General features: G+C 71.9%; 58 protein-coding genes and 1 pseudogene (2 of these 59 only partly in view). 24 read left to right on the forward strand and 35 right to left on the reverse strand.

All coding sequences use genetic code 11. From position 1 onward, the window contains the following. The 3 genes from RYH79_RS04415 to RYH79_RS04425 all read left to right on the forward strand — a co-directional run. Positions 1–652, forward strand: the 3' portion of a protein-coding gene (locus tag RYH79_RS04415; RefSeq protein WP_370896632.1) for a DUF547 domain-containing protein. The gene continues 59 nt to the left of window position 1, outside the view; the window shows 652 of its 711 coding nt (coding positions 60–711); its start codon lies beyond the left edge, outside the window; it ends in the stop codon at positions 650–652. A gap of 147 nt (positions 653–799) precedes the next feature. Further along, a complete protein-coding gene (locus RYH79_RS04420; RefSeq protein ID WP_370896634.1) occupies positions 800–988 on the forward strand; it encodes a methytransferase partner Trm112 in 189 nt (62 codons plus the stop codon). Between the two features lie 103 nt (positions 989–1,091). Then, the gene (locus tag RYH79_RS04425; RefSeq protein WP_370896636.1) at positions 1,092–1,754 is read left to right on the forward strand and encodes a DUF7524 family protein; all 663 of its coding nucleotides are present in this window, start codon (positions 1,092–1,094) and stop codon (positions 1,752–1,754) included. A gap of 8 nt (positions 1,755–1,762) precedes the next feature. Here the strand turns inward: RYH79_RS04425 and RYH79_RS04430 are convergent, their stop codons facing one another. After that, positions 1,763–2,437 (reverse strand): hypothetical protein, encoded by a 675-nt coding sequence (locus tag RYH79_RS04430; RefSeq protein WP_370896638.1) that lies wholly within the window; start codon positions 2,435–2,437, stop codon positions 1,763–1,765. A gap of 173 nt (positions 2,438–2,610) precedes the next feature. Between RYH79_RS04430 and RYH79_RS04435 the strand changes: the two genes are divergently transcribed. Continuing rightward, complete coding sequence (locus RYH79_RS04435) at positions 2,611–2,754, forward strand: hypothetical protein (RefSeq protein WP_370896640.1); 144 nt, start codon at positions 2,611–2,613, stop codon at positions 2,752–2,754. Between the two features lie 5 nt (positions 2,755–2,759). Here the strand turns inward: RYH79_RS04435 and RYH79_RS04440 are convergent, their stop codons facing one another. The 7 genes from RYH79_RS04440 to RYH79_RS04470 all read right to left on the reverse strand — a co-directional run bounded on the left by RYH79_RS04440 (position 2,760) and on the right by RYH79_RS04470 (position 8,646). After that, positions 2,760–3,869 carry a TIGR04053 family radical SAM/SPASM domain-containing protein gene (locus RYH79_RS04440; protein ID WP_370900760.1) on the reverse strand — a complete coding sequence of 370 codons (1,110 nt, stop codon included), beginning with the start codon at positions 3,867–3,869 and terminating at the stop codon, positions 2,760–2,762. A gap of 37 nt (positions 3,870–3,906) precedes the next feature. Next, on the reverse strand, positions 3,907–5,052 hold the full coding sequence (gene dgoD / locus RYH79_RS04445) for a galactonate dehydratase (protein WP_370896642.1): 1,146 nt from the start codon (positions 5,050–5,052) through the stop codon (positions 3,907–3,909). Between the two features lie 25 nt (positions 5,053–5,077). Then, positions 5,078–6,148: a glycosyltransferase family 4 protein gene (locus RYH79_RS04450; protein ID WP_370896644.1), complete on the reverse strand. Its 1,071-nt coding sequence runs from the start codon at positions 6,146–6,148 to the stop codon at positions 5,078–5,080. 3 nt (positions 6,149–6,151) lie between these two features. Beyond that, on the reverse strand, positions 6,152–7,309 hold the full coding sequence (locus tag RYH79_RS04455) for a glycosyltransferase (protein ID WP_370896646.1): 1,158 nt from the start codon (positions 7,307–7,309) through the stop codon (positions 6,152–6,154). A 43-nt stretch (positions 7,310–7,352) separates the two neighbouring features. Further along, positions 7,353–7,997: an FAD-dependent oxidoreductase gene (locus RYH79_RS04460; protein ID WP_370896648.1), complete on the reverse strand. Its 645-nt coding sequence runs from the start codon at positions 7,995–7,997 to the stop codon at positions 7,353–7,355. Between the two features lie 39 nt (positions 7,998–8,036). Further along, positions 8,037–8,309: an amphi-Trp domain-containing protein gene (locus RYH79_RS04465; protein ID WP_370896650.1), complete on the reverse strand. Its 273-nt coding sequence runs from the start codon at positions 8,307–8,309 to the stop codon at positions 8,037–8,039. A 64-nt stretch (positions 8,310–8,373) separates the two neighbouring features. Continuing rightward, complete coding sequence (locus RYH79_RS04470; protein WP_370896652.1) at positions 8,374–8,646, reverse strand: hypothetical protein; 273 nt, start codon at positions 8,644–8,646, stop codon at positions 8,374–8,376. Positions 8,647–8,744: 98 nt separating this feature from the next. Between RYH79_RS04470 and thiE the strand changes: the two genes are divergently transcribed. Continuing rightward, positions 8,745–9,416 (forward strand): thiamine phosphate synthase, encoded by a 672-nt coding sequence (gene thiE / locus RYH79_RS04475; protein ID WP_370896654.1) that lies wholly within the window; start codon positions 8,745–8,747, stop codon positions 9,414–9,416. After that, positions 9,413–10,237: a hydroxyethylthiazole kinase gene (thiM, locus tag RYH79_RS04480; RefSeq protein ID WP_370896656.1), complete on the forward strand. Its 825-nt coding sequence runs from the start codon at positions 9,413–9,415 to the stop codon at positions 10,235–10,237. Before thiE ends, thiM begins: the two co-directional genes overlap by 4 nt. Position 10,238: 1 nt before the next feature. Here thiM and RYH79_RS04485 read toward each other — a convergent pair whose 3' ends face one another. From RYH79_RS04485 to RYH79_RS04495, 3 genes are all read right to left on the reverse strand, one after another. Beyond that, positions 10,239–11,462 carry an FAD/NAD(P)-binding protein gene (locus RYH79_RS04485; RefSeq protein ID WP_370896658.1) on the reverse strand — a complete coding sequence of 408 codons (1,224 nt, stop codon included), beginning with the start codon at positions 11,460–11,462 and terminating at the stop codon, positions 10,239–10,241. Positions 11,463–11,515: 53 nt separating this feature from the next. Beyond that, positions 11,516–11,959, reverse strand: coding sequence for a hypothetical protein (locus RYH79_RS04490; protein ID WP_370896660.1), 444 nt, complete (start codon positions 11,957–11,959; stop codon positions 11,516–11,518). 431 nt (positions 11,960–12,390) lie between these two features. Then, on the reverse strand, positions 12,391–13,482 hold the full coding sequence (locus tag RYH79_RS04495) for a M48 family metallopeptidase (protein WP_370896662.1): 1,092 nt from the start codon (positions 13,480–13,482) through the stop codon (positions 12,391–12,393). A 60-nt stretch (positions 13,483–13,542) separates the two neighbouring features. Here RYH79_RS04495 and RYH79_RS04500 point away from each other — a divergent pair, with 60 nt between their 5' ends. The 4 genes from RYH79_RS04500 to RYH79_RS04515 are packed head-to-tail and all read left to right on the forward strand — an operon-like array spanning position 13,543 to position 18,387. Further along, the gene (locus tag RYH79_RS04500) at positions 13,543–14,604 is read left to right on the forward strand and encodes a DUF4129 domain-containing protein (protein ID WP_370896664.1); all 1,062 of its coding nucleotides are present in this window, start codon (positions 13,543–13,545) and stop codon (positions 14,602–14,604) included. Beyond that, entirely contained in the window at positions 14,601–15,536 is a 936-nt protein-coding gene (locus RYH79_RS04505; RefSeq protein ID WP_370896666.1) for a DUF7269 family protein, read from the forward strand. Before RYH79_RS04500 ends, RYH79_RS04505 begins: the two co-directional genes overlap by 4 nt. Next, positions 15,533–16,864 (forward strand): DUF58 domain-containing protein, encoded by a 1,332-nt coding sequence (locus tag RYH79_RS04510; protein WP_370896668.1) that lies wholly within the window; start codon positions 15,533–15,535, stop codon positions 16,862–16,864. The genes RYH79_RS04505 and RYH79_RS04510 overlap by 4 nt, the downstream gene beginning before the upstream one ends. Continuing rightward, the gene (locus tag RYH79_RS04515) at positions 16,861–18,387 is read left to right on the forward strand and encodes a hypothetical protein (RefSeq protein ID WP_370896670.1); all 1,527 of its coding nucleotides are present in this window, start codon (positions 16,861–16,863) and stop codon (positions 18,385–18,387) included. The genes RYH79_RS04510 and RYH79_RS04515 overlap by 4 nt, the downstream gene beginning before the upstream one ends. Positions 18,388–18,709: 322 nt before the next feature. Here the strand turns inward: RYH79_RS04515 and RYH79_RS04520 are convergent, their stop codons facing one another. The 3 genes from RYH79_RS04520 to RYH79_RS04530 form a co-directional block, all read right to left on the reverse strand. Continuing rightward, complete coding sequence (locus RYH79_RS04520) at positions 18,710–20,962, reverse strand: NADP-dependent malic enzyme (RefSeq protein ID WP_370896672.1); 2,253 nt, start codon at positions 20,960–20,962, stop codon at positions 18,710–18,712. Positions 20,963–21,046: 84 nt separating this feature from the next. Continuing rightward, positions 21,047–22,204, reverse strand: a complete 1,158-nt coding sequence (locus RYH79_RS04525) for a DUF7544 domain-containing protein (RefSeq protein ID WP_370896674.1) — start codon at positions 22,202–22,204, stop codon at positions 21,047–21,049. A 146-nt stretch (positions 22,205–22,350) separates the two neighbouring features. Next, positions 22,351–23,484, reverse strand: a complete 1,134-nt coding sequence (locus tag RYH79_RS04530) for a M24 family metallopeptidase (RefSeq protein WP_370896676.1) — start codon at positions 23,482–23,484, stop codon at positions 22,351–22,353. Between the two features lie 144 nt (positions 23,485–23,628). Here RYH79_RS04530 and RYH79_RS04535 point away from each other — a divergent pair, with 144 nt between their 5' ends. The 3 genes from RYH79_RS04535 (at position 23,629) to RYH79_RS04545 (ending at position 25,688) form a co-directional block, all read left to right on the forward strand. Then, positions 23,629–24,492 (forward strand): COX15/CtaA family protein, encoded by an 864-nt coding sequence (locus RYH79_RS04535; protein ID WP_370896678.1) that lies wholly within the window; start codon positions 23,629–23,631, stop codon positions 24,490–24,492. Positions 24,493–24,720: 228 nt separating this feature from the next. Beyond that, on the forward strand, positions 24,721–25,362 hold the full coding sequence (locus RYH79_RS04540) for a hypothetical protein (protein WP_370896681.1): 642 nt from the start codon (positions 24,721–24,723) through the stop codon (positions 25,360–25,362). A gap of 125 nt (positions 25,363–25,487) precedes the next feature. Further along, positions 25,488–25,688, forward strand: coding sequence for a hypothetical protein (locus RYH79_RS04545; protein WP_370896682.1), 201 nt, complete (start codon positions 25,488–25,490; stop codon positions 25,686–25,688). 63 nt (positions 25,689–25,751) lie between these two features. Here the strand turns inward: RYH79_RS04545 and RYH79_RS04550 are convergent, their stop codons facing one another. Next, positions 25,752–26,024 carry a hypothetical protein gene (locus RYH79_RS04550; protein ID WP_370896683.1) on the reverse strand — a complete coding sequence of 91 codons (273 nt, stop codon included), beginning with the start codon at positions 26,022–26,024 and terminating at the stop codon, positions 25,752–25,754. Beyond that, positions 26,021–26,572, reverse strand: coding sequence for an HIT family protein (locus RYH79_RS04555; RefSeq protein ID WP_370896684.1), 552 nt, complete (start codon positions 26,570–26,572; stop codon positions 26,021–26,023). Before RYH79_RS04555 ends, RYH79_RS04550 begins: the two co-directional genes overlap by 4 nt. Positions 26,573–26,716: 144 nt before the next feature. On the opposite strand from RYH79_RS04555, the gene RYH79_RS04560 reads away from it, so the two are divergent. After that, positions 26,717–26,917, forward strand: a complete 201-nt coding sequence (locus tag RYH79_RS04560; protein WP_370896685.1) for a DUF7835 family putative zinc beta-ribbon protein — start codon at positions 26,717–26,719, stop codon at positions 26,915–26,917. A 57-nt stretch (positions 26,918–26,974) separates the two neighbouring features. On the opposite strand, the gene map is transcribed toward RYH79_RS04560, so the two are convergent. The 3 genes from map to RYH79_RS04575 all read right to left on the reverse strand — a co-directional run bounded on the left by map (position 26,975) and on the right by RYH79_RS04575 (position 31,295). Next, positions 26,975–27,868, reverse strand: a complete 894-nt coding sequence (map, locus tag RYH79_RS04565; RefSeq protein WP_370896686.1) for a type II methionyl aminopeptidase — start codon at positions 27,866–27,868, stop codon at positions 26,975–26,977. 92 nt (positions 27,869–27,960) lie between these two features. Further along, positions 27,961–30,804 carry a hypothetical protein gene (locus RYH79_RS04570; RefSeq protein WP_370896687.1) on the reverse strand — a complete coding sequence of 948 codons (2,844 nt, stop codon included), beginning with the start codon at positions 30,802–30,804 and terminating at the stop codon, positions 27,961–27,963. A gap of 185 nt (positions 30,805–30,989) precedes the next feature. Then, entirely contained in the window at positions 30,990–31,295 is a 306-nt protein-coding gene (locus RYH79_RS04575; protein WP_370896688.1) for a hypothetical protein, read from the reverse strand. A 267-nt stretch (positions 31,296–31,562) separates the two neighbouring features. Here RYH79_RS04575 and RYH79_RS04580 point away from each other — a divergent pair, with 267 nt between their 5' ends. Further along, the gene (locus RYH79_RS04580) at positions 31,563–32,897 is read left to right on the forward strand and encodes an adenylosuccinate synthase (RefSeq protein ID WP_370896689.1); all 1,335 of its coding nucleotides are present in this window, start codon (positions 31,563–31,565) and stop codon (positions 32,895–32,897) included. A 90-nt stretch (positions 32,898–32,987) separates the two neighbouring features. On the opposite strand, the gene RYH79_RS04585 is transcribed toward RYH79_RS04580, so the two are convergent. The 11 genes from RYH79_RS04585 to RYH79_RS04635 form a co-directional block, all read right to left on the reverse strand. After that, positions 32,988–33,437, reverse strand: coding sequence for a hypothetical protein (locus RYH79_RS04585; RefSeq protein WP_370896690.1), 450 nt, complete (start codon positions 33,435–33,437; stop codon positions 32,988–32,990). 127 nt (positions 33,438–33,564) lie between these two features. Further along, entirely contained in the window at positions 33,565–34,488 is a 924-nt protein-coding gene (gene argF / locus RYH79_RS04590) for an ornithine carbamoyltransferase (protein WP_370896691.1), read from the reverse strand. Between the two features lie 78 nt (positions 34,489–34,566). Beyond that, a complete protein-coding gene (locus RYH79_RS04595; RefSeq protein ID WP_370896693.1) occupies positions 34,567–35,784 on the reverse strand; it encodes a [LysW]-lysine hydrolase in 1,218 nt (405 codons plus the stop codon). Beyond that, positions 35,781–36,887 (reverse strand): aspartate aminotransferase family protein, encoded by a 1,107-nt coding sequence (locus RYH79_RS04600; protein ID WP_370900762.1) that lies wholly within the window; start codon positions 36,885–36,887, stop codon positions 35,781–35,783. The genes RYH79_RS04595 and RYH79_RS04600 overlap by 4 nt, the downstream gene beginning before the upstream one ends. A gap of 92 nt (positions 36,888–36,979) precedes the next feature. After that, positions 36,980–37,879, reverse strand: coding sequence for an acetylglutamate/acetylaminoadipate kinase (locus tag RYH79_RS04605; protein WP_370900764.1), 900 nt, complete (start codon positions 37,877–37,879; stop codon positions 36,980–36,982). 29 nt (positions 37,880–37,908) lie between these two features. Continuing rightward, positions 37,909–38,946 (reverse strand): N-acetyl-gamma-glutamyl-phosphate reductase, encoded by a 1,038-nt coding sequence (gene argC / locus RYH79_RS04610; protein ID WP_370896695.1) that lies wholly within the window; start codon positions 38,944–38,946, stop codon positions 37,909–37,911. Continuing rightward, on the reverse strand, positions 38,943–39,893 hold the full coding sequence (locus RYH79_RS04615) for a RimK family alpha-L-glutamate ligase (RefSeq protein ID WP_370900767.1): 951 nt from the start codon (positions 39,891–39,893) through the stop codon (positions 38,943–38,945). The genes argC and RYH79_RS04615 overlap by 4 nt, the downstream gene beginning before the upstream one ends. A 2-nt stretch (positions 39,894–39,895) precedes the next feature. Continuing rightward, positions 39,896–40,066, reverse strand: a complete 171-nt coding sequence (lysW, locus tag RYH79_RS04620) for a lysine biosynthesis protein LysW (protein ID WP_370896697.1) — start codon at positions 40,064–40,066, stop codon at positions 39,896–39,898. 368 nt (positions 40,067–40,434) lie between these two features. Beyond that, positions 40,435–41,964 (reverse strand): argininosuccinate lyase, encoded by a 1,530-nt coding sequence (argH, locus tag RYH79_RS04625; protein ID WP_370896699.1) that lies wholly within the window; start codon positions 41,962–41,964, stop codon positions 40,435–40,437. 3 nt (positions 41,965–41,967) lie between these two features. Continuing rightward, positions 41,968–43,152, reverse strand: a complete 1,185-nt coding sequence (locus RYH79_RS04630; RefSeq protein WP_370896701.1) for an argininosuccinate synthase — start codon at positions 43,150–43,152, stop codon at positions 41,968–41,970. 256 nt (positions 43,153–43,408) lie between these two features. Beyond that, the gene (locus tag RYH79_RS04635; RefSeq protein ID WP_370896703.1) at positions 43,409–44,017 is read right to left on the reverse strand and encodes an NUDIX hydrolase; all 609 of its coding nucleotides are present in this window, start codon (positions 44,015–44,017) and stop codon (positions 43,409–43,411) included. Between the two features lie 761 nt (positions 44,018–44,778). Between RYH79_RS04635 and RYH79_RS04640 the strand changes: the two genes are divergently transcribed. Both RYH79_RS04640 and RYH79_RS04645 read left to right on the forward strand, forming a co-directional pair. Next, entirely contained in the window at positions 44,779–45,714 is a 936-nt protein-coding gene (locus tag RYH79_RS04640) for a 1,4-dihydroxy-2-naphthoate polyprenyltransferase (RefSeq protein WP_370896705.1), read from the forward strand. Beyond that, positions 45,711–46,841 (forward strand): mandelate racemase/muconate lactonizing enzyme family protein, encoded by a 1,131-nt coding sequence (locus tag RYH79_RS04645; protein WP_370896707.1) that lies wholly within the window; start codon positions 45,711–45,713, stop codon positions 46,839–46,841. The genes RYH79_RS04640 and RYH79_RS04645 overlap by 4 nt, the downstream gene beginning before the upstream one ends. Before the next feature lie 3 nt (positions 46,842–46,844). Here RYH79_RS04645 and RYH79_RS04650 read toward each other — a convergent pair whose 3' ends face one another. From RYH79_RS04650 to RYH79_RS04660, 3 genes are all read right to left on the reverse strand, one after another. Beyond that, positions 46,845–47,075: a hypothetical protein gene (locus RYH79_RS04650; RefSeq protein WP_370896709.1), complete on the reverse strand. Its 231-nt coding sequence runs from the start codon at positions 47,073–47,075 to the stop codon at positions 46,845–46,847. A gap of 82 nt (positions 47,076–47,157) precedes the next feature. Continuing rightward, on the reverse strand, positions 47,158–47,346 hold the full coding sequence (locus tag RYH79_RS04655; protein ID WP_370896711.1) for a DUF5786 family protein: 189 nt from the start codon (positions 47,344–47,346) through the stop codon (positions 47,158–47,160). Between the two features lie 85 nt (positions 47,347–47,431). Further along, entirely contained in the window at positions 47,432–48,370 is a 939-nt protein-coding gene (locus RYH79_RS04660; RefSeq protein ID WP_370896713.1) for a carbohydrate kinase family protein, read from the reverse strand. 151 nt (positions 48,371–48,521) lie between these two features. Between RYH79_RS04660 and gap the strand changes: the two genes are divergently transcribed. The 4 genes and pseudogenes from gap to RYH79_RS04680 form a co-directional block, all read left to right on the forward strand. Further along, positions 48,522–49,562, forward strand: a complete 1,041-nt coding sequence (gene gap, locus RYH79_RS04665; protein ID WP_370896715.1) for a type I glyceraldehyde-3-phosphate dehydrogenase — start codon at positions 48,522–48,524, stop codon at positions 49,560–49,562. 116 nt (positions 49,563–49,678) lie between these two features. Further along, the gene (locus tag RYH79_RS04670; RefSeq protein ID WP_370900769.1) at positions 49,679–49,960 is read left to right on the forward strand and encodes a nucleoside triphosphate pyrophosphohydrolase; all 282 of its coding nucleotides are present in this window, start codon (positions 49,679–49,681) and stop codon (positions 49,958–49,960) included. A gap of 73 nt (positions 49,961–50,033) precedes the next feature. After that, positions 50,034–51,107, forward strand: coding sequence for an aminopeptidase (locus RYH79_RS04675; RefSeq protein WP_370896717.1), 1,074 nt, complete (start codon positions 50,034–50,036; stop codon positions 51,105–51,107). A gap of 113 nt (positions 51,108–51,220) precedes the next feature. Continuing rightward, positions 51,221–52,648, forward strand: a pseudogene (locus tag RYH79_RS04680) (class II fumarate hydratase); the annotation flags it as partial. 124 nt (positions 52,649–52,772) lie between these two features. On the opposite strand, the gene RYH79_RS04685 reads toward RYH79_RS04680, so the two are convergent. Further along, positions 52,773–53,375 (reverse strand): winged helix-turn-helix transcriptional regulator, encoded by a 603-nt coding sequence (locus tag RYH79_RS04685; protein ID WP_370896719.1) that lies wholly within the window; start codon positions 53,373–53,375, stop codon positions 52,773–52,775. A gap of 170 nt (positions 53,376–53,545) precedes the next feature. Between RYH79_RS04685 and RYH79_RS04690 the strand changes: the two genes are divergently transcribed. From RYH79_RS04690 to RYH79_RS04700, 3 genes are all read left to right on the forward strand, one after another. Continuing rightward, on the forward strand, positions 53,546–53,713 hold the full coding sequence (locus RYH79_RS04690) for an HVO_2901 family zinc finger protein (RefSeq protein WP_370896721.1): 168 nt from the start codon (positions 53,546–53,548) through the stop codon (positions 53,711–53,713). Between the two features lie 134 nt (positions 53,714–53,847). Further along, entirely contained in the window at positions 53,848–54,618 is a 771-nt protein-coding gene (locus RYH79_RS04695; protein ID WP_370896723.1) for an ABC transporter ATP-binding protein, read from the forward strand. After that, a complete protein-coding gene (locus tag RYH79_RS04700) occupies positions 54,615–56,228 on the forward strand; it encodes a hypothetical protein (RefSeq protein WP_370896725.1) in 1,614 nt (537 codons plus the stop codon). Before RYH79_RS04695 ends, RYH79_RS04700 begins: the two co-directional genes overlap by 4 nt. 71 nt (positions 56,229–56,299) lie before the next feature. Here the strand turns inward: RYH79_RS04700 and RYH79_RS04705 are convergent, their stop codons facing one another. Next, positions 56,300–56,652, reverse strand: the 3' end of a protein-coding gene (locus RYH79_RS04705; protein WP_370896727.1) for a DHH family phosphoesterase. Its footprint extends 1,969 nt past the window's final position; only the last 353 of its 2,322 coding nucleotides appear in the window; its start codon lies beyond the right edge, outside the window — the gene reads right to left on this strand; the stop codon is at positions 56,300–56,302.

Consider the following 56,652-nt stretch of genomic DNA (forward strand, 5'->3'; position numbering starts at 1 on the left):
GGCGGTGCGACGCGACGAGCCGACCGACGAAGCGGAACGGCGGCTCGCGGCGCTGTCGGAGTCGGCGCTGTCGGCACTCTCCGTCGACGCCCGGACGGCGTTCTGGCTGAACGTGTACAACGCCGCGACCCAGACGCTGTTCGCCGACCGAGGGGAACTGTACGAACGGAGCAGGTGGCGCTTCTTCCGGGCGGACGCCGTCCGCGTCGCCGGCGCGACGCTGTCGCTGGACGACGTCGAACACGGACTGCTCCGGGCCAAGAGCAAGTACGGCCTCGGCTACGTCCCGCGACTGTTGGCGTCCGGCTTCGAGCGCCGGCACGCGCTCCCGGAGCCGGACCCGCGAGTCCACTTCGCGCTCAACTGTGGGGCCGCCTCCTGTCCCCCCATCGCGGCGTACTCGCGCGACGTGGACGCCGAGTTGGATCTGGCCGCGGCCGGCTACCTGGAGGCGACGGTAGATCACGACCCGGAGGCGAACGTCGTCAGGGTGCCGGCGCTGTGCCGGTGGTTCCGGGGTGACTTCGGCGGACCGGCCGGCGTCCGCGAACTGCTCGCTCGCTACGACCTGATCGACGAGGCGGCGACGCCGACGGTCCGGTACCTGGAGTGGGACTGGAGCCGGACGCCGCCGGCGTTCCGAGACGTGTGAGTCGGGGGCCTGCACCACGCCGTCGACCACTGTCGTCGAAGATCACGGTGAACGGACGCTCCGTGGTCGAAGACAGTGCACGTAGCGGTCCCGTCCCCCGGTGTCGGAACCGTAGGCTTTTGTCCCGCCCGGGCTACTGTGACGAGCATGAAGGAGTCGCTGCTGGACATCGTCTGTTGCCCGGTCGACAAGGCGGACCTGGAGCTGGAGGGTGCCGAACACGAGGACGGGGAGATCGTCGCCGGCGAACTCGTCTGTGTCGAGTGTGGTGAGACGTACCCCGTGGAAGACGGGATCCCGAACCTCTTGCCGCCGGACATGCGCGAGGAAGCGTAGTCAATCCGTCCGCAGTCGGGCGATTTCGGGTTCCGAGAGAGCCAGCTCGGACCGCCCGCGCTTCGGGACGAAGTTTTTTGTTCCACGCCGAGAATCTCCGGACGTGTCACGTCGCGGTACACTGTCGGTCGCGCTCAACCGGGACCGCCTCAACGGGGTGAGTCTGCCCGAGCGGTTCGAGACCGTCGGTGACTTCCGCGTGGGGCTGGAGAACGCCGACGCCCCGGTCCACGTCCACCTCAGGCTCGAGGGGCCGTTGGCGAGGGTCGCCGAGACGGTCAGCTCCAACCACTACCTGGAGCCGGGCGACCGCAAGTTCGTCGACGTGGAGGTGGCGGCCGTCGACGAGTCCGTCGCCGGTCGGCTCACCGTCGTCACGGGCCACGGCTCCATCGAGGAGAGTGTCCCGGTGACGGTGACGTCCGCCACCTCCGGCGCGGTGGAGGTCGACCCGGACCTCGCGGCGCCGGACGGTCGCGCGCCACGAGCGGAGTCGGACGGCCAGCAGCCACGGGCAGAGTCGGACGACCAGCCGCCACGAACAGAGCCGGACGACGAGGAGCCGCCCCCCGTCGCGGAGGTCGCCGCCGCCGTCGCCGACAGCCGCCCGGACTCCGGCACGCTGCTCGTCGGCGGCTTCGCCGTCGGTGCTCTCCTGTTGGCCGTCGGGCTGCAAGTGACCGTCGGCTCCCCGGTCGTCACGCTCGGGTTGTTCGCCGTCCTCGTGGCTGTCGCCGCCGCCGGGTACATCCTCCTGTCCGAGTAGCCGTCGAGCTACGCCTCGTCGTCGGCTTCCGTCTCCTCGTCGACCCGCGACCGGAGCCGTTCGACCGTCCCGCGGAGGTCGTCCACGGCGGTCTGGATCTCGTCGAGTCGCCGCTCGACGGCGTCGGCCTCCTCCAACACTGCCTCGACGGTCGCGGGGGTCGGCGACGCCGTCTCACCGGCGTCACCCGTGAACTCGATCCGAGTGCGCCGTCCAACCCGGACGGTCGGGTCTTCGGGCTCCGTCTCCGTCACGGTGAACTCTACGACGCCAGTCTCGCCGGCACGCGACTCGATGTCGTACCGCTCCGTGCCGCGGTGGAGGAACGCCTCCCGGTCACGGAGGAGACTCGCGAGATCAGTCGGGTCGTTGCTCCCGGGGTCGACGACCACCCGGTCGGCCTCCGGGACGACCCCCGGAGAGACGGTCTCGACACGGATCTCCCCGGCCTCGGGCGGCGGGAGCAGCCGCTCGGCGAGAGGTTCGGCGACGTGGACCTCGTCGTCGATCCCGTTCGCGAGCTGGTCGTCCACCGGATCCACCCGGAAGAAGACGGAGTGGTCGTCCGCCCGGAGAGCGACCGCGTCACCCTTCTGGAGCCGACCGCCGAGCTGCGTGCGCCCGAGCCGGACGTGTGAGGTCGGCCGGTCTGCCGTCGGAACGAGCGTGGCGTACAGCGTCACGACACACCACCCCGGCGGCCCGGGCGCCCGGCGGCGCGAGCGTGTCCGGACATACTCGACACGGTCGGTCGGCCGTCGGGTAAACTTTCCCACACTCCTCGGGCGTCGAGAGTCACTTCCAGCGCGAACGGACAGGATTTATCCTCGTGCCGTTCCTGTGGCTGGAACGTAACGTGATCGACAGACTGGACGGACTGCTCTCGGGCGACGACGCCGAAGTCCTGATCGAGTGTCGCAACTGTGGCCGGACGCTCGACGAGGACACCGGCGCCTGTCCCGCCTGCGAGGCGACGGAGTTCGCACGCTACGAGGTCTGATCGGGTCAGTTCCCCTCCGTGCTCGCTTCCCCCTCGACAGCCGGCGGCTCGTACGGACACGACGGGTCCGGCCCGAGCGGGTCGCCCGTCTCGGCGTACGCCCGCGAGCGACTCCCGCCACACACCTGCCGGTACGGACAGACGCCACACTTCCCGGTCAGCGCCCCCGTGTCCCGCAGCCGTTCGAACAGGTCACTCTCTCGATAGCGTTCCACGAGCGACGCCTCGCGGACGTTGCCGACGGAGACCGGCAGGAACCCGGAGGGGTACACCTCGCCGACGTGCGAGACGAACGCGAACCCGTCGCCCGCGCGGGCCGCCGGCCGCGTCGCCGGCGGCCCGCGTGTCGGCGTCAGGCTCGCGGGGTCGACACCCCGCCGTTCGAGGTCGACACGTCGGAACGCCGGTGCCTCCGTCGTCTTCACGGCGAACTCGCTGGTCGCCCGCACGTCGTGGAGCCAGTCGAACACGCGGTCGGTCCGCTCCGGGGCCACGGGCGTCAGCGTCTCCCCCCGGCCGACGCCCACGAGGAAGAACACGGCCCACCGCGTCACGCCCAACTCGGCGACGAGATCCCGAACCGCCGGGAGTTCGTCGACGGTTCGCTCACAGACGGTCGTGTTCACCTGGAGTTCCAGGCCGAGATCGTCGGCCCACCGCGCCGCCCGGAGCGTCTCCTGGAACACACCCGACTCCCCCCGGTGGCCGTCGTGGACCGCCGGGTCGGCGGCGTCGAACGACAGCGCGAGCCGGGCGAGCCCGGCGTCGGCCAGCCGCGCCAGCCGCTCGCGGGTGAGCGACGTGGTGCCGCTGGGAGTGAGCGCCAGCCGCAGTCCCAGGTCCGTCCCGTGGGCGATCAGCTCCGCCAGGTCCGGCCGCTTCAGCGGGTCGCCGCCGGACAGGATCACGATCTGGCCGTCGCCGAACGCGGCGGCCGCCTCCAACAGTCGCTTCCCCTCCGCGGTCCCGAGCTCGTCCGGGTGTCGTGCCGGCGTCGCCGCCGCGCGACAGTGGTCACACGCCAGGTCACAGGCGCGTGACACCTCCCAGACGAGCACGATCGGTCGGCGGCTCGTGTCGAACACACCGACAGACGGGGCCCGGGGGTGAAACAGTCCGGTGCGGCTCCCGGGCGGCTGGAACGCCGGCGCCCTACCACTCCGCGAGGCTGCCGTCGTCGTGGCGCCAGACGGGGTTGTGCCAGTCCGGCTCCGGCGCCGCCGCGAGCGCCGTCTCGTCCACCTCGACCCCCAGCCCGGGACCGGTCGGCAGGTCGACGAAGCCGTCGTCGAACGCGAACACGTCCGGGTTCGCGAGGTAGTCCAACACGTCGCTCGTCTCGTTGTAGTGGATGTCCAGGCTCTGTTCCTGGATCGTCGCGTTCGGCGCGACGGCGTCCACCTGGACACACGCCGCCAGCGCGACCGGTCCGAGCGGGCAGTGGGGGGCCAGCGCGGCGTCGTGTGTCTCGGCGGCGGCCGCGATCTTCTGCACCTCCGTGATTCCGCCGGCGTGTGACACGTCCGGCTGGACCACGTCGACGGCGCCCGTCTCCAACACCTCCCGGAAGTCCCACCGGCTGTACAGCCGTTCGCCGACCGCGACCGGCGTCGTGGTGTGGGCAGCCACCGCCGCGAGTTCGGCCGTCTGCTCCGGCCCCACCGGCTCCTCCACGAACGCCGGATCGTACGGCTCTAAGGCGGCGACGAGCCGTTTGGCCGCCGGCTTCGACGCCCGGCCGTGGAGGTCGACCGCCACGTCGACGTCCGGCCCGACCGCCTCCCGGACGGCCGCGAGTCGGTCTGCGGCCGCCTCCACGGCCGCCGGCGACGCCAGCCGTTCCAGCTCCGCCGTCGCGTTCATCTTCACCGCCGAGAAGCCGGCCGCGACCTTCTCGCGGGCGGCGTCGGCGACGTCCGCCGGCCGGTCGCCGCCGATCCACTGGTACACCTGGACGCGGTCCCGCACCGGACCGCCCAGCAGTTCGTAGACGGGAGCGCCGAACCGTTTCCCCTTCAGGTCCCACAGCGCCTGGTCGATCCCGGCGATCGCCGACAGCAGGACCGGTCCACCGCGGTAGAACCCGCCGCGGTACATCGTCTGCCAGTGGTCCTCGATCCGCCCGGCGTCCTCGCCGACGACGTGTGTCTCCAACAGCTCCTCGACGGCCGTCTCCACCGTCCGGGCGCGCCCCTCGACGACCGGCTCACCCCAGCCGACGAGGCCGTCTGCAGTCTCCAGCCGGAGGAACAGCCACCGTGGCGGGGCGTGGTAGAGGTCGTAGTCCGTGACTCGCACGCCCGCCTGTCGGCCCCGTCGGCGCTTAGTCCCGGTGGTCGCGGTAGACGGCGAGCAGCCGGTCCGTCGTCTCCGCCCACGTCGGGACGGCCGTCGGGTCCGGCGCCGGCCCGTCGACGGCCGTCCGGACGGCCTCGCCGACCGTCGACGGGTCGACCTCGGAGACGCCGACGACGCCGTCGTCGCCCGTCCAGTCGGACAACGCCGCCGCCGTCCGGACGACCGCGGGCGTGCCCGCCGCCAGTGACTCCCCGACCGTCAGTCCGTACGCCTCGTGTGTCGACAGCGCGACCGTCGCCGCCGCGCCGGCGTACAGCCCTGGCAGCCGCTCGTCGGCGACGTACCCCAGGAACTCGACGCGGTCGGCCACGCCCGCGGCCCGCGCCCGCTCGGCCAGCGTCTCCCGGTACGGCCCCGCGCCGGCCACCCGGAGGTCGTACTCCGGGAGCACTTCCAGCGCCGCGACGGCGTGTTGCACGCCCTTGTACGCCTCCAGCCGACCGACGGACAGGAGGTAGGGGCGATCGGTCGACGCCGGCGTCGCCGACTGGAACCGCTCGCGGACGACGCCGTTCGGGACGACCGTCCCCTCGACGCCGAAGTCGGTCGCCAACTGCCGTCGCTCCCAGTCGCCGACCGGCAACACCGCCGCGGCCCGCCGGAGCGTCGCCGCCCCCAGCGGTCGGTAGACGGCCAACAGCCGGTCGCGGAGTGTGTCGTCACTCCCGCCGTGGTAGTGTGGCGTGGCGACGACCGGCACCGCCTCGTAGGCGGCGGTGAGTCCACCCAACGCGAACGGGATCGCGTGGTAGTTGTGGACGTGGACCACGTCCGGGTTCCACGACCGACAGCACTGCCGGACGGCCGCGACGACCCCGGGGGCGACGTAGAGGTTGTCACCGGGGGCGAACGCTCGGACGCGACGCACCCGGACGCCGTCGCGCCGCTCCCGCCGTGCGCCGTCGTCGCCGGCGTCGGCGGCCACGACGGTCACGTCGTGGCCCCGGTCGACGAACCGCGTGGCGACCGCCTTGACGTGGGTCTCCACGCCGCCGGACTGTGGCGGGTAGCGGTGGGTGACGAGACAGATCCGCACGGCTCAGTCGTACGCCTCCCGCAGCTCCGCGTCTACCTCCCAGGTGCCGTCACCCTCGCCCGCGAGCAGCTTCAACGCCGCCCGGAACAGCGACACCTGGGTGTCGAACAACGAGTAGACGGGCTGGAGGTCACCCAGCGCGTCCCGGGAGCCGGCGAGGACGAACGCGTACACCGCCAGCGGGACTGCGAGCCCGACGGGCCCGGCGAGCGCGAGCCCCGCGAGCGTGGCGACGGCGACGCCGCCGGCGACGAGCCACGGGGAGACGACGGTCGCCCAGAAGTTGAACGGCAGGACGACCGCACCGTACAGGCCGTACTGCGGGCGGAACAGGGCGTCGCGCTGGCGCCACAGCAGCCGGACCAGTCCCATCGCGCGGCGGTCCTTCTGGCGGCGTCGTTTCCGGAACTCGGAGTGGGCCGCCTCCATGTACCTGATCGCGGGGTCGAACACCACGCGGTCACCGCCGCGGCGAATCCGCAGCGCCAGCTCCGTGTCGTCGGCGATGGAGTCGTCGTCCACCGGGACGACCGCGTCCCGCTCGAACGCCGAGAACGGACCGTGGAACACGAACGTGGAGTCGAGGTGCGACTCCAGCGTCTGGATCCGGGCCTGCACGTCGCGGTAGCCGCGTTCGACGGCGCTGCCGCCCAACACCTCGGCGTTCCGGCCGGTGACGGCGCCGATCGCCGGGTCCGCGAGGTTGGCGACGGCCTCCCGGACGGCGTCGGCCGCGACCCGGGAGTCACAGTCCGTCTTCACGATCACCTCGTTCTCGGCGGCGGCGTACGCCTCGTTCAACGCGACCGCGAGCCCACGGCGCTCGTCTTCCTCGATCAGCGTGAGCGACGGCGTCACCCGGTCCGTGAAGAACGACTCCACGATCTCCGGGGTGTCGTCGTCGCTGGAGTCGACGACGACCACCTCCACGCGCTCCATCGGGTAGTCCCACGAACAGATCGACTGGAGCTTCGACTCGACGATCTCCGCCTCGTCGTACGTCGGCAACACGACACTGACGGTCGGGCGGTGGTCGCGTCGCTTGTCGGCCGGTGACCCCTCGGGGTCCCAGACGACGGAGAGGGCGGCGAACACGAGGTACGGCAGCCCCGTCGCGGCGACGAGCCCCGCCAACACGGAGAGGAGACGGCGCGGGTTCACGATCCGCCGTACACCGACCCGACGGGAAAAGGCGTCGGACCGTTCAGCCGAAGTTCTCCACCTTCGCCGTCGCCGGGTCGACGCCCGCGGCCTCCAGGGCCGCCTCCGCCTCCGCGACGAAGTCGTCGAAGCCGTAGACGAACGCCTGCTCGCCGTCGCCGCCGGCCACGGCGTCGGCGACGGCCGCGCCGACGGCGCCGTCGGTCACGGTCACGGCGGCGCCGGCCTCCCGCAGCGCCGCCAGTCGGTCCTCGTGGGCCGGCGCGTCGTCGCGGTAGACGACCGCCGCCTCGTTGTCGGCCGCGACCGCCCGCTCGGCGATGGCGACGGCCGGGCCGACGCCCGGTCCGCTGGCCAGCACGACCGCCCGCGACTCCTCCTCGTAGAACTCCTCGCCGAACGGGCCGGCGACGGCCAGCTCGTCGCCCGCCGACAGCGCCGCGAGGTAGCCGGCGAAGTCCGGACCGTCGCCGTCGCCGCCGCCGACCCCCACGGTGGTCTGGAAGCCGCCGGCCGTCTCCGGCGACGACACCGTGTAGAACCGCGAGACCGACTCGCCGTCTACGGTCGCGGTCAGCTTGACGAACTGCCCGGGCTTCGCGTCGAACGTCTCCGGAGCCGACAGTTCCACCGCGACCGTCTCCGGTCCGACGGACGCAACCTCCCGCACCGTTGCAGTGAACTCCATACCGGACGGTGGGGCGGCGACGACACGAGGCTGTCGGTCTCAGCTCTCCCCGCCGGCCGGCTCCCCGTCGCCGCCCGTCGTGTCGCTCGCGGTGGGCGTAGGTCCGGCGTGGTCGGTCACCGGCGCGAGCGTCACCTCCAACTGCCGGCGTCGGCCGTCACGCTCCAACTCCAGTCTCACGGGGTCGGAGGGGTGGAGTCGGGCCGACCCCTCCCCGAGGTCGAGTGTCAGCGGGCCGCCGGCGCCGAGATCAGCCGCCAGCCCACGAAGCTGTGCCGCTACGGTCGTCGGCTCGTCTCCAGGTGTAGTCACGGACGACGGTCACCGTCCCCGACCCTCAACCCCGGGCGTTCTCCTCGCGCGGCGGCGAGAAGTCTCACCTGCGGGCCGCGTCCAGCCCGACGGCCGCGAGGCCGACGAACGACACCGCGAGCCCGACGCCCGGGCGGACCGCGAACGACGACACCACCACGGGCGTGACCGCGACCGCCAACGCCGACAGGAGTGACCGTTCGGCGTCGTCCGTCGCCGGTGCCGTCGTGCCGGGGTGGCCCCCGACCTGCGGTGTTCCGGTCAGTTCCGTGGGTTCTCCCCGTGTTCCGATAAGCGCCCGGCGCGTGCCACGGTCGTCGGAACGCCTCCCGGGCACGACAGCACCCAGAGCTCCGCGTGCGTGCCGGTGGAACCTCCCGCCGCTCACCGCCGCAATCGTCAGTGGTATGTCGGCGTGGTACCGACGACTCACAGATGCGAGTCGAATACGGAACGTACCTCGTGACCCAGGCGACCCTCTCCGACGGGCGACCGACGGACGAGATCGTGGCGGCGGCGCTCGAGGGAGGGGTAGACGTGGTGCAGGTGCGCGAGAAGGGTCGGTCGGCCCGAGAACGGTTGGAACTGGCCCGACGGCTCCGCGAGCCGACGGCCGAGGCGGGCGTTCCGTTGATCGTCAACGACCGCGTGGACGTGGCCGCCGCCGCGGACGCCGACGGCGTCCACCTCGGCGACGAGGACCTCCCGGTGGCCGACGCCAGAGCGCAACTGGGCTCGGGCGCGCTGATCGGCCGGTCCGTCTCGACCGTCGCCGACGCGGAGGCGGCCGTCGCCGCCGGCGCAGACTACCTCGGTGTCGGCGCCGTCTTCGAGACGAGCTCGAAAGACGTCGACGACGAGGAGTCGGGGATCGGGACGGAACGAGTCCGAGCAATCGCCGACGCCGTGAGCGTCCCGATCGTCGGGATCGGCGGGATCGACGCCGACAACGCCGCGGACGTGGTCGCGGCCGGCGCGGACGGCGTGGCCGTGATCTCGGCGATCACCGGCGCGGACGACCCCGCGGCGGCGACGGCGTCGCTCGGGGAGGCGGTCGAGACCGGCCGGGAGCGCCGCGCGACGCGGGCCGGGGGGCCAGAGCAGTGAGCCACCCACCCGTCGACCTCCCGGACGCGCTGGCGACCGTCGCGGAGACGGCGCCGCTCGTGACGGCCGTCACCAACCGCGTCACGGTCGCGGACGTGGCACAGACCGTCGACCACTGGGGTGCGCTCCCGGTGATGTCCGAGGACGAACGCGAGGTGGACGAACTCGTCGCGGTCGCCGGCGGACTCCTGCTCAACGTCGGCACGATCACGGCGAGCCAGGAGGAGACGATGCTCGCGGCCAGCGAGGCGGCGAGCGACCACGACGTCCCGGTCGTGTTGGACCCGGTCGGCGCCGGCGCGACGGACACCCGCGACCGTGTGTCGGCGACGCTGGCCGATCACGGCGTCGCGGCGATCTGTGGCAACTACGGCGAGATAACGGCGCTGACGGGCGCCGACGCCGAGGTGCGGGGGGTGGAGTCCGTCGGCGACTACGACGACATCGCGGAGACGGCAGTCGCCTGCGCCCGCCAGTCCGACGCGGTCGTCGTCGCCTCCGGCGAGACCGACGTGGTCGCCACGACGGACGCGGCCTACGAGGTCGCCGTCGGCACGCCGGAGATGGGTGAGGTGGTCGGGACGGGCTGTACGCTCGGTGCGACCCTGGCGGCGTTCCTGGCGGCGCTGCCGGCCGAACGGGGGGCGCTGGCGGCGACGGCGGCCTTCGGGCTCGCGGGCGAGGCCGCCGCGGCCGAGGAGTTCGGCTCCGTCTCCGGACCGGCGTCGTTCCAGACGGCGATGCGAGACGCCGTCGCCGGGCTCGCGGCGACGGCGCCGGACGCGAGCGACCGGATCACCCGGGTGCTCGCTCCGGAGTAGCTCACGCCTCCGCCGGCGCCAACTGCGGCACGAGTCGGTCGGCCGCCAGCCGGGCGCCCGCGAGGTTCGGCGCCAACGGCCCGACGGTCGTCACCGCCGCGGCCCCGACCGGGAACACCCCCGACCGACTCCCGTCGCGGCGCCGCCAGGCGAGCGTCCGGTCACACGCGACGGGGTAGCCCTCGTCGTCGCGTGCCAGCCCCAACTCCTCGGCGACCCGTGCCACGATCGGGTGTGCCGACACGGCCTCCAGCCCGGTTGCCAGCACGACCGTCCCGGCGACGACGGTCGCCCCGTCCGACAGCCGGAGTCGGACGCCGTCGGTCGTCGGCCCCGCGGCCGTCACCTCGCGGACGTGGGCGGCCAGCCGGTCGCGGTCGCGCGCCTTCGTCAGCCGCACCTTCAGATACGGCGGCACGGTGCCGTCGGCGCGGGCCGACCTGACGAGTCGGTGGCGGTCGGGACTCCCCGGCGGCAGGGTGTGGAGCGTCTCCGCGAGGTGATCCCACTCCGTCCAGACGGCCGGCGCCTCCGCCTGCTGCACCCGCAGCGGCCGCCGACACAACAACGTCGTCTCCGTCTCCACCTCCGTCGCCAGCCGACAGGCGAACTGCCCGGCCGTCGCCCCGCCGCCGACGACGGCCACCCGCCCGGGCCGGTCGACCAGCCGCGACGGCGCCGCGTCGTCCGCCCAGACGTGTGTCACCGGGGCCGTCGCCGGCAGTTCGCGGGCCCAGTCCGGGTAGGTGAGCCCGGCGTCCACGCCGACCGCGAGCACGACTCGGTCGGCGACGACCGGCCCCGCACGGGTCGACAGCCTGTACCCGTCACCCTCGCGGGCGACGCCCGTGACGGTCGTCTGGACGTGACAGTCGTCGAGCCTCTGGCGGGCGACGACGTGGCGCGCGTGGTCCAAGAACAGCTCCAGCGTCGGCCGTCGCGGGTAGTCGGTCGTCGACACGAGCTCGACGGCCCGGTCGCGGTCGTCGGCGAACTCGACCAACGAGCAGTCGGCGCCGACGTGGTGGGCGACCGACGACCGGAGCGTCCGCGTGCCACACCGGCGGGTGCGCTCGGTGAAGCATGCCAGCAGCTCCGGATGTGGGTCGAGGACACACACGTCGTCGACCGACAGCCCGGCCGCACGGAGGTGTGCGGCGGCACAGACGCCGTGGAGCCCTCCGCCGACGACGGCGACCGTCGGCTCCGTCTCGTCGACTGCCACGTCCCCCCGTGTGCGGGCGAGGGTCTAATACTCCTGGGTCGACCGGGGTCGGTTCAGTCGTCTTCCAGCGCCTGAGCGATGCGTTGGAGCTGGCGGGTGGCGTCGCGAACCTCGTCGCGCAGTTGGCGCACCTCGCGGACGAGCTCCTCGCTGTCGGTGCCGTCGTCGTCGGCCTGTTGGCCGCCGGGGCCCATCTCGCCGCCCATGCCGCCCATGCCACCCATTCCGCCGCCGCCGCCACCGCCGCCCATCATCCCGCCCATCATCTGGGCGAAGGGGTTGCCGCCGCCGCCGCCACCGCCGGGACCCATCCCGCCGCCGCCGCCCATCATCTCGTCGGGGGACGGCGGACCCTCGCCCTCCTCGCGTTGTTGCTCGCGTCGCTCGCGGATCTCCTCGACGCGCTCTCGGAACGACTTCTCTTCACCGTCTCCGTCCCCGTCGCCGGCGTCCGTCTCCGGCGCGGCGTCGGCCGTCTCGTCGTTGTCGTCTGCCATACTCCCGGTTGGCCGGCGGCTCCAAAAAGCGTTGTCTCTGTCGCCCGCGGGCGCGACTCCCGGTCGAACACCCCGAATCTCCCGCGTGACGCCTCGACACGACGGGTCTCTCGGCGAGCAGTTCGACCCTGCCGCCCGGCTGTCGTTCGTGACGCGACTGCAGCGACCGCCGACGCTGGTGGTCCTGGTCGTACCCGTCGGCCGTGGCGGGCCGGGTGGACCGCCGACGACGGCGACCGACCCCACGGCGGCACGAGCCTCTTCTGCGGCACGAGCACCTCCGGAGACCTAGCCGCCGCCTCGGACCTGGCCACTCGCCCGTGGCGGACTGTTCGTCGTCGCCCCGGAGGCGACGCCCGAGTCGGCGGGAGTGTCACGGCCGACCTGTCGCCGGGGGAACACGGCGTCGTCGCCGGCGAGCCTCGACGGCGTCAGTCGTCGGCCGGCGTCGCCCGGGCGCGGGCGGCGGCGGTGTCGGTCAGGGCTTCGACCCGTCGCTCGACGGGCGGGTGCGCCCGGGTGTCCAGGCTGAAGGAGTCGAACAGGCTCGTCTCCGGCGACGACGAGTCGCGCTCGAAGCCGAACGGGAGCAGCGACAGCTCGGCGACGTGAGCCGCTCGGGCCCGGCGCGCGTCCGTCGCTGTCGGCCCGGCGTCCGCCAGCCGTTGGAGTGCGCCGGCGACGGCCGCCGGCGAGCCGGTCAGCTCCGCGGCCGCGCGGTCGGCGGCGAACTCGCGTTCCCGCGACAGTTCCCGGGCGAGGAACAACGTCGCGGTCGCGGCGACGCCCAGCGCGATCCCACCGAGGACGACCACGCCCACCAAGGCGCCCGCGTAGGCGACGAACGAACTGGCGGTCCACGCCGGCGCCGGCAACGACGGCGCCGCCAGGAAGTAACCGGCGGCGACGACGGCGCCGCCCAACAGCCACTGGGCGCCCGCCGGGCGGTCGTCGAGTCCGAGGTCCGACACGGGGCTGTAGTCGCCGGCGACGACCGCTGGGAGGAACGACGCGAGCGTCAGGACGACCGCGTCGCGGTTGCGGAGGTGCGCCAGTTCGTGTGCGAGCACGGCGTCCAGTTCCTCGTCGTCCAACTCGGACAGGAGCCCGGCCGAGACGACGACCGTGCCGGCGGCAGAGCCGGCGACGGAACAGCTGTTGGGGACGGCGCTGTCGACGACCGCGAGGTCGGGCACCGGGGCGTCCGCGGTGCCGGCGAGTCGGGTGAGCCGGGCGTGTAGTTCGGGGTAGTCGTCGCGCGAGACGACCGTCGCGTCCACCTCCGAGAGGAGGCCCCGGCGAACGTACCGGAGCTGGACGGCGACGAGCCCGACGGTCAACAGGCCGGTCAGCAGTGCGACACCGACGGCGCCGGACGGGAGCACGGCCGCCAGCCACGGCGCCAGCAGGCCGGCGAGCCCGGCGGCGACGCCGACCGTCGCCGACAGCGCCGCCGCGAGCGTGGCGGCGACCCGGAGCGTCCGAGCACCGCCGCGAGTGTCTGTCGAAGTGCGGGAGACCATCCTACCCCCACCTCGTGTCCGGAAAAACATATACTTCCCCCCTCCCACGAACGAGATAGCATGGGACACGACCCCGCACGCGCCGCGACAGTCGGCGTGCTCGCCCTCCTCCTCGTCCTCACGGCGTCGTTGTTCCCCGCCGGAGGGTTCGGGAGCTACCCCGGAGCCGACCGGGCGGGCGTCGCCGACGACGACTCCACAGGCACTGGTCTCTCCGCGTTGGACGACGCGGACGCGACGACGTCGACGCCGGCACAGCAGGCGACGCCGACCCCGACGGCGACGCCGACACCGACGCCGGAGCCGACAGACGACGACAGCGATCCGCCGAGCGGCGGGTTCGACGGCCCGGATCTGAACCTCGGCGCCGTGATCCTCTGGGGCGGTGGACTGCTGCTCGTCGCGCTCCTGGCCGCTGTCGGCCTCTCGGCGGCCGGCACGGTCGCCGCGGCCGAGACCCTCCCGGACGGCCGACTCCCCCGGGTCCGGTTGTTCCTGGCGGCGGTGCCGCGGGCGACCGTCGCGGTCCTGTTGGGTTCGGGCGGCGTGGTCGCCTCGCTGAGCGGGACGGTCGCCCGGCTCGGCTCCGGCGTCGGAGGCGTCGGTCTGGGCGGGCTGGCGGCGTTCGCCCGAGGCATCGGGGCCGCCGCCGGCGGGCTGGCGACCGGCGTCGCCTCGCTGTCGCTGCCGTCGCTGTCGCTGCCAACCGGCGGGCTGTCGTTGTCGACGCCGGACCGCGGCACGGAGACGACCGCCGGTGCCGCGTCCGGCTCGGCGACCGCCGCGACCGACCCGACCCCGGAGCCGACCGACGACGGCCCGACCGGCCCACAGACCGTCCGAGAGGCGTGGGCCAGGTTCCCAGCGCAGGTGCCCGGCGTCGCCGGCCGCGTAGAGACGCGGACCCCCGGTGAACTCGCCCGGACGGCCGTCGCGGCCGGGCTGCCGGCCGACGCGGTCGAGACGCTCACCGCGGCGTTCCGGCGAGTTCGGTACGCCGACGACGTCGGCGAGACGGACCGAACGGCCGCGCTCGCGGCGTTCGACCGACTCCGACGCGGCGCGGACGACGACTCGGACACCCGCGCGGACGACGACACCGACGGAGGTGGGTCGTCGTGAGCCTCCGCGGACGGTTCGCGCGGGCTGCCGGCCGGACGCTCGGCCGCGCAGCCGGTCGGGCTGCCCGGTGGTGGGGCGGCGACAGCGACGACGGCGACGAAGGCGGTCGACTGTCGACCGTGTTGCCGAGCGGTCGTCGGGTGTTCGACGCCGTCGCCGTCGCGGCAGTCGCGGGCGCGGCGGCGTCACTGGCCGGGCTGTTGCCGGCGGCGGTCGTCCGGACCCTGTCGGCCGGCGCCCGCCCGGCGTTGGGTGTGATCGGTGTGGCGACCGTCACGGTCGTCCTCCTGACGTGGGGCTCCGACGAGACGGACGACGACGACGAGTGGACGGAGGAACTGCGCGCGGCGGCGCCCGAACGGGTGCCTGCCGGCGACGCCGTCCCGTTGGGGGCGTGGGTGACGGTGGCTGCCGACGGGGACGACCGGATCGCCGACGCGGCGACGGTGGGTCACTCCGGCCACGGGATGGCCCGCGAGCGCCTGACGGACGCGGCCGTCGAGACGCTGACCACCGTCCGCGACGTGGACGAGACGGCCGCTCGGGCGGCGGTCGCGGACGGCAGTTGGACGGACGACCCCCGGGCGGCGGCGTACCTCGCGGACGGGGAGACGCCGACCGTCTCGCCGACGACCCGGTTGCGCGACTGGTTCGCCGGCGAACGACGGGCGCGTCGCGTTCGGGCGACCGCCCGGGCGATCCGTCGACTGGACCCCGGAGCCGAGGAGCCGGCCGTGCCGGAGCCGACGACGGACGCGGTGGCGGCGACGACGACACCGGCAGCGGCCGAACTGACGGCGTCGGTCGAGCCGGAGGAACCGGTGTCGACCGATCCGGAGTCGGCCGACAGCGAGCCGACGGTCGCCGACGAGTCCGTTGCGGCGGCGACGGACGGCGGCGAGACCGGCGTCCGCCGGGAGGTGGAGGAGTGAGCAGTCTCGCGGAGCGCTCGCGGTACGCGCCGGCGTTGCTGCTGGCGGTCGCGCTCGCGGGTGTCGGCGTCGTCGCCGGCGACCCGGTGACGTTGTTCGCGGCGGTGATCCCGTTGGCGGTCGTCGCCTTCGGCGTGCTCGTCGTCGCGCCCCCGGAGGACGCGGTGACGGTCGACCGGACGCTGTCGACTCACGCGGCTGCGCCGGGAGAGACGGTCACGGTCACGCTGACCGTCGAGAACGAGACGGACCGACACCTCCCGGACGTGCGGCTGGCCGACGGCGTGCCGGACGCGCTCGCGGTCGTCGACGGCTCTCCCCGTGCCCACCTCACCCTGGCGCCCGGGGAGTCGACGACCGTCTCGTACGAGGTGCGGGCGGCCCGCGGCGAGGCGACGTTCGAGCCGGCACAGTTGGACGTGCGGTCGTTGGCCGAGACCGCACAGCGCCGGCGGACGGTCGCGGGCACGGACCGACTCCAAGCCCGGACGGCCGCGGAGCCGTTGTCGGTGACGGACGCCGCCGGCGTCGTCGGCCGGGTGGAGACGGACGACGCCGGTGACGGCGTCGCCTTCCACTCCAGCCGGGAGTACCGTCCGGGCGACCCGATCAGCCGGGTGGACTGGAACCGCTACGCTTCGACGGGGGAGCTGAGCACCGTCCAGTTCCACGAGGAGGCGGCCGCGACGGTCGTCCTCGTGGTCGACGACCGGCCGAGCGTCCGAGCGGTGGCGGCGCCCGGCGAGCGCGACGCCGGTCAACGGGGTCGGGCGGCCGCGCGCGAACTGGCGACGGAGCTCCTGGCCGTCGGCGACCGGGTCGGGCTGGCGCTGAAAGACTCCGCCGGCGGGTTCGTCTCCCCCCGTTCCGAGGACGGGAGACTGGAGACCGCGCCGTCGCGCTACCGCGCGGCGGCCGAAGGGTACCTCCCGCCACGGGGCGCCGGCACCGCCCAGGAGACGGCGATCAGAAAGTGTCTCGCGACCCGTGACGAGGAAGCGACGAACCTCCCGCTGTCGGAGTTCGGCTTCTGGTTCGCAGACGACCTGGCAGACCGGTTCCCGTCGGCCGCGGAGGTGGTCGTGGTGTCGCCGCTGACGGACGACGAACCGGTCGCGGCAGCCGAGACGTGGCTGGCCCGGGGCCACGCCGTGACGGTGATCGCGCCGGACCCGACGCCGGAGTCTGTCGGCGGTCAGGTGGAGCAGACGCGACGACGCGAACGCCGGCGACGGCTCCGCCGCGCCGGCGCACGGGTCGTCGACTGGGACGGGACGGAACGGCTCGCGGCGGCGGTCGAACGCACGAACACGGAGGCCACGGGATGACGACGACACGACAGCCCGAGACGGGCGCGACACGGACGGGGAGTGTAGTCGCACTGATCGCAACGGCGCTCGCGGTCGTGACGGTCGGCTTCGGCGTGGGCGTCGGCGCCCCGGCCGCCGTCGTCGCGGCCGGCGGGGTACTGCTGTGGCCGGCCGCGCGGCTGACGGACGACGACGGTCCGCTACGCGACCGGGCGGCCGCGGCGGCGGGGCGCCCCGAAGACGACGCGCGGACGCTGACGGCGGCGGCCGCGACCGCGGCCGCGGTCGTCCACGGCCTGACGGTCGGGCTGGCGATGACGGCGCTCGCCGGCCCGGTCGCGTTCGTCCTGTTGTACGTCGGCGGCGTCGCGGAGACGGTGACCGTCGTCGCCGGCGGGTTCGCGGTCTCGGCGGTCGCGCTGGAGAGGGCCGTCGGCTTCGACCGCGCCGACGACCTCTGGGCGATCGACGACGGGCTGTGGGCCCGGCTGTCCAACCCGTTGTTGGGGCTGACCGTCGTCGCCGTGACGCTGGCCACGCTCGTGCTCGCGCTCGCGGCCGGCGGTGTCGGCGCCGTCGACTGGCTGTCCCGCGGCGGGGTCGGTCCGTTCGGGCTCGCCGTCCTCCTCCAGGCGACGGTGTTGGGGCTGGCGCTGTTGGCCCCACACGTCGAGCGGTCACTGTCGCAGCTGCTGGGGCCAGACCGGTTCGACCCTCCGGCGTTGCTGTCGGAACTGGGGCGCTCTCCCGAAGAGATCCCCCGCGGGTACTGGGTCGGGATCGGCGTCCAGCTCCTGTTCCTGTGGAGCGGGTTCGGTCTGCCGGCCGTCTGGCCCGGTGGGATCGTCGGGCTGGTGCTCGGGACGCTGCTGCCCGGGATCGCGGTCGCCACCGTCGTCGTCGCGCTGTCCGTCGTCGGCGTCTGGGGACTCGTGGAGTTCGTCCTGGCGGCCAGCGGCGACGACGGGCCGTTCGTCGTGCGGACGGTCGCGTCGGCGCTCCCGGCGGGCGCGGCGACGCTGCTCGTCGTCGCGCCGTTGCCGGTCCAGACTCCGTACGTCACGGCCGTCACGGTCCCGTTGGGGGTCGGCGTCGGCACGATCCTCGTTCGGCTGTGTGGCCACGCCCTGTCGTTGTTCGCTCGGTTCGGCCCGCTCGAGAACGACGTCGCCGGGTTCGGTGTCGCCGCCGGACTGACGGCGGCGCTGGCGCCGACGGCCGCGCTGTCCGGGGCGCCGGCGCCGACGGTGTACCTCGCCGTCGCGGCCGCGCTGGCCTGTTGGTACGCCGGCGAGCTGTCGGCCGGGCTCGGCGCGGCGCTGGGCCGCGACGCCGACACCGCCGCCGGAGAGGCCGCCCACACCGTCGGTCTGACGGTCGTGCTCGTGGCCGCGCTCGGGCTCGTCACGGGGCTCACCTACTTCCTGTCCGTGCCCGCCGGGCTCGTCGCCGGCCCGCAGACGGCCGCGGCGATCGTGTTGTTGGTGGTCGCCGCCGCCGCGCTCGTCGCCCGCGAGAGCGTCGTCCGCGATCGGGGGTGAGACGGGCGGGAGTTCCGCCCGGTGACGCGCGCCGCCACAGATCAGTCCGGTGCGGTCGCGGTGCGGCCGCGGAGGCGGTGTGACGGCACAGCGGACGACGCTCGGCCCGCGAGCGAGCGTCGACGATTCGGGTGAGCGGCACACCGCGGTGCTGTGCGGTACAGCACCAGAATCAGGACGCGAGCGAGCGCCTCTTTCGCCACCGAATCGCGGAGCGATCCGGTTGGCAGCCAGATCTCTCCGGGATCTGGCGGCATCGACCATTTTTCCCGTGAGAGGTGAGCGCGCGCAGCGCGCTCACCCGAACGGCAAAAAGGTCGTACTATTGGGCGTCTACTACGGCCACTCCGGCCAGGTTGACGATGTCTTTCACCTCGTCGCCGCGCTGGAGGACGTGGACGGGTTCGTCCATCCCGACGAGCATGGGGCCGATGGCCTCGGCACCGCCGAGGCGTTGGAGCAGCTTGTAGCCGATGTTGCCGGACTCCAGGTTGGGGAAGATCAGGACGTTCGCGGGCTCGTTCAGCTCGGAGAACTCGTAGGTGTCACGTAGGATGTCCTGGACGACGGCAGTGTCGGCCTGCATCTCCCCGTCGACGGGGAAGTCGACGCCGTCGTCGGCGTGGAGCCGTTCGACGGCCTCCCGAGAGGTCTGTGGGGAGCCGTCGTCGACGGAGCCGAAGTTGGAGTACGACAGCATGGCGGCCCGGGGCTCGACGTTGAACCGCCGCGCCAGGTCGGCGGTGTGGCGGGTGATCTCCGCGAGCGTGTCGGCGTCCGGGTCGCGGTTGACCGTGGCGTCTGCACAGAACACGACACGGTTGCTGAAGGTGAGCATGTAGACGCCGGCGACGTGGTCGGTGTCCTCCGTGGCGCCGATCACTTGGAGCGGCGGCCGGAGCGCGGACGGGTAGTTGTGGGTGAGCCCGGTGAGGAGCGCGTCGGCGTCGTCCTGTTCCACCATGACGGAGCCGAAGTAGTTGGTGTCACGCCGGACGAGTTCGCCGGCCTCCGTCCGGGTGATCCCGTCGCGGCGACGCATCTCGAACAACCGGTCTGCGTACTGTTCGGCGGCCTCGTCGGCGCCGGGGTCGACGATCTGGGGGTCGTAGTCCAAGCCGAGCCGAGCCGTCTCCGAGCGGATCGTGTCGGCGTCACCCAGGAGGACGGGGTCGGCGATCTCCTGTTCGGACAGCTGGTAGGCGGCGCGGATCATCTTCTCGTCGGTACCCTCGGCGAGCGCGACGCACTTGGGATCGGACTTGGCCTTGTTGAGGACGACCCGCATCATCTCGCGGCTCTTGCCCAGCCGGGCCTCCAGCCGCTCGGCGTACGCCTCGGGGTCGATCTCGCGGCGGGCACACCCGGAGTCCATCGCGGCCTCCGCGACTGCGGGGGCGATCTCGAACAGGACCCGCGGGTCCAACGGCTTCGGGATGACGTAGTCCGGCCCGAACTGGAGCGGCTGGTCGCCGTACGCCTTCACCACTTCGTCGGGCACGTCCTTGCGGGTGAGCTCCGCCAGCGCCTCGGCGGCGGCGCGTTTCATCTCCTCGTTGATGTCCGTCGCCCGCGCGTCGAGCGCCCCGCGGAAGATGAACGGGAACCCCAAGACGTTGTTCACCTGGTTGGGGTAGTCCGACCGTCCGGTCGCCATGACGACGGTGTCGTCGCGGGCGGCCTTGGCGGTCTCGTAGCCGATCTCCGGGTCCGGGTTCGCCATGGCGAAGATGATCGGGTCGTCGGCCATCGACCGGACCATCTCCTCGTCGACGATGCCGCCGACGGACAGCCCGACGAACACGTCGGCGCCGGCCATCGCGTCCGCGAGCCCGCCTTCGGGCACGTCGCGGGCGAACTCGCGTTTGAACTCGTTCACGTCGCCGTCGGCCGCGCGGGCGTCCGTGATGATCCCGGAGGAGTCACACATCGTGATGTTCTCCCGGCGAGCGCCCAGCGAGAGGTAGAAGCGCGCGGTGGCGATGGCGGAGGCGCCGGCGCCCGAGAAGACGATCTCCAGGTCTTCGATCTCCTTGTCGGCGATGTCGGCGGCGTTGATCAGCGCTGCCCCGGAGATGATCGCCGTGCCGTGTTGGTCGTCGTGGAACACGGGCACGTCCATCTCCTCGCGGAGCCGTTGTTCGATCTCGAAACACTCCGGCGCCTTGATGTCCTCCAAGTTGATGCCGCCGAACGTCGGCTCCATCGCGGAGACGGACCGGACGAAGTCGTCCACGTCCGTCTCGTCGAGCTCCACGTCGAACACGTCGATGTCGGCGAACCGCTTGAACAGGACGCCTTTCCCCTCCATCACCGGCTTCGACGCCTGGGCGCCGATGTCGCCGAGCCCGAGAACCGCAGAGCCGTTAGAGACGACACCGACCAAGTTCCCCTTCGCGGTGTACTCGTAGGCGCGCTCCGAGTCCGTGTCGATGTCACGACACGGAGCGGCGACGCCCGGCGAGTACGCAAGCGAGAGGTCTCGTTGTGTGTTCGTCGGCTTCGTCGTCGAGATCTCCAGTTTCCCGGGTGGCTCCTCGCGGTGGTACTCCCGGGCGTCGTCTTCGAGTCCCATGCTGGGTCTCTCCGGCGGCGTGACAAAAAGCGTACCTACTTGCGTACTGCCGTTGTGCCAGACGGGACCAGACCCCGAGGGGGCTCACGCCCAGCGATCGTCGTCAGTGTCGTCGCCGTACTCTGTGTCGTCGCCGTACTCTGTGTCGTCGCCGCTCTCCCGCTCGTCGAGGTCGTCCACGTCGACGTACTCCGTGTCGTCACGCGAACGCGTGGACCCCGGCGGGGGACCGGAACGGGTCGTCGGCGGGACGAGCGACGGGGACAGGACCGCGAGGTCGTCGTCGAACCCGGCCAGCGACCGGAGTTCGAACGCCCGGGTGTACGTCTTCGACACGGCGTTGATCGGGAGCAGGACGACGAGCATCGCCAACAGCCAGGTGACGCCGCCGGCGACGAAGCCGAGCCCGACGCCCAACGGCCCGGCGAGTCCACCGCCGAGCGCCCCGACGACCAGCCCGACGGCGGCTGCGAGGATCGTCGCCGGAATCGCCCCGACCACCAACAGGAACGTCCGGACGATCCCGACGCCGATCCCGACCAGGAGGTGGACGACGACGTAGACGACCGTCTGCCACCCCTCTCCACGCAGTAGGGGCCAGAGCCGTCGCCAGGCGTCGACGACGCCCCGGCCCTCGTCGAACATCACGGGGACGACGAACTGGTTCGTCAGCGACCGGACGAGTCCGGAGACGAAGGCGAGACCGGCGACGACGGCGACGACGGCGACGACCCCGACGGCGCCGACGGCCGCGGGCGACACCACCCCGCCGAGCACGGCGGCTACGCCGACGAGCACGGGGGTGGCGACCGGCAGCGTCACGGCGAGCCGGAAGCCGAACAACCGCAGCCCGTCGCCGGTGTGTCGCCGGAACGGCGCGCGGATCCGAACCTCGTCCGTCGACAGCGCCGCGAGGAACACGAACTCCATCACGGCGCCGACGACGTCGAAGAGGAGCCACACCCCGATCAGAATCACGACGACCGCGACCAGGAGCCAGACGTCCGGCCCGCCGAACTCGACGAGGCCGGGGTCGGTCGACGGCAGGGTCGGTGACGGCCTCTCGCCGGGGGACAGCCCCGGAACGTTCGAGAGGTTCGAGAACTGCCCCCCGACGCCGCCGGTCCCGAGGAGCAGCGTGATCGCCGCCAACCGCGCCCACCGCCACAGCGAGGCCCCCCCGAGGAACGTTCGCGTGGCGCCGATGGCGTCGTCGACGGCGTCGACCGCGTACCACGACATACACACACGGACGCCGTCCCCAATAAAAGGGGTTGTCGTTCATTACGCAGCCAGAAACACGCCACGGCGGCGCGACGACTCCGTCGGCGACCGACTCGGCGGTTCCGTCGGCGACGACACAGACGAGCACGCGCCTCCCGTGACGGCTACACCGACAACACGTCCGGCCGTTCCAGCGACAGGCCGTCGACAGTCACGGTCGTCGTCGGCCAGTCGCCGGTCGTCGTCACCGGCTCCACCGTCTCTCCGTCGACGATGGCAGTGTCCTCGCTCTTCGCGCCCTCGACCGTCGGGTTCCAGGCGTACGCCGCCGGGGAGACGACGGGGGCGTCGCTGTCGGGCGTCGCGATCCACTCTCGGCCGGCGTAGCCCGTCGCGCCGCCCTGGTGGTGTTCACGCCACTCCCCCCGGTGGCCGGCGTCGGCGTACGCCGACTCGATCGCGTCGAACACCGTGCCGGCGCGGCCCGGCTCCGTCTCCGCCGTCGCCGACTCGCGGTGGGTCGCGACCCGGCGCGTCGCCGCCAGCGCCGCCGTCTCCACCTGCTGGGCGGCGCTGTGGCGATCACAGAGCCAAGTTGGCGGATCGAACGCGACCGTCCGGGTGAGACTGACGGACAGCCCCCCGCGGCGCGCCGTGACGGCGACGAGCGCGTACGACCCCAACTGCTCGGTCGTCGGCGTCGGGTGTCGGTACGCCGGCGCGCGCTCGCTGCCGCCGACGAGGACGACCGGCGTGTCGATCCCGCGGCCGGACAACCCCACCTGGAGCGCGCTTGCGACCTCGCGTTCCGTGTCCTCCGGCTGGAGCTGTCGACACACCCGTTCGACTCCGGCCGCGACCTCGCCGCCGAGCCGGCGGTAGCGCTCGCGGTCCGCCGCCGACAGGCGGAGTCGGAGCCGCGTCGGGTCGATCTCCGTCGTGCCGGCGACCGGGAAGTCCGCGAGCGCGTCGTCGGTCGCCCGGGCGGCGACGGCGCCCGCCAGATCCGTCTCGTACCACGGGTCCGCGACGACGGACATCGACAGCGCCGCCGGCAGTTGCTCGACCGCCAGTCGTTCGCTCTCGATCTCGTTCGTCAGGACGGTCCAGTCCCCGTCCCCGTGGTAGCCGACCGCCGCCTCGCCGACCCCTGCCGCGCGGGAGACGCGGCTGTCGGCCCCGCCGGTTGCCCACGCGAAGCTGTCCGGCCGACCCAGCCAGACCTCGTCTGCGTCCTCGGCCGCGAGCAACGCCTCCAGTCGCCGCTCGCGTTCGTCCGTGTCGAACTCGACTGTCACACCGGAGCGTGCGTGCCGACGGATTTCAGCCGTGCGGTCCCGGCGGGACCGACTCGCTCGTCTCCGGTGTGTCGACCCACCCGTTCCCGGTCGTCGGGGGAGTCAGACAGGTATAAATTCACGAGACACTGGGTTCGACCCGAGATGGACTGGCCAGAGTGGCTCACCTTCAGGCGGTACGTCGCGGCGGCGACCGGGATGGCTGGACTCCTGATCGCGCTCGGGATCTACACCGCCGCCTCCGGCTCCGGGCTGGCGTGCGCCCAGCAGTGGCCGTTGTGTGACGGCGGCGTCCTCCCGCAGACGATCCCCTCCTTCGTGGAGTGGTTCCACAGACTCTGGGCGATGATCACCGGGTTCGTGATCTTCGGCGCCGCGGTCTGGGCGTGGCGGGCGGATCTCCCCCGGGTGACGACGGCGGCGACGCTGACGGCAGCCGTCCTCACCCCGTTGCAGGCGGTGTTCGGCGCGGTGACGGTGACGCTGGAGGGGGCGGTCCCCGGCGGCTACTCCGCGCCCGTCCACGCGGCGCACTTCCTCACCGGGACGACGATCTTCCTCGGACTGACGTACGCGGCGCTGACGAGCGCCGAGACGCGAGTGCCCGACCGACGCGCCCGCGTCCGGCTGGCCACTCGGACGGCCGTCGTCGGCGTCGGCGTGTCGCTGCTGTTGTCGCGCGCGCTCCCGTTCGTCCAGTTCGGGCCGTGGGCACAGGCGGGCTTCTACCTCGCCGCGCTGACGACGCTGGGGGCGCTCGTCGCCGCCGTGCGGTGGCTGGGGGCGCTGGGGCGCGGTCGGCTCCGCGCCGCGGCGGGGCTCGCGGCCGTCGCCCACGCCGGCGCGATGCTGCTGGGGCGTGATCTCGTCTACTACGCCGAGACGGTGGAACTGCTCAACCTCGTGTTCGCGCTCGTGGCGGCCGCGCTCGTCGCCGGCACCGCCTGGAGCGTGGAGACGGAAGACGGCGGTCGCGCCGACCGGGCGCGGGCGCCGACGGACGACTAACGACGGTAGAAGCAGTCTCGTTCGCGCCGTTGTCCCCCCGGAACCGACTGTCGTGTGTACGTGTCACGTGAAACGATACACTTATGAATTCGTGATCTCAATTATTGTCAGATGTCGCGTGGATGGAACATCAGCCCGCGAGCACAGTTCGTGGCGGAAGTTCTGCTCGTTCTGATCCCATCCGGGATCGCACTCTTCCTGTCAGACCTCGCAACTTTATAGAAGCTCTTGGGATTCGTCGGGGCGACAGTAGTCGCCACTCTGGCTAAGTACCTGACCGTCTACCGACAACGAGAGAACGTCAAAGAACTCCAGCACGATGAGTTTCTGACTCGTCATCTCGAACTGATGATTGGCGATTACAAACAGAAGTACGACCCAACACACGACATCCGCGTCAACGTGATGCTCCCGCAGAGTAAACGGGAGTTGTCGTACGAGGGCGGTGGGTTTGATTACACGCACGAACAATATCTCCAGATTGCGCACTGTGCAGGAGGCGGTATCGACAGTGACATTCGTGAACACGACTGCGGGGAACAAGATGAAACAACGACCCCGTGGGGGGTCGACCAACCGGCAGAGGGCAACTGTGGTCGTGCGTTCGTAGCTGGGGAGGTCCGTGTCGCTGGACGAGTCCCGGCTGAGGATCGATGGCCTGGCCAAGAGACGACACACGGGCAGGACCGGGACACTCGGGCGGTGAACAGCGTCCTCAGTGTGCCGATACGGAACTCCGAAGCAGGGGAGCCGATTGCAGTACTGAACGTCGATGCACCAGCACCGCTTCGAGAGACGAGCTTCGAGAGTGACGAGGTTCAACGGACCGTCGCTGAGCGATACGCCAGCCGGCTTGCTACTGTAGTGTGATCGCTCACCGATGCCGTGCGAATCCTCTAATTCCTCTGTTTGTCCTCCAGTAGAAGATATTCCGACAGTTTCAGTATGTATTCTGCTTCGCCAGCTTTTTAAAACGCCGGGAGCGATAACAGGGTATGAGTCAGACCCACGATGACAGCAAGACCGGTGACGGCGAGTGGGTGTACCGCAAGTCCGACGGAGAGGAGACTGAAAGAGTATCCGATGAGCCGTCGGCGGTGGAAGAAGTAAAACAGCAGGTAGTATCGTCGAAGTACATCCCAGTCGTCAACTACGACGCGGAGAACAAGACGATCAGTATCACGACTCGGCTGTAGTTCGCCGCGACGGCTGTCTCCCGAAAACAGCGTCCGCGCGTTCTTCGACTGACGCCCGGGAAGTCACACGTACAACGAAACTTGCCCGAGGACGGCGACGACGCCGACGGCCAACAACAGCCAGATCCCGAGCGCACGCCACCCCTCCGAGGGGCCGTCGTCGCTCGTGATCTCCACCCAGCCGGCTGCGACCGTGAAGCTCCCGAGTCCGGCCACCACCGCCGGCAGCGTGAACAACGCCGTCCCCAGCGCCTGTAGCCCGAGCGAGACGGCAACGAGCCCCAGCGAGACGGTGAGCGTCACGCGCGGACGCGCCGGCGGGACGGACGGACTCACTCGAACGACACCTCGACGGCCGCGTCCTCGTCGTCCGGCCGCTGGCCACACGGCAACTCCGCGAACGCCTCCCGGAGGAGGTCGTACGTCTCGTCGATCGCCTCCACGATCACCGTCGTGTCCGAGATCACCGGCATGAAGTTGGTGTCGCCGGTGTACCGCGGGACGACGTGGGTGTGGACGTGGTCGTCGATAGAGCCGCCGGCGGCGTCGCCGCCGTGGTTGAGTCCGGCGTTGAGCCCGTTCGGGTCCAACGCCGCGCGGACGGCGTCGAACGTCGCCTGCTTCAGCCGGGCGTGGTCCGCGACGACCGCCGGCGAGAGCGCGGCGTAGTCTCCTTCGTGGGCGTCCGGGATCACCATGACGTGGCCAGGGTTGTACGGGGCGTTGTTGCAGATCACGAACGAGTGGGGTGACCGGGCCACGATCCGACTCGCCCGGTCGTCGTCGCGGGCCGGCAGGACGCAGAACGGACAGCCGTCCACCGCGTCCTCGTGGTCCTCCCGCCGAATCCACTCGATCCGCCAGGGCGCGAACACCTGTTCCATGTGTCTCCGTCCACCTCGGGCGTCTTCCCCCTTCCGCTCGTGCCCGCCGACTCGCTGCGTTCCCGGCCGTTCCGGCGGTCGAACGTACCAGTGCAGTTATACTCGGGGTACGGTTTTAAATAGGACAACGACGACGTGTTACGCATGGCCACACAGCCCGCTGGGACGGACAGCGTGCGCGAGCGGTGTCGGGAGTGCGGCCGCGAGACTTCCCACCGCGTCCGGGTGGAGATCCGGACGGAGAGCGAGGCAGCCGAGAACGCCCAGTTCTCCCGTGAACCGTATCGCGTGTCGACGTGTACAGAGTGTGGCACGGAGTCCGTCACCCGCATGAACAACGCCTGAGTCGCCTCCGCGCCGCCCGCCCTCCACGGCCCGCCGCCGAACCAGCCGACGGCCCACTCACTCGAATAGCCCGCGGGTCGTCACCTCGATCCCGTCCTCCCGGACGAGGATGGTGTGTTCCGCCTGGCTGACGAGCCGCCCCGGCTCCTCCGTCAACACCGGGTACCCCTTCACGATCCCCTGTTGGGTCAGTCGGCGCAGCGCCATCTCCGCCCGCGAGGTGTCGAGCGCCCGCGCCGCGAACGGCAGTCCGTCGAACTCTCGGATCTGTTCTAACGCCTGGCGGGCCGACCGGTTCCGGACGGACCGATCCTCCACGAGTTCGAAAATCTCCTCTTTCGACCCCTCACCCACCTTGCCGCGGCCGTCTGTGGCGAACGGCTCGATGGCGACCGCCTGGCCGGGCTCTAGCTCGACGGAGCGGTCGACCCCGCGGTTCGGCACGTTCGGCCCCGTGTGGGCGTCGAACCGTTGGACGCCGTGGCCCGAGAGATTGTACACCGGGGTGTAGTCGTACGCCTCGATCACGTCCTCGATCTCGGCCCCGATCTCGCCGACTGGCACCCCCGGGCCGGCGGCCTCGACTGCGGCGGCCAGCGCCTCCTCGGCGGCCTCGACCAGCTCCGGCGTCTCCGAGAGATCCACCGTCACCGCCGCGTCCGCGATGTAGCCGTCGACGTGGACGCCGATGTCCAGACACACCATCTCGTCGTCGAACTCCGTCTCGTCTTCGCGTGCCGGTGTCGCGTGGCTCGCTTCCGCGTCGACGCTCACGTTCACCGGGAACGCCAGCCCGTCGCCCAGCTCTCGCACCCGGTCTTCCGCGTACTCCGCGACCTCCAGGTGGGTGACGCCCGGCTCGATCATCTCCCGCGTCTCCCCCATCACCGTGGTGAGCACTTCGCCGGCCTCGCGGTGGCTCTCCAACGCCGCTTCGTCGAACTCGGTCATGGCCGCAGCTTCGACTGTCGCGTCCAAGTACGTTGTGGGACGGGCCGCCGTCCGGGTCTCCTGCGGTTCGTCCCCTCGGCCGTTCCAGGCAGTCAGGGCAGGTCGCCCAGCCCGTACCCCTGGCGTCGGGCGACGGCGAACGCGACGGCGACGGCAGCGGCCAGGACGGCGATCCAGGCGGTCAGCCCGGCGGCGGCGCCGGGCGTGGCGCCGGCGGCGCCGACGGCGGCGACGACCGCACCCCCGAGGACGACCCCGCCGACCCCGCCGACGACGGCGCTACCGCCGACGGCCACGAGCCGACGGCGGCGGGTCTCGCCCAAGTCCGCGACGGAGAACGGCTCCAACGCCGGCGCGTCCAGCAGCTCGGCGTCGACGAAGGCGGCGTACGACGACCCGGGGGCGTCCGACGACGCCTCGTACGACCGGCGGACGGCGGCGAGTCGGTCCGGAACCGTGCCGCCACTGCCGGGCGTGTCCAACAGCGTCCCGCCAGAGCCCGGGAACACCGCCGCCTCGGAGACGGGTGGGTAGCGCCACCACGCCCGGAACGCCGCCAGCCAGCCGACGAGCGCCGGGTGTCGCCCGGCGGGTCGGGCGGCCGCGACGGCGACTGCCGCGAGACAGACCACGGCCTGGAGTCCGACCGGGACGGCCGGCAGCCCGCCGACGCCGAGCAACGGCGCACCGGCGCCGAGCCCGTCCAGCGCGCCCGACAGCGCCGCGAGCGTCAGCGTCGCCGCCGCGGCGACCGCGCCGGCGACGGTGGCCCAGCCGACGGCCGCGGCGCGTCGACGTGCGGTCGTCGCCGGCGCAGTGATCGTGAACCGGTGGTCCTCCGGCAGCCGCTGGGTCAACAGCTCCGCCAGGAACGCCTCCAGGTGGGTGTCGTCCGCGCCGGTCTCGCGCACCTCCTCGGCCACCGCCTCCACGACGGTGACGAACGCGTCCGTCGCCTGCCGAGTCCGGTCACCCAGTGCCTGGCGGTCGACACGCTCTGCGGCCTCGCCGACCAGTTCCACCCCGTCTGCGGTGTCGTCAGGCTGGATCACCACGTCCGCCCACTCCGTCTCCCGAGTGCGGCCGGCGTCGGCGACGACCACCCCGGCCCGCGGCACCGTCTCGCGCACCCACCGGAACAGCTCCACCGCCTTCGAGTGTGTCGGGACCCCGAAGTCCGCCGTACCGGACTCCAGCAGGGCCGCGAACTCGCCGGGCACGTCCGGCTCGAACGGCGTCGCGTCCGTCGCGTGCTCGAACACGAGCGACGGGCCGGTCGTCCCCTCCGCCGGCCGCCAGCCCAGTTCGTCGACGGTCGCCCGCACCGTCTCCACGAACGTCTCCACGAGTTCGTCGGGCGCGGCCCCCGACGCCTCGAAGTCGGCGAGAAACGTCTCCGGTCCGTTCCGGACGGCCGTCACCGTCCCCCGAGCGCGACCACGCGCCGGGTCGACGGCCAACGCGACCCCGTGGTCTGCCGCCCGGACGGCCCGTTCGTCGACGCCCGGCTCGTCTCGCTCTGTCGACAGCGCCAGCTCTCCGGTCGCCGTCTCGTACAGCCGGAGCTCGTAGCTCGCGGCCGGCGCGAGCCCGAGCTTCGGCCCGCCGCGCCCGGTCGACTCCGTCGAGACCGCCCGGCGCGCCGGCCCGTCAGCGTCTGCACTGTCACCCCCGAGGTCGCCGTCCGGCGGACCACGACCGGCGCTCGTGGGGTCCGGGCCACTACCGATCGGTCCCGGGTCGGTGTCCGCGGAACCACGGCCGCCCCCAGCCGGTTCTGGGTCGGTGTCCGCAGGACCACGGCCGCCCCCAGCCGGCTCCGGGTCGGCGTCCACTCCCCCCGTGTCACCGGACCCCGTGTGGGCGTCCGTCGGCGCCGTCGACCCCGAACGCTCTTCCGGCGTGGCGTCGGCCGAACGGCGCTCGTCGCCCGGCTCCGACCCCTCGCGGGGGGTGTGGTCGGGCCCGCCTCCGAGCACGTCGCTCGCCGGGTCCGGCTCGTCGCGGCGGGTGCGGTCGGGGGCTCCACGCGGCACGTCGTCGGGCGCGTGTGGGCTCCGGGGAGAGCCCGGGTCCGGCGACCCGGCGTCCGCGTCGCCGCGGGCGGGGTCGGTCGACCCCCCGCGTTCCGTGTCGTCTGTCAGCCCGTCGAACGGGTCCCCCCCCGACAGCGCCTCCAGGTCGAACTCGTCGTCCCCCGTCGCCGGCTCGCCGGTCGGAGCCGTCGAGGCGTCGTCCCGACTCCGGCCGACGCCACCGGGTGCGCCGCGGGTCGGGTCCGTCGCCGACGGGTCGGTGCCGTCGGACGGAGTCCCGGACGTTCCGGCGCCCGGCAGCGGCTCCACGACCGGCTCCGAGGCGTCGGGGTCGCTCGTCACCACCACGTCCACGCCCGACGGCGGGTCGAAAGCACCCGCGTCCGACTCCGTCACGACGACGGACGACGGCCGACCGTCGGCCGTCCGGACGAGGTGGTTGAACACTGCCACCGCGTCGGGGGTCGACGGGGTCGTCACGAGCGCCGGCCGGTCGCCGACAGCCCCTCCGAGCGACGACTGCCCGGCCGCGACCGGGTCCAGCGCCCGGTTGTCCAGCTTCCGGAACACGGTCCGGGTGAGACTGTCGTCGGCGACCCGCCAGCCGTTGGTCTCCAGCCCGGAGTCGACGAACCGCTCGAAGTTGCTCCAGGGCGGCTCCGGTACGCCGGCGTAGCCGTCGCCACTCCAGCGCCCCTGCGCGACGACCGGTCGACGCTCCCCGTCGACCGTCGCCGCGAGGAGACACCGGATCTCCCCCCCGTCGGCGTCCGCCCGGTAGGCGGCGAGTACCCCCGTCTCGAAGTCACGACGGGCTCTCGCGGCGTCGTTCCGGCGGACGTCGTCACCGTCGATCGGGCGGCCGGCCGCGGCGTCGAACAGGTTGACGCGGAGGCTCACGCCGGCTCACCCGGCAGACGGCACGACTCACTCTGAGAGGACATCTGACTCGGCGGACGTTCACGACCGGGGCGCAAAAATCCTCTCCCACGACGGCCCGGCGACTCTCGCCGGGGGCGCCGAGGGGTGTGGAGGCCGCGAGCGTCCCCGTGTAGAGCAGCGTAGGGTGGAGGTCGACAGCCGCGTCAGTTCTCCAGTTCCGGTGCGTCTTCGATCCGCATGCCGCCGATCTTCTCCGTGATCTCGTCGAGCTTGCCGTCCAGGTCGTCGACGAACTCGGCGGTCCGCTCCGTCGTGATCGCCCCCTGGCTCGACGGCTCGATCAGGTTCTCCTCCTCCAACACCCGCAGCGAGTACCGGACCTTGTGGTGAGGGTAGCCCGTCTCGTTCGACATCTTCACGATCCCGATCGGCTCGTTCTCGATCACCATCCGCAACACCTTCAGGTGCCGTTCCAGCATGTCGACCTCCTTCTCCAGTCGATCTATCATGGCACTTGTTAACTTGTCCCTACCAGATTTAAAGGTTCTCCCTCGGGCCGACCGCCGAGATCGGACGGTGGTGCGAGAGTGACGACACCCGGACGCGGTCGGGTGACGTGTCTCGGCGGCTCCCGACGAGGCTGATTCGCATCGGGCTTGTTCATCTCGGGATTTGAATGTTCGGGGAAGACGGACCCGTTGCCGCGACCCCTCGTCTCGGCGCCCGGCCGGCGGACCGAAATCGCTTTGCCCCGGCCTTCGGAAGTTGCGTGCGGTATGACTGTCACCATCGTCGGCACCCAACTGGGCGACGAGGGCAAGGGAGCCCTCGTCGACCGCTACGGCGGGGCCGCCGACGTCGTCGTCCGGTACCAAGGAGGAGACAACGCCGGCCACACCGTCGTCGAGGACGGTGAGGAGTACGCGCTGTCGTTGGTCCCCTCCGGTGCCGTCCGCGGGACGACTGGCGTGCTCGGCAACGGCTGTGTCGTCAACCCGCAGACACTGTTCTCCGAGCTCGACGACCTCCGCGAGCGCGGGCTGGAGCCGGACGTGCGCGTCGCCCGCCGTGCACACGTCATCTTCCCGTACCACCGTCGGCTCGACGGCATCGAGGAAGAGGCCAAGGCCGACTCCGGCGAGGAGATCGGCACCACCGGTCGCGGGATCGGCCCCTCGTACGAGGACAAGGCCGCCCGCCGGGGGGTCCGGGTCGGTGACCTCCTGGCGCCGGACGTGCTCCGCGAGAAGCTGGAACACGTCGTCCCACAGAAGCGCGCGCTGATCGAGGACGTGTACGACGCCGACGCCGGCGAGGAGTGCGACCTGGAGGCGCTCCACGAGGAGTACGCCGACTACGGCCGTCGGCTCGGCGAGGAGGGGATGACCGTGAACTGCGGCGACTACCTCGCCGACCGACTGGCCGACGGCGACAACGTCGTGTTCGAGGGTGCACAGGGCACCTGTATCGACGTCGACCACGGCAACTACCCGTTCGTCACCTCTTCGAACCCGACGGCCGGCGGCGCCACCGTCGGCACCGGGCTCGGTCCGACCGTCGTCGGCGACGGCGAGGTGATCGGCGTCGTGAAGGCGTACCTCTCGCGTGTCGGCTCCGGCCCGATGCCGACGGAGCTCGACGGTGACGACGAGGCGGAGGCCCTCGCGACGGAGATTCGCGAGCGTGGCGGGGAGTTCGGCACCGTCACCGGTCGCCCGCGCCGGGTCGGTTGGCTGGACCTGCCGGTGCTCCGGCACGCCGCCCGCGCCAACGGCCTCACCGGAATCGCGGTCAACCACCTGGACGTGCTCGCCGACCTGGACGAGCTCGCCGTCGGCCACGCCTACGAGCTCGACGGAGAGACGATCCACACCCCACCGACCCGCACGGAGGCCTGGGAGGAGTGCTCCCCCGTCACCCGGTCGTTCGAGCCGTGGCCGGACGTGGACTGGGACGCCGTCGCCGACGAGGGGTACGACGCGCTCCCCGCCGCCGCTCGGACGTACCTGGAGTACCTGGAGTCGGAGTTGGACACGGAGGTGTACGCCGTCGGCGTCGGCCCGGACCGCGACCAGACGATCGAACTCGTCGACCCCTGGGACCGGGTCTGAGCCTCGCGTCCGTTCCCGACTCGGACTCTCTCGTCTGTTCTCGGACTCCCCCGTCTGCTTTCGACTCGGACTCTCTCGTCTGTTCTCGACTCAGACTGCGTCGGCGGTGACCCGGCCGACAGCGACGGAGCCGACGAGGTAGACGCCGACGGCGACGAGCAGCCCGCTCGCGGTGCCGACGAGCAGGTCCGGCGTGTCGGTGACGAACCCGACCGCGAACATCACCACCCCACCCAGGTCCAGTCCGAGTCCGAACAGCCTCGGTCCCGGTGACTCCTCGGAGGCGTCGACCAACTCCCCGAACGACGCCCCCTCGTCGTCTGCCTCGCCGGCCAGCCCGACGAACCACGGCACGAACAGGTACGAGCCGACTCCCGAGAGGACGCCCGCGATCGACCCGTACGGGAGGCTCTCCAACGCAGTCAGTCCGACGGCCCCGAACGCGACCGGGAAGCCGACGAGCGACGAGAGCCCGATCAGACGGGACACCAGTTCGTTCGACACGGATTCGTCAGTCGACGCGGATTCGTCAGTCGACACGAGAGAACGACAGGAGGCTCTCGAACAAGAGTCCCGTGGCACTGTCTCCGCTCGGACACAGCGTGTAGGAGATCCGTCACGAGCCGCTCGGCGCGGTTGCTCGGACGATACCCGAGAGACCGACGGGCTACCCCACCGTCAGTTCCAGCAACGCCTCCTGGGCGTACAGTCTGTTCTCCGCCTGCTGCCAGACGACCGACTGACCGCTCTCCAACACCGCCTCCGTCACCTCCTCACCCCGGTGGGCCGGCAGACAGTGCATGAACACGGCGTCGTCCGCGGCCAGCCCGAGGAGGTCGCTGTCGACACCGAACCCCCCGTCGACGAACGCCGCGCGCTTGTCCCCGTCCGGGTCTTCGCCCATGCTCACCCACACGTCAGTGTAGACGGCGTCCGCGTCCGCGACGGCCGCCGCCGGGTCCGTCGTCGTCTCCGGTGGCCCCCCGAGCGCCACCGCTCGCTCCAACAACCCGTCGTCCAGGCCGTACCCCGCCGGCGTCGCCACGGTGAGGTCCACACCCAGCGCCGCACAGCCGACGACCAACGACCGACAGACGTTGTTCGTGTCGCCGACCCAGGTCAGGCTCGCGTCCAGTCCGACCGTCTGCCGGAGCGTCAACAGGTCCGCCAGCGTCTGACACGGGTGGGCGGCGTCCGTCAGCCCGTTGACCACCGGGACGCTCGCGTACTCCGCGAGCGTCAGTAGGTCCTCGTGGTCGAACAGCCGGGCGACGATCCCGTCGACGTAGCCGGACAGCGCCCGGGCGGTGTCCCGCAGCGGCTCGCCGGCGCCCAGTTGGAGGTCGTCCGGCCCGAGGAACTGGGCGTGACCCCCCAGCCGCGTCAGCCCGGTCTCGAAGGAGACGCGCGTCCGGGTGGAGGGTTTCTCGAACAACAGGGCGACCGTCTGGCCGGCCAGCGGCGACCCGGAGGGGTCGTCCGCGCGGGCCGTAGCGTCGGCCAACAGCCCGCGCAGCGCCGCCGGCGAGCGGTCGTCGACGGTCGTGAAGTCGTCTGCTTCCGTGGTGTCGTGTGGGGGTTGCATCTGCATGGTGTGTCGTGACAGCGTATGGTGTGGTGGCGGTGCGTCCGTGCCGGAAGAGGAGAAGGTGGGTGGGGTGGGAGGCCCCTATCGCAGTCGCTCGACGGCGTCGACGAGGACGGCCGTCGCGTGGTCGACCGCCGGCAACGGGACGCGTTCGTCGCTCGTGTGGTCCAGCGTGGAGTCGCCCGGGCCGTACGTCACCGTCGGGACGCCCCAGGCGTCGGCGTACAAGTTGGCGTCGGCGGTGCCGGTCTTCCGGAGCAGCCGCGTGTCGCCGCCGGCCGTCCTGATCGCCGCCCGGAACGCCCGCGCGAGCTCCGTCCGCGGGCTGGCGGTCGTCGGCGGAATCGCCGTCCCCCACGACAGCGTCCCGTGTGGGGTCGCGTCGACGACCCGCTCGCGGAGCGTGGCCGCGGTCGTGTCCGGCGGAATCCGGAACTGCGCCTCGACGGTCGCCCGGACGGCGCCGTCCTCGGTCGACCCGCCGTCGAACTGGGTCGGCGTCGCGGTGACGGCCGTCGACACCCCCTCGGCGTCGCCGGCGGGCTCGTCCGGCGGCCGAGCGGTGTCGTCGTCCCCGACGAGCGTGCCGCCGTCGTCGACGACCCGGTCGGCGATCCGGCGCCACCACGCCGTCGCGTACTGGACGGCGTTGGGCTCCGGTCGAGAAGCGTGGCCCGCGGCCGTCTCCACCGTGTACGTGACCGGGAGGAACCCACGGTAGCCCAGCGTGAGCGCGTCCCAGCCGGACGGCTCCCCGTTGACGACCGCAGCCGGCGCCGGGCGGTCACCGACGAGGTGGCGCGCGCCGCGCGAGCCGCGTTCCTCGCCCACGACCGCCGCGAACGACGCCCCGGTCTCGACGGCCGCGACCGCCATCGTCGCCAACGGCCCGGTGGCGTCCACGCTGCCGCGACCCCACAGTTCGGCCACCTCGTCGTCGCCGCCGACGTCCGGCACCGGACTGTGGCCCCAGCGCGCCTCGGCCGCCGAGACGGTCTCGACCCGCACTGGCACCTCGCCCGGCACGGTGTCGACGTGTGAGGTGAGCAACACGTCGTCGCCTTCTTCGGTCCCCGGCGCCGGCGCACGGACGTTGCCGACGGCGTCCGTGTGGACCTCGCGGCCACACCCGCGGAGGAACGCCGCGAGCAGCCGCCCGGCGTCCGCCTCCTCGCCCGACGGCGACGGCGTCGCCACCAGGTCACACAGTAGCTGCCGGACGGGCGTGTCGAGCGCCGCCGACTCGGCGGGCGAGTCGACGGCGTCCGTCCCGGCGGCCGCGCGGCCGTCGACGGTCACGACAACACCTCCACGAGCGCGTCCACGAGCCGGTCGGCGTCCGACTCCGTCACCGTCAGCGGCGGGAGCAGACGGAGCACCGTCCGACCAGCCGGCAGCGCCAGCACGTTCTCCGACAGCGCCAGCTCCCGGAGCACCCGGTTCGCGCCACGACGGAGCTGGACACCGAGCATCAGCCCGGCGCCCCGCACCTCGCGGATCGGGAGGTCGTGTGTCTCCGTGGCCGCCTCGATCTCGGACCGGAGGTACGAGCCGACGGCGGCGGCGTGTTCCGGCAGCCGTTCGTCCACGATGGTGTCGAGGGTGGCGACCGCGGCGGCACACGGAATCGGGTTGCCGGAGAAGGTGGAGCCGTGGTTGCCGGCGCCGTCGGCGAGCCAGTCGGCACACAGTGTCGCCCCCAGCGGCAGCCCGGAGGCGACCCCCTTGGCCGTCGTGACGGCGTCCGGGACGATCCCGGCGCGCTCGCAGGCCCACAGCTGTCCCGTCCGACCGAGCCCGGTCTGGATCTCGTCACAGACGAGTGCCGCGCCCGCCTCCGCGGTCGCCTCGCGGGCGGTCTGGAGGTAGTCGACGCTCGCGGGGTGGATACCGCCTTCACCCTGGATCGGCTCCAGGAACACCGCCGCAGTGTCCTCGGTGACGGCCTCCGCCAACGCCTCGCCGTCCCCGTACGGGACGAACCGGACGCCCCGGGGGATCGGGTCGAAGCCGGCGCGGTACTTCGGCTTCCAGGTGAGCGACAGCGCCCCCATCGTCCGGCCGTGGAAGGCACGCTTCGCCGCGATCACCTCCGTCCGACCGGTGGCAGATCTGGCGAACTTCAAGGCCGCCTCGACCGCCTCGGTCCCGGAGTTACACAGCCAGACGTTGTCGAGACTGCCCGGCGCGATCGCGCCCAGCTTCTCGTAGGTCGCCGTCCGGGTCGCCGTCGGGTACGACGCCTGGACGTACAACAGGTCGCCCGCCTGCTCGCGGACCGCGCTCACCACGTCCGGGTGGCAGTGGCCGACCGGGACACAGGCGTACGACGCCCCGAAGTCGAGGTACTCCCGACCGTCCGTGTCCACGAGGTGGACGCCGTCGCCGCCGGCCAGCTCCAACGGCTTCTCCGAGAAGACGAACCCCTCTCCTTCTCCTTCGCTCTCACCTTCGCCTCCGCCGGCGCCGTCCGCCGGCGACTGGTCGACGTCGCTCACTGTTCCACCTCCTCGGCGACGGCCGCGCGGTCGATCCGAGTGCCGGCACCGCCCAGCGCCGCCACGACGGGGTCGCGCACGCCGGCGTCACCCACGACGACCGCAGGCGCGCCCGCCGACAACGCCTCCTCGGCGGCCATCACCTTCCGGGTCATGAACCCCTCCGCGGCCGTCTCCAACTCGGCGAACCCCGCGGGCGTCGACACCCGTTCGATCAGCGTCTCCGGGTCGTCCGGATCGGCGTACACCCCGGCCACGTCCGTCAGCGCCACGAGCGGCGCCGACAGCGCCCCCGCGACGGCCGCCGCCGCGCGGTCGGCGTCCGCGTTGGCCGGGAGCGACTCGTCGCCGTCCGCGGCGAACATCGGGACAGTGACGACCGGGACGTGACCCGCGTCCAAGAGGAGTTCCAGCAGTTCCGTCCGGACGGACTCGATCCGGCCGGAGTGGTCCCCGCGGCGCACCTTCCGACGGCCGTCCTCCTTCACCCGGACGGTGCCGGTGCGCGGCCCCGTGAGGAGCCCGCCGTCGACGCCCGAGAGGCCGACGGCGTCGACGGTCTCGTTGCGGAGTTGGGCGACGAACTCTGTGTTCAGCCCGCCCGCCATCGTCATCGTGAACAGCTCCATCGTCTCGGCGTCGGTGAACCGGCCGGTGACGCCGTCGGGCGTCTCGACGTACTCCGGCTCGCGGCCGACCCGTTCCAGCGTCTCGTCGACGGCGGTCGACCCACCGTGGACGACCACCACCCGGACGCCGTTGGCGACGAGGTGGGCCACGTCGCCGACGGCGCCCGCGGGATCCACGGCGGCTGCACCGCCCACCTTCACCACGACCGTCTCCGGGTCGAGCGCGTCCGGGTCCGGCTCTCTGCCGCCGTCGGCCGCGAACGTCACGTCCGCCGGCGGGGCCGCGTCGAACCCCGTCACGGCGCACCCACCGGGTGGAGTCCCCGACTGTCCAGACCGGCCGTCTCAGACAGCCCCAACGCCACGTTCGCGGCGTGGACCGCCTGGCCGGCCGACCCCTTCTGGAGGTTGTCGATCGCCGAGAACACGACGACACGGCCGGCGTCGGCGTCCACCTCGAACCCCACCTCCGCACGATTCGTCCCGGCGACACACTTCGGCTCCGGGTAACGGTAGACGCCGCTCCCGCCGGCGACCAAGTCAACGAACGGCTCCGTCTCGTAGGCGTCCCGGTAGGCGTCCCACAGGTCGCGTTTCGACACCGGGTCGACGAAGGCGTGACAGGTCGCACTCGCGCCCCGGGTCGTGTCGACCGCGTGGGCGGTGAACGCCGTCTCGATCCCGAGGGACGCCTCGATCTCCGCCTGGTGGCGGTGGCCCGTCGGCGCGTACGGCCGGACGACGCCGGAGCGCTCCGGGTGGCTTCCCGCGGTGCCGTTGCCGGCACCCCCCTCGCTGGAGCCCACCTTCACGTCGACGACTACCGTGTCGTCGACCGCGAGGTGGCCGGCGTCGACCAACGGCGCGAGTCCCAGGATCGTGGCCGTGGCGTTGCAGCCGCCGGCCGCGATCAGGTCCGCGCCGGGTAGGCCCTCGCGGTCCAACTCCGGCAGGCCGTAGACTGCCTCCGACAGCAGCTCCGGCGCGTCGTGGCCGTCGTACCACTCGTCGTAGGCCGCCTCGTCGGGCAGCCGGAAGTCCGCCGACAGGTCCACCACCGTGTCGGCGGCCTCGCGGAAGGCGTCGATCCGTTCCATGCTCACGCCGTGTGGCGTCGCCGCGAACAGGAGGTCAGTCGACGGCAGCTCCGCCGGGTCGGTGAACCGAAGGTCCAGGTCGCGCAGGTTCGGGTGGACCGTCCCCAGCGAACGGTTCTCGTACTGTCTGGAGGTGACGGCCGTCAGGTCGACCGCCGGGTGGTCCGCCAGGATCGCACACAGCTCTCCGCCGGCGAACCCGGAGCCGCCAACGACCGTCGCGGTGTAGTTCGTCATGGCGTCGCCTGGAGTGTCGTCGCTGCGGTCTGTTCGAGCCAGTCGACGACCGTCGCGGGCACGTCCGCCTCGACGGCGTCGTTCAACGCCTGGAACTCGACGGTGTGGTTCACCTCGTGGACGGTGTAGCCGTCGTCGCCGGTCTCCATCAGGTCGACGCCGAGGAGTCCGCCGCCGACCGCCTCCGCCGCGGCCGTCGCGAGCTCGGTCGCTTCCTCGTCCAACTCGAACGCCGCCGTCTCCGCGCCCCGCTTGGCGTTCGTGAGCCAGTGGTCGCCCGCGCGGGTCATCGCCGCGACCGGCTCCGTCCCACAGACGAGGACCCGCACGTCCCGGCCGGGCTTGGCGACGAAGTCCTGGACGTAGAACACCTTGTGCTCGTAGTGGCCCAGCGTCGCCTTGTGCTCGAGGACGGCCTCCGCGGCCGCACGTCCCTCCAGCTTGGCCATCAGCCGGCCCCACGAGCCGACGACCGGCTTCAAGACACAGGGGTAGCCGAACGACTCGACGGCCGAGAGCGCCGACTCCGTGTCGAACGCCACCGTCGTCGCCGGCGTCGGCACGCCGGCCTCCGAGAGCGCCAGGCTCGTCTCGACTTTGTCCGCACACAGCCTGGCCGTCGCCGGATCGTTGACGACCGGCACGTCGTAGGCGTCCGCGAACCGAGTCGTGTACAGCGACCGCGAAGTGGCCAGACACCGGTCTAAGACCACGTCACAGCCCGACAGGACGGCCGCGCCGTCCGTCACGTCGCCGTCCGTAGCGTCTGTGTCGTCCGCGTCGCTCTCGGCACCACCGGCCGCCTCGTCCGCGTCGCCCGCGGCTCCCACCGCGAACGTCGTGTCGCGCACGTCCACCTTCCGCACGTCGTGGCCGCGGTCGCGCAGCTCGGACAACAGTAGCTTCTCGTCCCGTCTGATTCGGGAGTACAGCAGGCCGATCTCCACGCTCACTCACCCCAGTCCTCTTCGAGCTCCGGTGCTCGATCGAGGACCGGCGGCGCCGCCTCCAACACTTCGAGTTCCACTCCACACGTCTCACAGTCGAGTATCTCCCCGGCCTCGTAGTCGTCGTGCAGGGTCACCGTCCCCCCGCACTCGACGCAGTCTGCCTCGGTCATGGCGTACCTCCCCGTCCGTACCGGATCTACTTCAATTCATCGATAACTGTTGTGCAATAATAAAGTAGAGCGGCCGCTAGCGGGGTTCCACACGGTCGCACCACGCCCCGGGAACCGGTCCCCAGACGTGGGTCGCTCCCCCGAGCGTGGGTCGGCAGGCCGTTCGGCGGTGGTGGTGTGGTGTGTGCCCCTCTCGGGGCGGCGGCAGCGGCGCCGTCGCCGGACGGGGTCGTCGCGTTCGGCGGGTGCTCGGTCGTCGCGTTTGTCGCGTTCGGCGCGTCCGGCGTGTCTGTCGCGTTCGGCGCGTCTGTCGCGTGCGTCGCGTTCGGCGCGTCTGTCGCGTGCGTCGCGTTCGCGCCGCTCGTCGATCAGACACGGTCGTCCACCTCCTCGGTCAGTCGGGCGGCGGCGGCCGCGAGCGCGTCTCGGCGGTCGGCGACGGCCGTCTCGTCGGCCTCGACCTCCGCGCGGGCCGTCGTCACTTCCTCCGTGGTCGCCGTCGGCGCCGGGCCGCCGGCGGAGTCGCGCTCGGCCACGCTCGTCGCCGGCGCCAACACGGCCGCCAACCGGTCGCGGGCGACGTACGCCTCCACCGCTTCGCCGGTCGACGCCCGGACGGCGGCGTCGACGGCGTCGACGGCCGCCTCTGGGTCGTCGTCGTCCAACGCGGCCTCGGCGTCTTCGGCCGCGGCCGCGACCGCCTCGTGGGCCGTCCGGAAGGGGAGCCCGGCCCGTGCGAGCGCGTCCGCGACGCCGGTCGCCGCGGAGAACCCCTCGCCGGCCGCGGCCGTCAGCGCCGACTCGTTCCAGTCGGCCGTGGCGACGGCGCCGGCGGCCACCTCCGTCGCCTCCGTCACCGCGTCGACCGTCTCCCAGGCGTGGGGGGTCGCGCGCTGTAGGTCGCGGTTGTACGCCCGCGGCAGCCCCTTCAGCGTGGTCAGGAGTCCGTTCAGCCCCGCGGCGGCGTCCCCGGCGGTCGCCCGCACCAGCTCCAACGTGTCCGGGTTCACCTTCTGGGGCATGATCGAGGAGGTGGAAGCGTAGTCGTCGGCGGGCGTCAGGAACCCACGGTTGGCGAACAGGAGCGTGTCCTCCGCGAGTCCGGACAGGGTCGTCGCGTGGGTCGCCAGCGCCGTCGTCGCCTCCACGAGGAAGTCACGTCCGGCCGCGGCGTCGGCAGCGTTGCGGACGACGCCGTCGAACCCGAGCAGCCCGGCCGTCCGCTCGCGGTCGATCTCGAACGGCGTGCCCGCGAACGCCGCCGCCCCCAGCGGCGACCGGTTCGTCCGGTCGAACGCCGCCAACAGCCGCGCAGTGTCGCGCCCCACGGCCGCCTCGTACGACAGCGCCCAGTGGGCCACCGTCGTCGGCTGTGCGGGCTGGAGGTGGGTGTAGCCGGGCATCACCGTCTCCGTGTTGTCGGCGGCGACCGCCGTCAGCGCCGTCCGCAGGCCGACGGTCGCCGCCGCAGCCGCGAGCAGATCCTCGCGCAGCCGGTGCCGGATACACGCCGCCACCTCGTCGTTGCGTGAACGGGCGGTGTGCATGCGGCCGCCGTCCGGGCCGACACGGTCGACGACCGCCGACTCGATCGCCTCGTGGACGTCCTCGCCGTCCGGCAGCGCGTCGTGGCCGGCCGCCTCCACGTCGTCCAGCGCCGCCAGGATCTCGCTCGCGACGCCGTCGTCGACGATCCTCTGTTCGGCCAGCATCACGACGTGGGCGCGGTCGACGGCCAAGTCCGCCGCGAAGATGCGTTCGTCGGCCGCGAGACTGGAGAGGAACGACCGCGCCGGACCGCCGCGGAACCGCTCCCCGCGGACGACCGTCCCGGACTCCGTTCCGTCGTCGGTGTCGCCCGCCTGGCCGCCGTGGCCGTCGGTCTCGCGGTCAGTCACGGCTCACTCCCCGTCGTCGGCACCGCCCGACAGGCGGCTCTGGAAGCCGTGGTACTTCGCGACGCCTGTCGCGTCCGCCTGTTCGATGTCGCCGACGGCGGCCGTGTCGAACGACGCCGCCTCCGCGGAGTAGGTGGCGTGTGGCGACTCCCGGCCGACGACCCGCGCCTGGCCGCCCTCGAACCGGACGGTGACGGCTCCCGTGACACGCTCGTTCGTCTCCGCGAGGAAGCCGTCCAGCGCGCTCACGAGCGGCGCGTCGATCAGCCCCTCGTAGGCCTTCTGTGCCCACTGTTGGCTGACGTGCTGGGTGAACTGACGCTCCGCCTGGGTGTGGACGAGCCCGGCGAGCCCCTCGTGGGCCGCGAGCAGGGTCGTCGCAGCCGGGTGTTCGTAGTTCTCGCGCACCTTCAGCCCGAGCATCCGGTCTTCCATCAGGTCCGTGCGGCCGACGCCGTAGCGACCGGCGAGTTCGTTCAACGCCTCGATCAGTGCGACCGGTTCCATCTCCTCCCCGTTCAGCGCGACGGGGTAGCCGGACTCGAACGCGATCTCCACCTCGGCGGTCTCGGCCGTCGGGTCGTCCGTCCACTCGTAGATCTCCGTCGTCGGGACGTGATCCGGTTGTTCTAGGTCGCCCCCCTCGACGGACCGCGACCAGAGGTTGGTGTCGATGGACCAGGTGCCGCCGTCACCCCCCTCTACCGGGAGGTCGCGCTCGGCGGCGTACTCCATCTCCCACTCGCGGGTGAGCCCCAGTTCGCGGACGGGGGCGATCACGTCCAGGTCACCGGCGCGCCACACCGTCTCGAACCGGAGCTGGTCGTTCCCCTTCCCGGTGCAGCCGTGTGCGAGCGCGTCACAGTCGTGGTCCTGCGCGACCCCGAGGATCTCCTCGGCGATCACCGGGCGCGCGAGCGCCGTCCCGAGGGGGTACCCCTGGTACGTCGCCTCCGCGCGCACGGCGTCCAGACACAGCTCGGCGAACTCGGCTCGCGCGTCCACGACGTAGTGCTCCAGGTCCAACGCCTCGGCGGTCGCCTCCGCCTCGGCGAACTCCGCCTCGGGCTGACCGACGTCCACCGTGACGCCGACCACCTCGTCGTAGCCGTACTCCTCTTTCAGCAGCGGAACACAGACGGTCGTGTCCAGTCCGCCACTGAACGCGAGCGCGACGCGAGCTGTCATCGTACACAGACAACGACGACACGGGCATAAATTTGACGTTGTCACTTCAGCAAAATAATCGGAGAGCGGACGCTACGCGGCCGAAGGGTGGGGCGACGACGGGGAGAGAGGGTAGTGTCGGGCCTAACGGCCCGGTCGCGGTCGCACGGCTCGCGGGAGCGGCGAGAACGGAGTGGCGGAGCGAGCCGTCATCTCGAACAGACGTAGCAGGCGGGGGTACATAAATCGTTTCGCCGTGGCGAAGTTCGCCGGGCGACTACCACCGGTCGAGCCGCTCCAGCACCGTCTCTAGCTCCGCGGTCCACTGGGCGTCCGACGGGAACGACCGGAACCAGTCTGCGGTCTCGACGGTCTCGTCGGCGACGCCCAGTTCCGCATCCGGGGGAATCTCCGTCCGTTCTGGGCGCGCCGTCCAAGTGACGACAGTGAACGACAGCGTCTCGTCGTCACAGCGGTGGACGGACTCGGTCAGGAGGTGCGGGCGCTCCGGCACCACCGGCACCCCCGTCTCCTCGCACACCTCGCGGACGAGCGCGTCGGCCAAGTCCTCGCCCGGCTGGACTGTCCCGCCGGGAGCGTGCCAGGCGTCGTGGTCCGCCTCGCGGACGAGCAACACCCGGCCGTCGTCGTCCACGACCGCGCCGACGGCGACCCAGCCGCTCTCGAACGCCTCCGCACCCCGAAGCCGCTCGAACGTCTCCGGGTCGTACGTCGTCTCGTCGCGTCGGACGAGCAGGTCGTCGTACTGCTCGCGGGGATCGGTGACGGTCACGGTGAGGAGATCGGCGTCGGTTCTCCCGCCCTCGAACGGCTCTCTGCGGTCCTGGTCTTCGTCGTCTTCCGGTGGTTCGTTCTGGTCGCTCACTGTACGACGCGAGTGACACGTAACGCGTCACGACACAAGAAATTCCGGGCCGGTCGGGTCTGTGACCACTCCTCGGAGTAGCCCAGTTCGAACCCCAGAACCGCCACCAGTAGGACGAACGTCGAGCCCGTCGTGACGAGGACGAACCGACGGATCGTCACACTGCCGAGTCCAGAGGCGACGGGCGCGACAGAGGTGGTGGAGGGCTCTATTTCGAGCAAGAGTAGCGCGGCACCCCCGTGCAACAGAGTCGAGTCGATCGGCTGTGCTCGCCCGTTCCGCTCGATCCAGCTCTCGTGGCTGCGCAGTAGGAGAACGCGGAACTCACTGTCGTCGACTCCGTCCTCGACGACCCCCTGGGCTCGCTCCGAGTCCGAGACGCCGAATTCGCAGTGATCGGCGTCACGACGCACGCGAACAGGCCACCGAACGACGAGAGAATCGCAGTCGCCACCGCAGCGGAGGAGACGAAGTTGGGTAGTTCGGTCGCTACAGGGTCCACGACCGTGGATTCGCCAGCGTCGGTCGACCCGACACTGACCACGCTCGGGAAGATTCCGACGATAGCCACGTCGAGTCGTACGTTCCGGAGCGCCCGCCGCAACTGTTCGTCCGACACGCGACCCTGCTCTCCTTCGGTTCGACTCCCGACTGCGGTCGCGTCGCTGTTGTTCTCCGGACGACTCCCGCTCACGCCCGCACCGACGCCCCACCACCCACGGACCACAGTCGCTTTCACGCTCGCACCCCTCCCACCGACGATGAGTACGACCGAGGAGGTGTCCCGGTCGCGGGCGTGGCTGATGGCCGCCCGGCCGCAGACGCTGCCGGCGGCGGCGGCGCCGGTCGTGGTGGGCGTCGGGCTCGCGGTCGGCAGGGGTGTGTTCCGGCCACTGCCGGCGCTGGCGGCGCTCGTCGGCGCGGCGCTGATCCAGGTGGGCACCAACTTCGCCAACGACTACTACGACGCGGTGAAGGGGGCAGACACGGACGAGCGGGAGGGGTTCACCCGTGTGACCGCCGACGGGCTGATCGAGCCCCCCAGCGTGAAACGGGCGATGTGGCTGACGTTCGCGGCCGCAGTCGGTGTCGGGACGTACCTCGTCGCCGTCGGCGGGCTGCCGATCCTGGTGATCGGCCTGTTGTCAGTCGCCTCTGGAATCGCCTACACCGGCGGTCCCTACCCGTTGGGCTACCACGGGCTGGGTGACCTGTTCGTGTTCGTCTTCTTCGGGCTCGTCGCCGTCGCCGGCACCTACTACGTCCAGGCGGCGGCGGCGTTGGCGCCCGCCTTCTGGCGGCTCGTGCCGTCGCCGGAGCTCGTGCCGCTCGCGGCCGTCGTCGCCGGGATTCCGGTCGCGGCCGTCTCGACGAACATCCTCGTCGTCAACAACGTCCGCGACCGGGAGGAGGACGCCACCACGGGCAAACGGACGCTGGCGGTACGGTACGGCTACGGCTTCGCCCGCGGGGAGTTCCTGACGCTCCTGGGGGCGGCGTACACCGTTCCGGCCGTGTTCGCGCTCGCGGGCCAGCCGACCGCGCTGCTCCCGTTCGTGACGCTGCCGTACGCCGCGCTGATCGCCCGGACGGTGGTGACGGAGACGGCGGGCGAGGCGCTCAACCCCGCGCTGGAGTCGACCGGGAAGCTGTTGGCCGCCTACGCCGCCCTGTTCGCCGTGGGGCTGGCGGTGTGACCGTGACGCCGACCTGGCGCACGCGGTCGTTCTCGCTGCCGTTGGCGTCGCCGCTGGGGACCGCGAACGGGGAGATCAGGCGCCGCGAGGGGCTGCTCGTCGGCGTCGACGGCGACTGCGCCGACGGCGGCGATTCGGTCGGCGTCGGCGAGGCGACGCCACTCCCCGGGTGGACGGAGTCGCTCGCGGACTGCCGGGCGGCGTTGCAGGCCGCGACGGGGGGCGACGGCGCTCCCGTCTCGCCGCGTCGGGGCCGACTGCCCGGCCCGGAGACCCCGGCCGCGCGCTTCGCCGTGACGCTCGCGCACCGGGACCGACTGGCCCGCCGCCGGGGAGTGTCCGTCGCGGCGACGCTGGCGACCGACCCACCGGCGACGGTGCCGGCGAACGCGACCGTCGGTGACGGCGACCGGGAGACGACGGTCGCGGCCGCCCGCGGGGCGGTCGCGGCGGGGTTCGAGACGCTGAAGCTGAAGATCGGCGCCCGCGACCCGGCGACGGACCGCGAGCGCGTCCGAGCGGTCGCGGACGCCGTCGGCGAGGCGTCGGGTGCGACCGCCGACCCGGACTCCCCCGGGCCGACGCTGCGGGCGGACGCCAACGGCGCCTGGAACCGCGCGACGGCCCGCGAGACGCTCTCGGCGTTGGAGGGGGTCGTCGCCTACGTCGAACAGCCGGTGCCGGCGACGGACCTGACGGGGCTGGCGGCGCTGCGGGGGGTCGGCGCCCCGGTCGCGGCCGACGAGGCGTTGGCGGAACACGGACCGACGGCGGTGCTGACGGCAGACGCGGCCGACGTACTCGTCTGCAAGCCACAGGCGCTCGGCGGGCTCGAACGGACGCTCGGGGTCGCGCGGACGGCCGCCGTCCGGGGCGTCGACACGGTCGTCACGACGACCGTCGACGGCGCGGTCGCACGGACCGCGGCGACACACCTCGCGGCCGCGGTCACGGCGACGACCGGGCGGACTCGCGCCCACGGACTGGCCACCGGTGACCTGCTCGCGCGGGACGTACAGACGCCGGACGGAGAGCCGATTCCGGACCCGGTTCCGGTCTCGGACGGTCGCGTCCCGGTGCCGACGGGACCGGGGCTGGCGGGCGACACGTTCGCGTCGGTGGTGTGAGGCTCACGCCGTCTCGGCGGCCGGGGCCACGGGAGCGACCACGCTCGCGACGACGGCCGCGACCGTGACGGCTACGAGGAGTGACAGGACGACGGGGGTGGCGGGGACCACGACGGCGCCGACGAACACGGAGAAGGCGACCCGCGAGGCCGGCAGTTCGGTCACCGGGAGCCCGACGACCGGGACCGCGAGGACGCCGGCACCGGCCGCGGCGAGGAGTCGTTTGGGCTGCACTGTCGACTGCTGTGTGCAGAGACGCGCGCTGCAGATGTCGACGAGACGGGTCGTTCCCGGCGGGAGAGAAACGGGTGAGGAGTCAGTCCTCGTCTTCTTCGTCTTTCATGTCCTGGAGCTTCGAGACGAGGTCGGACGTGGACTCGTCCGTCTCGAAGTTCACGTCGCCGTCGTGGTCGTTCTGGTGGACGTCGACGGTCGCCTCGTCGCCCGGACCGTCCTCGGACTGCTGGCGTTCCTGCTCGGACTCGTCGTAGCTTCCGAAGCCCATGTTCCACGCTGAACGGTCCACGGCAATAAACCCCGGCTCTCGTGGTCGCCAGAGCGTGCGGGCGCCTCACACGGTCGGTCCGGCGTCACTCCAGCAGCCGTTCGACGGCCGCACGGTCGGGGAGCGCCGCCATCGCGCCGCGGGCCGTGGTGGACTCGGCGGCGACGGCGTCGGCGAACCGGAGCGCGTCCGACAGCGGTCGTCCGTTCCCGAGCGCGTGGACGACGCCCGCGGTGAAGGCGTCGCCCGCGCCGGTGGTGTCGACGACGTCCGCCGGGAACCCCTCGTGGGCCGTCTCGGCGGGGCCCCACGGTGCCGCCGGGGTCGCGTGGGCGACGGCGCCGTCCGCGCCGCGGGTGACGAGCGCCGTGTGCGGGCCGGCGTCGGCGACGCGCGCGGCGACGCCGACGGGGTCGCCGTCGTAGCCGGCCGGCCGGAGGTCCTCGACGGAGGCGACGAGTACGTCTACGTCCGGGAGGACGCGGGAGAGCGTGTCGGCGTAGTCGAAGGAGGTCCACAGCTGTGGGCGGGCGTTCGGGTCGAGCGACACGGTCGTGTCCGGAGGCGCCCGCTCCAGGAGGTCGAACACGGCGCTCCGGGCGGGCTCGTGGGCCAGCTCCACGCCGCCGAGGTGGAGCCACTCCGTGGCCGCGAGTCGGTCGTCGCCGACGCGGCCGGGCTGGAGCCGGGTGGTGGCGGTGCCGTCGAGGTAGAGCACGAATCCACGGTCGCCGTCGTCGTCGGCCGAGACGACGGCCAGTCCCGTTGGGGCGTCCTCGTCCCGTTGTACGAGGTCGTCGGGAACCCCTTCGTCGGCGAGCGTGCCCGCGAGGAACTCCCCGAGTCCGTCTTCGCCCAGTCGTGTCCAGAACGCCGGCGGGGCCCCGAGCCTGGCGAGTCCGACCGCCACGTTCGCCGGGGCGCCGCCCGGGCGGCGGTGGAACGTCTCCCGTGCCGCGAGCGACCCCGGTCCGTCCGGGTGCATGTCGACGATGGTCTCGCCGACGACGAGTGTCTCCTGCACGCTCGGCCGTCCGCGGGCGACCCACTCGAACCCGTCGCTCCGACCGGGAGAGCATTGAAGTTCTCCCGCCGACGACTGTGGAGACGGTGCAGTCCCCCGTGGCGACGCCGTGGGGAGAGATTTAAGTACACCCGAAGACGACAACTCGAACATGAGTAAATCAGGCCTGGCAGCGGCGACAGACGTGGACGATCCGGTACGAGTGGGACTCAACGGGTTCGGCCGGATCGGTCGCAACGTGTTGCGGGCGGTTGCGACGGAGCCGCGGATCGAACTGGTCGGCATCAACGACGTGATGGACCCCGAGGACATGCAGTACCTCGGGAAGTACGACACGGTGATGGGGCGACTGGATCTGGAACTGTCGGACGGCGCGCTCGTGATGGGCGACACGTCCGTGCCGATCCACGACGAGCAGGACCCCGCCGCGCTGCCGTGGGGTGACGAGGACGTGGACGTGGCCTTGGAGTGTACGGGCGTGTTCCGGACGCGCGAGGACGCCGCACGGCACCTGGACGCGGGCGCAGAGACGGTCGTCATCTCGGCGCCGCCGAAGGGCGACGAGTACGTCAAGCAGATCGTCTACGGCGTCAACCACGACGAGTACGACGGCGAACGGGTGGTGTCGAACGCCTCCTGCACCACCAACTCCGTCACCCCGGTGGCGAAGGTGTTAGACGAGTCGTTCGGTATCGACTCCGGGACGCTGACGACGGTCCACGCCTACACCGGCAGCCAGAACCTCGTCGACGGGCCGAAGGGGAAGACCCGCCGAGGTCGGGCGGCCGCCGAGAACATCGTCCCGACCTCCACGGGCGCCGCACAGGCTGCCACCCAGATCCTCCCGCAGCTGGAGGGGAAGCTGGACGGGATGGCGATGCGGGTGCCCGTCCCCAACGGCTCGCTCACGGAGGTGGTCGTGGACTTGGACGCGAACCCCACGACGACGGAGATCAACGACGCGTTCCGGGCGGCCGCAGACAGCGGCCCGCTAGCGGGCGTACTGGGCTACACCGACGACGAAGTGGTGTCCTCGGACATCGTCGGTCTCCCCTTCTCCTCGATGGTCGACCTCCAGTCGACGAACGTCGTCGGCGACGACGGGCTGGTGAAGGTGTTGACCTGGTACGACAACGAGTTCGGCTTCTCCAACCGGATGCTGGACGTGGCGACGCTGCTGACCGACGACTGACCGTCAGTCTCTCGCCGCCGCCGGCCCTCGTCTCCCGCGTGTCCGACACACCCACAGACAGCGACAGCGACGACCCCGGCGAGAGCGACGGCGACGCCACGGAGTACGACAAGCTCGTGCGCGACGAGATTCCGCGGGTGATCCGCGAGGACGGCGCGACGCCCGTCACCGACCGCGTCGACGGGGAGGCCTACGAGCGCCGGCTCGCCGCGAAGCTGCGCGAGGAGGCCGCGGAGTTCGCGGCCGACCGCGACCCGGAGGAGCTGGCGGACGTAGTCGAGGTGGTGGAGACGCTCCTCGACGCCGTCGGCCGGGAGCGTGTCGCCGCCGCTCGCCGGCGGAAGGCGACCGAACGGGGCCGGTTCGAGGAGGGGGTGGTGTTGGAGCGCGTAGAGTGAGCGGAGCGAGTGGTTCCGGTCGGACGGCTCCGAAACTGGTAATCCCGTGGCGGCGTATCGCCCGAGTGGACGAATGGACCCACGCATCCGCGAACACGCCCAGACGGTCGTCGACCACTCGTTGGACCTGTCTGCAGGCGACGATCTGGTGATTCGACTGCCGGCCGAGGCGGAGGAGTTCGCCGTCGCGCTCCACGAGATCGCGGGCGACCGCGGCGCCAACCCGATCTACCTCAACAACTCCTCTCGCGCCCGTCGGGCGTACCTCCGTGCCCGGGAGGACGACTTCGAGACGCCCGATCACCACCTCGCGCTCAACGAGGCCGCAGACGCGTTCGTCATCTCCCGCGGCGGTCACAACGCCACGGAGCAGAGCGACGTGCCGCCCGACACCACGGCCGGGTTCAACCGCGCGAACAAGCCGGTTCAGGAGGCACGGCTGGAGGCGGACTGGTGTCTCACCCAGTTCCCGACGACCGACCGCGCGCAGTTGGCCGGGATGTCGACGGAGGCGTACGAGAACTTCGTGTACGACGCCGTCTCGTTGGACTGGGACGAACAACGGGAGTTCCAGTCGCAGATGGTGGAGATCCTCGACGACGCCCGAGAGGTCCGGATCCGCTCGGGCGACGAGACGGACGTGACGATGTCCGTCGCGGGCAACGAGACGATCAACGACTACGGGCGTGCGAACCTCCCGGGCGGCGAGGTGTTCACCGCCCCCGTCCGCGACAGCGTGAACGGGACCGTCCACTTCGACCTCCCCCTCTACCGCCAGGGCCGCGAGATCGAGCACGCCCGCGTCCGGTTCGAGGACGGGCGTGTGGTCTCCTTCTCCGCCGAGCGCAACGAGGACGTGCTCGCGGGCGTGTTCGACACGGACGAGAACGCCCGGTACCTCGGAGAGCTCGGAATCGGGATGAACCGTGCGATCGACCAGTTCACCTACAACATGTTGTTCGACGAGAAGATGGGCGACACCGTCCACATGGCCGTCGGCTCGGCGTACCCGGCCACCGTCGGCGAGGAGAACGTCGTCAACGAGTCGGCCGAACACGTCGACATGATCGTCGACATGAGCGACGACTCCGTGATCGAGGTGGACGGCGACGTGGTCCAACGGGACGGCGAGTTCGTCTTCGAGTAGCCCGCGGGGGTCGTGGTCCGTCGCCCGTGTCCCCCGCCCGTCGTCTCGCCAGTCCCGGCTCCGGGACGGCAGACTTCGGAGGACTTTACGCGCCGGTCGCCGAACCGCCGCGCGTGACGGACAGCGACGACACCACGGACGGGGAGTACCGGACGGAGGCAGACAGCCTGGGCGAGATCCAGGTACCGGCAGACGCCTACTGGGGAGCACAGACCCAGCGGGCCGTGGAGAACTTCCCCATCTCCGGAATCGGCTTCTCGCGGCGGTTCGTCCGCGCGCTGGGGGTCGTCAAGAAGGCGGCCGCCCAGGCCAACCGCGACCTGGGGCTGTTGGACGACGACACCGCGGACGCGATCGTCGCGGCCGCAGACGAGGTCATCGCGGGCGACCACGACGACCAGTTCCCGGTCGACGTGTTCCAGACTGGCTCGGGCACCTCCTCGAACATGAACGCCAACGAGGTGATCGCCAATCGGGCCGCAGAGATCACGGGCGCGGCCGTCGGCGACCGGGTGGTCCACCCGAACGACCACGTCAACTACGGCCAGTCGTCGAACGACGTGATCCCGACGGCGATGCACGTCGCGGCGCTGGAGGCGGTCGAACGGGACCTGCTCCCGGCGTTGGAGACGCTCCACGCCGCCTTAGAGGAGAAGGAGGCGGCGTTCGACGACGTGGTGAAGACCGGCCGGACCCACCTCCAGGACGCCACGCCGATCCGGCTGGGCCAGGAGTTCGCCGGCTACCGCACCCAGGTCCGCAAGGGGATCGAACGAGTGAAAGACAGCCGCACCCGGCTGCGAGAGCTCGCGCTCGGCGGGACGGCCGTCGGGACGGGGCTGAACACCCACCCGGAGTTCCCGGAGCGCGCCGCAGAGTACATCCGCCAGGAGACGGGGACGGAGTTCCGAGAGGCGGACAGCCACTTCGAGGCGCAGGCGGCCCACGACGCGATGGCGGAGGCCCACGGCGCCCTCCAGACGGTCGCCGGCAGCCTGAACAAGATCGCCAACGACCTGCGGCTGCTGGCGTCCGGCCCCCGGAACGGGCTGGGTGAGCTCGAACAGCCGGAGAACCAGCCCGGCTCCTCGATCATGCCGGGGAAGGTGAACCCGGTCGTCGCGGAGGCGGTGAATCAGGTCCACAAACAGGTCGTCGGCAACGACGCTGCGGTGTCGGCCGGCGCCGCCGAGGGCCAGATCGACCTCAACCTGTACAAACCGGTGATCGCGCACAACTACCTCCAGTCGGCGGAGCTGTTGACCAACGCGAGTGAGGTGTTCGCCGAGCGGTTCGTCGCGCAGCTGGAGGCGAACGCCGACCACGCCGAGACGGCCGTCGAACAGTCGATGGCGTTGGCGACGGCGCTCAACCCCGCGATCGGCTACGACCGCGCCAGCGAGGTGGCGAAGGAGGCGCTGAAGACGGACCGGACCGTCCGCGAGGTGGTCGTCGAGAAGGGGTACCTCGGGGAGGCGGAGGCCGAGGAGGTGCTCGACCCCGAGGCGATGACACACCGGGTCATCCTCGGTGACGACGACCCGTCGGACGCCGCCGACGCAGACGACCCGTCGGACGCCGCCGACGCAGACGACGACACGGCGAGCGGTGCTGGTGCGGACGACGGAACGACAGAGGCGGGCGACGACCCGGACGAGACGTAGCTCAGGACTCCCCGTCGGCGGCGGCCGCCTCCAGTCGCGCGTGTCGTTCGCGGAACGCGGCGGCACACGACTCACAACAGAAGTGTTTGAGTTCGTCGCCGACGACGGTGCTCTGTCCCTCGGCGGTGACGGTGTTGCCACACTCCGCGCAGTCGAACGCGAACCCGGCTGGGTCGACGGACGCCGTCCACTCCGTGTCGGCGACGAGGTCGACGGACACGTCCGCGACGGCGTCCCCGTCGACGACCTCCGTCACCCACTCGTGGACGGCGGTGGTGGCCGTGCGGGCGAACGCCACCACGTCGCCGTCGGCCGTGACGAACAGGTGTTCCGTCGCGTCGGCGCTCGACAACGGCTCTCGAACGGCTTCGGGGTCGTCGGCGGGAGTCACGCGGACGAGCACCGGAGTTCCCTCTCGGAGCGTCGCGTGGTCGACGTCGATCGTGAACCGGTTGATGACACCTGCGTCCACGAGCCGGCTCACCCGGTCGGACACCGCGGGCGGCGTCAGGTCGACCCGTTCGCCGATCTCGCTGTACGACCGTCGGCTGTCTGCGGCCAGCAGGCGTAAGATCACCACGTCGGTCTCGTCGAGCTCTCGCATGTTTTCGCTACAGTGGTCCGACAACAAGTAGTTGACTGGATCCGCTCGCCGGCGCCGGGGTCCACGGGAGTCGTGAAATTTGCCCGTGGCGGGCCACTCTCTCCACGTTCGTTGGCGAACTGACGCGAAATATCGGTATATTCAAATCCTCCGGGTCCGACCGTACGGGTATGCCTCAACTGGCGACACGCGAGATGGGTCGGGATCTGCTTCGGTGCCGAAAGTGCGGCGCGGAGTTCCCGGAGGGTCGAGCGACGGAAGACGGCTGGCACTACGGCTGCCCGGAGGACGGCTGTGACGCCAGCGGAATCGGGCAGGGACTCAAACGCGTAGACTGATCGACCGGCCTCTCGACTGAACTGACCCAACCCCCACCCGACTGCTCTCTCTCGGTCTCGCGGTCGTCACTCGTTGTCACGCCACACTCCGACGCCGCCGGGTTTTACGTCGTCGCGCCGCCGACGCCAGGAGTGTGCCCCCCGCAATCACCGCCGACGGGCTGTCGAAGCGCTACGGCGACACGGTCGCCGTCGAGTCCGTCGATCTCGAGATCGACTCCGGCACCGTCTACGGCTTTCTCGGGCCGAACGGCGCGGGCAAGACGACGACGATGCGGATGCTGGCGACACTGACGACCCCCACTTCCGGCACCGCGACCGTCGCCGGCCACCCGGTGTCCGACCGGGAGGCCGTCGTCGAGCGGATCGGCTACCTCCCGGACCAGCCGCCGTTGTTCGACGAGCTGACCGCCCGCGAGCAGCTGGAGTACACCGCCGGACTCCGTCGACTGCCGGCGTCGACCGCCGACCGGATCGACCGGCTGCTGGAACGGTTCGGGCTCGCGGACGACGCCGACCGCCGGATCGACGACTACTCCAAGGGGATGAAACAGAAGACCGGAATAATCCAGGCGATGCTCCACGAGCCGGCGGTGTTGTTCTTAGACGAGCCGACGAGCGGGCTGGACCCGCGCGCCTCTCGCACCGTCCGCGACACCATCGCCGAGCTGGCGACCGGTGAGACGACCGTGTTCCTGTCCACACACGTTCTCCCGGTGGTCGACGAACTCGCGGACGAGGTCGGGGTGTTGTCGAACGGCCGCGTGGTCGCCCAGGGAGCGCCCGCGGAGCTCAAGCGTCGGGCCGCCGCCGGCGACCAGCGCAGCCTGGAGGACGTGTTCTTGGACGTGACCGGCGAGGTGGACGTAGCCGAGGCAACGCCGGTCGGGGAGGAGTCGTCGTGAGCGCCGGAAGCCGTCTCCCCCGGCCCCGGGTCGCGTGGCTGATTGCCGTCACGGAGAGCCGCCGTCGACTGCGCGCGCTCCGGGGACGGACCACACAGCTGTTCGCGCTGCTGATCTCCGCGGTGTTCGTCGGACTGGCGCTGGTCGGGCTCGCGGTCGTGTCCTTCCTCGCTGGCCAGTCGCCCGCGTCTGCTCCCGTCGACTTCGTCGCCCGGGCCGCGCCTGCGGGACTGTGGCTGCTGGCGACCGTCCTGTTGGCGTTCCGGGTGTTGTCGAACGCGGCCGACCCGGACAACCGCGACGGCTACCTCACGACGGTCCCCGCCCGGGAGCTGTTCGTCGGGGTCGCGGCCGTCGAGGCCGGCGCCGGGCTGGCGTACGTCGTCGCCCCGGTCGTGGTCGCCGGCGCGGGGTTCGCGGCCGGCAGCGGCCGTCCGCTGGCGGCCGTCGCCGTCTGGGTCGCCGGGGTCGTCCCGGCGGTCCTGGGGGTCGCGACCGGACTGACCGCGGGGTTCGCCGTCCGTAACCTCTCCGTCCGCTCGCGGCTCGTCGCCCGGCTCCGCGTCCCGCTGTGGATCGGGGCGTTCGTCGCATACGCCGCCGTCTTCCTCACCGGGCAGGTGGAGTCCGCAATCGCCCCGGTCGTCACGGCCGTCACTCGACCGCCGTTCACCTGGCTGGGCGACCTCGTGGCCTGGGGGCTCGGCACCGCCGGCCCGGGACGCGGCCCGGCTGCCGTCGCCCTGCTGGCTGCGGCCGCCGTCCCGACGTTCGCCGTCGCCGGCCGGCTGGCCACGCTGCTGTGGTACGCGGACGGCGTCGAGACCGCCGCGGAGTACGGCGACGGCGAGACGACGCTCGACCCCGGGGTGTACGGCCGCTTCGCCCGCCCGGAGACGGCGTGGGTGGCGCGCGTCGCCACGACACGCGCCCGACGGGCCCCGGTGAAGCTGCTGTACCTCGCGTACCCCGTGTTCCTCCTCGCGCCTGGAGTGACGCGGGCCGTCGAGACGGGCGTCGTCCCCGGATCACTCCCGCCGACCGTCGCGGTGTTCGCGGCGTGGGCCGGCGGCGCCGGCTTCGCCCTCAACCCGTTGGGCGACCAGGGGGCGACGCTCCCGGTCGCGGTCACGAGCGGCGTCTCCGGCCGGGCGTTCGTCCGCGGCGTCGCGCTCCCGGGGGCCGTCTCCGGCGGCGGTGTCGCCTGCGTCGCCGCCGCCGGTCTCGGCGCGGCCGCCGGCTACGCCCCGCCGCGGGTCGCGCTCGTCGCCGCCGTCGGCGCCGGAGTCGGGGTCGGGGCGGCCGCGCTGGCGACCGGCGTCGGCGTCGTCTTCCCCAACTACGAGACGACAGAAGTCGTCCGGAGCCGCGAGGCGGTCGTGCCGAGTCTGTTCGCGTTCGCCGCCTACTCGATCACCCTCCTGCTCGTCGCCGGGCCGGCAGCCGCACTCGCCGTCCCCTGGGCGGCCGAGGTGGTCGCCGGCGTCGCCGGCGTGTCTGGGCTGGCCGTCTCCGCCGCCGGCGTCGCCGGCTCCGGGCTCGTCCTCGCGGCGCTCGCGTGGGGGGCGCTCGCGTACGCCGGCTCGAAGTTCGACCGCTACACGGTGTAGCCGTCGCCGAGGGGCCCGTCGTCTCGTCGGGTGGCCCGTCGCGCGACGGCGAGAAGAACTGTTCTGAGGCGTCAGTCGGCCGTCTCGGCGACCGCCGACAACACCGCGTCTCGCACGGCCTCCCGCCGGCCGCGGAGGTACTCGATACGACCCTCGCGGACGCCCGCGGCCGTCACGCCGCCGTCGGGCACCTGGTCTGCGGCCGTCGCGGCGACGGCGCGCACGTCCACGTCGCCGTTCGCCCGGACGTACAGGTCGTCGTCACCCAACACGACGACCGGGTCGTCGTGGCGCCGCCGGAGTTCGTCGGCCAACAGCTCCGTCGGCGGGAAGTCGTACTGGTGTGCGAACGCGTGTGCGTCCAACACACGGAGCGTCCGGTCGCCGCCGTCCCGGGTCTCGATGTTGGCGTTGGCGGTCTCCA

This window comes from Halobaculum sp. MBLA0143, from assembly GCF_041361465.1.
In the GTDB taxonomy this organism is placed as follows: domain Archaea; phylum Halobacteriota; class Halobacteria; order Halobacteriales; family Haloferacaceae; genus JAHENP01.

Coding starts and splice junctions, on each gene's coding strand:
- RYH79_RS04690 (WP_370896721.1), top strand. CDS start 53,546: ATGCCTCAACTGGCGACACGCGAGATGGGTCGGGATCTGCTTCGGTGC.
- RYH79_RS04460 (WP_370896648.1), bottom strand. CDS start 7,997: ATGGAGTTCACTGCAACGGTGCGGGAGGTTGCGTCCGTCGGACCGGAG.
- RYH79_RS04575 (WP_370896688.1), bottom strand. CDS start 31,295: ATGATAGATCGACTGGAGAAGGAGGTCGACATGCTGGAACGGCACCTG.
- RYH79_RS04490 (WP_370896660.1), bottom strand. CDS start 11,959: ATGGCAGACGACAACGACGAGACGGCCGACGCCGCGCCGGAGACGGAC.
- RYH79_RS04560 (WP_370896685.1), top strand. CDS start 26,717: ATGGCCACACAGCCCGCTGGGACGGACAGCGTGCGCGAGCGGTGTCGG.
- argF (WP_370896691.1), bottom strand. CDS start 34,488: ATGCAGATGCAACCCCCACACGACACCACGGAAGCAGACGACTTCACG.
- lysW (WP_370896697.1), bottom strand. CDS start 40,066: ATGACCGAGGCAGACTGCGTCGAGTGCGGGGGGACGGTGACCCTGCAC.
- RYH79_RS04520 (WP_370896672.1), bottom strand. CDS start 20,962: ATGGGACTCGAAGACGACGCCCGGGAGTACCACCGCGAGGAGCCACCC.
- thiE (WP_370896654.1), top strand. CDS start 8,745: ATGCGAGTCGAATACGGAACGTACCTCGTGACCCAGGCGACCCTCTCC.
- RYH79_RS04525 (WP_370896674.1), bottom strand. CDS start 22,204: ATGTCGTGGTACGCGGTCGACGCCGTCGACGACGCCATCGGCGCCACG.
- RYH79_RS04640 (WP_370896705.1), top strand. CDS start 44,779: ATGAGTACGACCGAGGAGGTGTCCCGGTCGCGGGCGTGGCTGATGGCC.
- RYH79_RS04515 (WP_370896670.1), top strand. CDS start 16,861: ATGACGACGACACGACAGCCCGAGACGGGCGCGACACGGACGGGGAGT.
- RYH79_RS04500 (WP_370896664.1), top strand. CDS start 13,543: ATGGGACACGACCCCGCACGCGCCGCGACAGTCGGCGTGCTCGCCCTC.
- gap (WP_370896715.1), top strand. CDS start 48,522: ATGAGTAAATCAGGCCTGGCAGCGGCGACAGACGTGGACGATCCGGTA.
- RYH79_RS04545 (WP_370896682.1), top strand. CDS start 25,488: ATGAGTCAGACCCACGATGACAGCAAGACCGGTGACGGCGAGTGGGTG.
- argC (WP_370896695.1), bottom strand. CDS start 38,946: ATGACGAACTACACCGCGACGGTCGTTGGCGGCTCCGGGTTCGCCGGC.
- RYH79_RS04580 (WP_370896689.1), top strand. CDS start 31,563: ATGACTGTCACCATCGTCGGCACCCAACTGGGCGACGAGGGCAAGGGA.
- RYH79_RS04535 (WP_370896678.1), top strand. CDS start 23,629: ATGGACTGGCCAGAGTGGCTCACCTTCAGGCGGTACGTCGCGGCGGCG.
- RYH79_RS04655 (WP_370896711.1), bottom strand. CDS start 47,346: ATGGGCTTCGGAAGCTACGACGAGTCCGAGCAGGAACGCCAGCAGTCC.
- RYH79_RS04630 (WP_370896701.1), bottom strand. CDS start 43,152: ATGACAGCTCGCGTCGCGCTCGCGTTCAGTGGCGGACTGGACACGACC.
- RYH79_RS04685 (WP_370896719.1), bottom strand. CDS start 53,375: ATGCGAGAGCTCGACGAGACCGACGTGGTGATCTTACGCCTGCTGGCC.
- RYH79_RS04420 (WP_370896634.1), top strand. CDS start 800: ATGAAGGAGTCGCTGCTGGACATCGTCTGTTGCCCGGTCGACAAGGCG.
- RYH79_RS04675 (WP_370896717.1), top strand. CDS start 50,034: ATGGACCCACGCATCCGCGAACACGCCCAGACGGTCGTCGACCACTCG.
- RYH79_RS04495 (WP_370896662.1), bottom strand. CDS start 13,482: ATGGTCTCCCGCACTTCGACAGACACTCGCGGCGGTGCTCGGACGCTC.
- map (WP_370896686.1), bottom strand. CDS start 27,868: ATGACCGAGTTCGACGAAGCGGCGTTGGAGAGCCACCGCGAGGCCGGC.
- RYH79_RS04555 (WP_370896684.1), bottom strand. CDS start 26,572: ATGGAACAGGTGTTCGCGCCCTGGCGGATCGAGTGGATTCGGCGGGAG.